The sequence below is a fragment of the Halorubrum sp. CSM-61 genome (assembly GCF_003781945.1).
Classification (GTDB): domain Archaea; phylum Halobacteriota; class Halobacteria; order Halobacteriales; family Haloferacaceae; genus Halorubrum.
In genome coordinates this window covers 169460-226907 of record NZ_RJJW01000005.1, presented here as the reverse complement: position 1 = coordinate 226907, position 57448 = coordinate 169460, and the positions used below count along the sequence as shown (strand labels likewise).

49 protein-coding genes, 1 tRNA gene, 3 rRNA genes and 2 pseudogenes (1 of these 55 only partly in view) are annotated in these 57448 nt (G+C 67.5%); 30 read left to right on the top strand and 25 right to left on the bottom strand.

What is annotated here, in order from left to right; genetic code table 11:
• The 3 genes from EDM04_RS10760 to EDM04_RS10750 all read left to right on the top strand — a co-directional run.
• On the top strand, positions 1–1034 hold the 3' portion of the coding sequence (locus EDM04_RS10760; protein WP_123621930.1) for a Gfo/Idh/MocA family protein. It extends 115 nt beyond the left edge of the window; 1034 of the gene's 1149 nt are visible here — the last part of the coding sequence; its start codon lies beyond the left edge, outside the window; it ends in the stop codon at positions 1032–1034.
• 130 nt (positions 1035–1164) lie between these two features.
• Positions 1165–1599, top strand: coding sequence for a hypothetical protein (locus EDM04_RS10755; protein WP_123621928.1), 435 nt, complete (start codon positions 1165–1167; stop codon positions 1597–1599).
• 136 nt (positions 1600–1735) lie between these two features.
• Positions 1736–2326 carry a metal-dependent hydrolase gene (locus tag EDM04_RS10750; RefSeq protein WP_123621926.1) on the top strand — a complete coding sequence of 197 codons (591 nt, stop codon included), beginning with the start codon at positions 1736–1738 and terminating at the stop codon, positions 2324–2326.
• A gap of 2 nt (positions 2327–2328) precedes the next feature.
• Here the strand turns inward: EDM04_RS10750 and EDM04_RS10745 are convergent, their stop codons facing one another.
• Both EDM04_RS10745 and EDM04_RS10740 read right to left on the bottom strand, forming a co-directional pair.
• Positions 2329–3225, bottom strand: a complete 897-nt coding sequence (locus EDM04_RS10745; protein WP_123621924.1) for a sugar phosphate isomerase/epimerase — start codon at positions 3223–3225, stop codon at positions 2329–2331.
• A 513-nt stretch (positions 3226–3738) separates the two neighbouring features.
• On the bottom strand, positions 3739–4881 hold the full coding sequence (locus EDM04_RS10740; RefSeq protein WP_123621922.1) for a glycosyltransferase family 4 protein: 1143 nt from the start codon (positions 4879–4881) through the stop codon (positions 3739–3741).
• 300 nt (positions 4882–5181) lie between these two features.
• Here EDM04_RS10740 and EDM04_RS10735 point away from each other — a divergent pair, with 300 nt between their 5' ends.
• Positions 5182–6684: a lipopolysaccharide biosynthesis protein gene (locus EDM04_RS10735; RefSeq protein WP_123621920.1), complete on the top strand. Its 1503-nt coding sequence runs from the start codon at positions 5182–5184 to the stop codon at positions 6682–6684.
• A 22-nt stretch (positions 6685–6706) separates the two neighbouring features.
• On the opposite strand, the gene EDM04_RS10730 is transcribed toward EDM04_RS10735, so the two are convergent.
• The 5 genes from EDM04_RS10730 to EDM04_RS10710 all read right to left on the bottom strand — a co-directional run bounded on the left by EDM04_RS10730 (position 6707) and on the right by EDM04_RS10710 (position 11203).
• A complete protein-coding gene (locus tag EDM04_RS10730) occupies positions 6707–7873 on the bottom strand; it encodes a hypothetical protein (protein WP_123621918.1) in 1167 nt (388 codons plus the stop codon).
• Positions 7874–8257 (bottom strand): phosphoribosyl-AMP cyclohydrolase, encoded by a 384-nt coding sequence (hisI, locus tag EDM04_RS10725; protein ID WP_123621916.1) that lies wholly within the window; start codon positions 8255–8257, stop codon positions 7874–7876.
• A 45-nt stretch (positions 8258–8302) separates the two neighbouring features.
• A complete protein-coding gene (locus tag EDM04_RS10720; protein ID WP_123621914.1) occupies positions 8303–8767 on the bottom strand; it encodes an N-acetyltransferase in 465 nt (154 codons plus the stop codon).
• Position 8768: 1 nt separating this feature from the next.
• A complete protein-coding gene (locus tag EDM04_RS10715) occupies positions 8769–10100 on the bottom strand; it encodes a DUF92 domain-containing protein (RefSeq protein ID WP_206424450.1) in 1332 nt (443 codons plus the stop codon).
• A 323-nt stretch (positions 10101–10423) separates the two neighbouring features.
• Positions 10424–11203: an HAD-IIA family hydrolase gene (locus EDM04_RS10710; protein WP_123621912.1), complete on the bottom strand. Its 780-nt coding sequence runs from the start codon at positions 11201–11203 to the stop codon at positions 10424–10426.
• 162 nt (positions 11204–11365) lie between these two features.
• On the opposite strand from EDM04_RS10710, the gene EDM04_RS10705 reads away from it, so the two are divergent.
• Positions 11366–12139, top strand: coding sequence for a GTP cyclohydrolase III (locus EDM04_RS10705; RefSeq protein WP_123621909.1), 774 nt, complete (start codon positions 11366–11368; stop codon positions 12137–12139).
• Between the two features lie 138 nt (positions 12140–12277).
• Positions 12278–12508, top strand: coding sequence for a hypothetical protein (locus tag EDM04_RS10700; protein WP_123621907.1), 231 nt, complete (start codon positions 12278–12280; stop codon positions 12506–12508).
• A 104-nt stretch (positions 12509–12612) separates the two neighbouring features.
• Here the strand turns inward: EDM04_RS10700 and EDM04_RS10695 are convergent, their stop codons facing one another.
• The 3 genes from EDM04_RS10695 to EDM04_RS10685 form a co-directional block, all read right to left on the bottom strand.
• The gene (locus tag EDM04_RS10695) at positions 12613–12819 is read right to left on the bottom strand and encodes a hypothetical protein (protein ID WP_123621905.1); all 207 of its coding nucleotides are present in this window, start codon (positions 12817–12819) and stop codon (positions 12613–12615) included.
• An 81-nt stretch (positions 12820–12900) separates the two neighbouring features.
• Positions 12901–13461, bottom strand: coding sequence for a PadR family transcriptional regulator (locus tag EDM04_RS10690; protein WP_123621903.1), 561 nt, complete (start codon positions 13459–13461; stop codon positions 12901–12903).
• A 91-nt stretch (positions 13462–13552) separates the two neighbouring features.
• Positions 13553–14773, bottom strand: coding sequence for a lycopene cyclase domain-containing protein (locus tag EDM04_RS10685; RefSeq protein WP_123621901.1), 1221 nt, complete (start codon positions 14771–14773; stop codon positions 13553–13555).
• A 136-nt stretch (positions 14774–14909) separates the two neighbouring features.
• Between EDM04_RS10685 and EDM04_RS10680 the strand changes: the two genes are divergently transcribed.
• From EDM04_RS10680 to tgtA, 6 genes are all read left to right on the top strand, one after another.
• Positions 14910–16508, top strand: coding sequence for a heme-binding protein (locus EDM04_RS10680; protein WP_123621899.1), 1599 nt, complete (start codon positions 14910–14912; stop codon positions 16506–16508).
• Between the two features lie 594 nt (positions 16509–17102).
• The gene (locus EDM04_RS10675; protein WP_123621896.1) at positions 17103–17567 is read left to right on the top strand and encodes a universal stress protein; all 465 of its coding nucleotides are present in this window, start codon (positions 17103–17105) and stop codon (positions 17565–17567) included.
• Between the two features lie 116 nt (positions 17568–17683).
• The gene (locus tag EDM04_RS10670) at positions 17684–18946 is read left to right on the top strand and encodes a DHH family phosphoesterase (protein ID WP_123621894.1); all 1263 of its coding nucleotides are present in this window, start codon (positions 17684–17686) and stop codon (positions 18944–18946) included.
• 80 nt (positions 18947–19026) lie between these two features.
• The gene (locus EDM04_RS10665; protein WP_123621892.1) at positions 19027–20019 is read left to right on the top strand and encodes a carbohydrate kinase family protein; all 993 of its coding nucleotides are present in this window, start codon (positions 19027–19029) and stop codon (positions 20017–20019) included.
• A 54-nt stretch (positions 20020–20073) separates the two neighbouring features.
• Positions 20074–20868, top strand: a complete 795-nt coding sequence (locus EDM04_RS10660; RefSeq protein WP_123621890.1) for a Nif3-like dinuclear metal center hexameric protein — start codon at positions 20074–20076, stop codon at positions 20866–20868.
• Positions 20869–20962: 94 nt separating this feature from the next.
• Positions 20963–22468: a tRNA guanosine(15) transglycosylase TgtA gene (gene tgtA, locus EDM04_RS10655; protein ID WP_123621888.1), complete on the top strand. Its 1506-nt coding sequence runs from the start codon at positions 20963–20965 to the stop codon at positions 22466–22468.
• A gap of 16 nt (positions 22469–22484) precedes the next feature.
• Here the strand turns inward: tgtA and EDM04_RS10650 are convergent, their stop codons facing one another.
• The 4 genes from EDM04_RS10650 to EDM04_RS10635 form a co-directional block, all read right to left on the bottom strand.
• Positions 22485–22931, bottom strand: coding sequence for a pyridoxamine 5'-phosphate oxidase family protein (locus tag EDM04_RS10650; protein ID WP_123621886.1), 447 nt, complete (start codon positions 22929–22931; stop codon positions 22485–22487).
• Positions 22932–23554: 623 nt separating this feature from the next.
• On the bottom strand, positions 23555–24601 hold the full coding sequence (locus tag EDM04_RS10645) for a DUF1616 domain-containing protein (RefSeq protein ID WP_123621883.1): 1047 nt from the start codon (positions 24599–24601) through the stop codon (positions 23555–23557).
• 60 nt (positions 24602–24661) lie between these two features.
• Complete coding sequence (locus EDM04_RS10640) at positions 24662–25747, bottom strand: glycosyltransferase family 2 protein (RefSeq protein ID WP_123621881.1); 1086 nt, start codon at positions 25745–25747, stop codon at positions 24662–24664.
• 1 nt (position 25748) lies between these two features.
• Positions 25749–27002 carry a VCBS repeat-containing protein gene (locus tag EDM04_RS10635; protein WP_123621879.1) on the bottom strand — a complete coding sequence of 418 codons (1254 nt, stop codon included), beginning with the start codon at positions 27000–27002 and terminating at the stop codon, positions 25749–25751.
• A 213-nt stretch (positions 27003–27215) separates the two neighbouring features.
• Between EDM04_RS10635 and glmU the strand changes: the two genes are divergently transcribed.
• The 3 genes from glmU to EDM04_RS10620 all read left to right on the top strand — a co-directional run bounded on the left by glmU (position 27216) and on the right by EDM04_RS10620 (position 29465).
• Positions 27216–28397 (top strand): bifunctional sugar-1-phosphate nucleotidylyltransferase/acetyltransferase, encoded by a 1182-nt coding sequence (glmU, locus tag EDM04_RS10630; RefSeq protein ID WP_123621877.1) that lies wholly within the window; start codon positions 27216–27218, stop codon positions 28395–28397.
• A 96-nt stretch (positions 28398–28493) separates the two neighbouring features.
• Entirely contained in the window at positions 28494–28892 is a 399-nt protein-coding gene (locus EDM04_RS10625; protein WP_123621875.1) for a hypothetical protein, read from the top strand.
• Between the two features lie 15 nt (positions 28893–28907).
• The gene (locus tag EDM04_RS10620) at positions 28908–29465 is read left to right on the top strand and encodes a sugar O-acetyltransferase (protein WP_123622161.1); all 558 of its coding nucleotides are present in this window, start codon (positions 28908–28910) and stop codon (positions 29463–29465) included.
• A gap of 420 nt (positions 29466–29885) precedes the next feature.
• Here EDM04_RS10620 and prs read toward each other — a convergent pair whose 3' ends face one another.
• On the bottom strand, positions 29886–30740 hold the full coding sequence (prs, locus tag EDM04_RS10615; protein WP_123621873.1) for a ribose-phosphate diphosphokinase: 855 nt from the start codon (positions 30738–30740) through the stop codon (positions 29886–29888).
• 160 nt (positions 30741–30900) lie between these two features.
• Between prs and EDM04_RS10610 the strand changes: the two genes are divergently transcribed.
• From EDM04_RS10610 to EDM04_RS10555, 12 genes and pseudogenes are all read left to right on the top strand, one after another.
• Positions 30901–31551, top strand: a complete 651-nt coding sequence (locus EDM04_RS10610; protein WP_123621871.1) for an HVO_0476 family zinc finger protein — start codon at positions 30901–30903, stop codon at positions 31549–31551.
• Positions 31552–31781: 230 nt separating this feature from the next.
• Positions 31782–33161, top strand: a complete 1380-nt coding sequence (locus EDM04_RS10605; RefSeq protein ID WP_123621868.1) for a hypothetical protein — start codon at positions 31782–31784, stop codon at positions 33159–33161.
• Positions 33162–33199: 38 nt separating this feature from the next.
• A pseudogene (locus tag EDM04_RS19060) lies at positions 33200–33299 on the top strand (YccF domain-containing protein); the annotation flags it as partial.
• A 172-nt stretch (positions 33300–33471) separates the two neighbouring features.
• Positions 33472–34752, top strand: a complete 1281-nt coding sequence (locus EDM04_RS10595) for an RNA-guided endonuclease TnpB family protein (protein ID WP_123621866.1) — start codon at positions 33472–33474, stop codon at positions 34750–34752.
• A 131-nt stretch (positions 34753–34883) separates the two neighbouring features.
• Complete coding sequence (locus EDM04_RS10590; RefSeq protein ID WP_123621863.1) at positions 34884–36146, top strand: Zn-dependent hydrolase; 1263 nt, start codon at positions 34884–34886, stop codon at positions 36144–36146.
• A gap of 107 nt (positions 36147–36253) precedes the next feature.
• Positions 36254–37210 (top strand): mechanosensitive ion channel family protein, encoded by a 957-nt coding sequence (locus EDM04_RS10585; protein ID WP_123621861.1) that lies wholly within the window; start codon positions 36254–36256, stop codon positions 37208–37210.
• A 62-nt stretch (positions 37211–37272) separates the two neighbouring features.
• The gene (locus EDM04_RS10580; RefSeq protein WP_004045969.1) at positions 37273–37554 is read left to right on the top strand and encodes a winged helix-turn-helix domain-containing protein; all 282 of its coding nucleotides are present in this window, start codon (positions 37273–37275) and stop codon (positions 37552–37554) included.
• A 99-nt stretch (positions 37555–37653) separates the two neighbouring features.
• A complete protein-coding gene (locus EDM04_RS10575) occupies positions 37654–37962 on the top strand; it encodes a hypothetical protein (RefSeq protein ID WP_123621859.1) in 309 nt (102 codons plus the stop codon).
• Between the two features lie 684 nt (positions 37963–38646).
• Positions 38647–40677, top strand: a complete 2031-nt coding sequence (locus EDM04_RS10570) for a PGF-CTERM sorting domain-containing protein (RefSeq protein WP_206424455.1) — start codon at positions 38647–38649, stop codon at positions 40675–40677.
• Between the two features lie 279 nt (positions 40678–40956).
• Positions 40957–41967, top strand: coding sequence for a transcription initiation factor IIB family protein (locus tag EDM04_RS10565; protein WP_123621855.1), 1011 nt, complete (start codon positions 40957–40959; stop codon positions 41965–41967).
• A 116-nt stretch (positions 41968–42083) separates the two neighbouring features.
• Entirely contained in the window at positions 42084–42263 is a 180-nt protein-coding gene (locus EDM04_RS10560; RefSeq protein WP_050026851.1) for a hypothetical protein, read from the top strand.
• 246 nt (positions 42264–42509) lie between these two features.
• Entirely contained in the window at positions 42510–42743 is a 234-nt protein-coding gene (locus tag EDM04_RS10555) for a UPF0058 family protein (protein WP_123621853.1), read from the top strand.
• A 113-nt stretch (positions 42744–42856) separates the two neighbouring features.
• Here EDM04_RS10555 and EDM04_RS10550 read toward each other — a convergent pair whose 3' ends face one another.
• Together EDM04_RS10550 and EDM04_RS10545 are read right to left on the bottom strand one after the other, a co-directional pair.
• The gene (locus tag EDM04_RS10550; protein ID WP_123621851.1) at positions 42857–43258 is read right to left on the bottom strand and encodes a DUF555 domain-containing protein; all 402 of its coding nucleotides are present in this window, start codon (positions 43256–43258) and stop codon (positions 42857–42859) included.
• A gap of 124 nt (positions 43259–43382) precedes the next feature.
• Entirely contained in the window at positions 43383–44309 is a 927-nt protein-coding gene (locus EDM04_RS10545; RefSeq protein ID WP_123621849.1) for a DNA-3-methyladenine glycosylase, read from the bottom strand.
• A gap of 136 nt (positions 44310–44445) precedes the next feature.
• Between EDM04_RS10545 and EDM04_RS10540 the strand changes: the two genes are divergently transcribed.
• A complete protein-coding gene (locus tag EDM04_RS10540) occupies positions 44446–44943 on the top strand; it encodes an SRPBCC family protein (RefSeq protein ID WP_123621846.1) in 498 nt (165 codons plus the stop codon).
• A gap of 36 nt (positions 44944–44979) precedes the next feature.
• Here EDM04_RS10540 and EDM04_RS10535 read toward each other — a convergent pair.
• Positions 44980–46410: pseudogene (locus EDM04_RS10535) on the bottom strand (sensor histidine kinase); the annotation flags it as partial.
• A gap of 6 nt (positions 46411–46416) precedes the next feature.
• Positions 46417–47304 carry a DMT family transporter gene (locus EDM04_RS10530; protein WP_123621842.1) on the bottom strand — a complete coding sequence of 296 codons (888 nt, stop codon included), beginning with the start codon at positions 47302–47304 and terminating at the stop codon, positions 46417–46419.
• Positions 47305–47462: 158 nt separating this feature from the next.
• Between EDM04_RS10530 and EDM04_RS10525 the strand changes: the two genes are divergently transcribed.
• A complete protein-coding gene (locus EDM04_RS10525) occupies positions 47463–47771 on the top strand; it encodes a hypothetical protein (protein ID WP_123621840.1) in 309 nt (102 codons plus the stop codon).
• Between the two features lie 16 nt (positions 47772–47787).
• Here EDM04_RS10525 and EDM04_RS10520 read toward each other — a convergent pair whose 3' ends face one another.
• From EDM04_RS10520 to EDM04_RS10500, 5 genes are all read right to left on the bottom strand, one after another.
• Positions 47788–48660, bottom strand: a complete 873-nt coding sequence (locus EDM04_RS10520; protein WP_241154889.1) for a hypothetical protein — start codon at positions 48658–48660, stop codon at positions 47788–47790.
• Positions 48661–48830: 170 nt separating this feature from the next.
• A 5S ribosomal RNA gene (gene rrf, locus EDM04_RS10515) occupies positions 48831–48952 on the bottom strand.
• Positions 48953–49085: 133 nt separating this feature from the next.
• Positions 49086–51998 (bottom strand): 23S ribosomal RNA (locus EDM04_RS10510).
• Between the two features lie 273 nt (positions 51999–52271).
• Positions 52272–52343 (bottom strand) — tRNA-Ala (locus EDM04_RS10505).
• 158 nt (positions 52344–52501) lie between these two features.
• Positions 52502–53971, bottom strand: a 16S ribosomal RNA gene (locus tag EDM04_RS10500).
• The 16S, 23S and 5S rRNA genes sit together here with 1 tRNA gene alongside, the layout of an rRNA operon.
• A gap of 731 nt (positions 53972–54702) precedes the next feature.
• Here EDM04_RS10500 and EDM04_RS10495 point away from each other — a divergent pair.
• Positions 54703–55263: a TATA-box-binding protein gene (locus EDM04_RS10495; RefSeq protein WP_004046033.1), complete on the top strand. Its 561-nt coding sequence runs from the start codon at positions 54703–54705 to the stop codon at positions 55261–55263.
• Between the two features lie 132 nt (positions 55264–55395).
• Here EDM04_RS10495 and EDM04_RS10490 read toward each other — a convergent pair whose 3' ends face one another.
• Positions 55396–56598, bottom strand: coding sequence for a Cdc6/Cdc18 family protein (locus EDM04_RS10490; RefSeq protein ID WP_123621839.1), 1203 nt, complete (start codon positions 56596–56598; stop codon positions 55396–55398).
• Positions 56599–57448: the final 850 nt, after the last annotated feature.

The window sequence follows — 57448 nt, the reverse complement described above, 5'->3', positions numbered from 1 at the left end:
CGCTCGTCGCCTGCGCGGACATCGTCCCCGAGAACGCCGAGGCGTTCGCCGAACACCACGGGCTCGACGCGGTCTACGAGGACCACGAGGTCATGCTCGAGGAGGCCGAGCCCGACATCGTGAGCGTCTGCGTGCCCCCGTCGATCCACGCCGACCTCGTCGTCGACAGCGCCAACGCGCCGTCGGTCGACGCGGTCCACTGCGAGAAGCCCATGGCGACGGCGTGGGAGGACTGTAAACGCATGGTGGACGTCTGCGACCGGGAGGGGGTCCAGCTGACGATCGACCACCAGCGCCGGCTGGCCGAGCCGGTCCTGCGGGCGAAGGAGATGCTCGACGACGGAGAGATCGGCGAGCTCGAACGCCTCGAGTGGTCCGAGGTGAACCTCTTCGACGCCGGCTCTCACCTCTTCGACCTCTGTGACCTCTTCGTGGAGGGCGCGCGCGCGGAGTGGACGCTCGCCGCCATCGACTGCTCGCACGAGAACCGGTGGTTCGGCGCGCTCAACGAGACGCGGTCGATCGCCCAGTGGCGGTACGCCGACGGCACGCTCGGGGTCGCGTCGACGGCGGAGGACGGGGTGACGAGCGTCGACGCCTACCTCCGGCTGGTCGGCGAGGACGGGGTCATCGAGATCCAGACCGACGACGGGACGCCGCTCCGGGTCCGGACCGGCGGGAAGTGGCGGGCGATCGACACCGACGAGAGCGTGTACGGGCCGTCGCTCGGACTCGCCCGCGCGGCCCTCGGCAAGGTAACCGGCGCGCTGCCGGGCGTGACGTGGCCCGCGGACCCGCCGACCCATTACGAGAAGGCGATCGAACACCTCGTCGACGCGCTGTCGAGCGGAACGGAACCGGTTTTCTCCGGTCGGCGCGCCCTCCGCGGCACCGAGCTGGTGTTCGCGAGCTGGGAGTCCGCGCGGCAGCGCGGCCGCGTCCACCTCCCGTTGAACATCGAAGGGAATCCCCTCGAAGAAATGTACGAGGCCGAACAACTGGGTGGAATGCGCGACTGGCCAAACGACGCGTAGCCGTCAAATCGGCCGATTCCGTTCGGTTCGATCTCATCGTCAGATGTGTAACTTCTCCGGATATTCATCACACGCCGAATATATAACAAACCAAACACTTATTGCCGGTAATGGGAGATTAACGGCCGCAATGGCACACAAGCTGGCACACAGGTTGCAGTCGACAGGCAACGAACCTCCCGATTCCGGTCGCGACGAGTCCGGATCCGCCGGCGTCACGCGTCGGGGATACGCTCGGCTCGGCGGGACGGCGCTCGCGACGTTCGCGGCGCTCACCGGTCGGACGAACGCGGTCCTCCCGGCGTCGGCGGCCGACGCGGACGACGCCGAACACCGGATCCGCATCCGCGGGTCCGGCACCCCGTCCACCTACGAGGTGACGGTCGGAGGAGAGCTCTTCCCGGACGAGTCGACGCGTCGGACCGCCGGTCACGTCTCCGGGTCCACCGCGGAGGGCGCGGTCACGAGCGACGACCGCGGGTACCGGTTCCGCGGCGAGCTCCGCGACGTCACCGTCGACGGCGACGCCGAGGTCTCGCTCGACGGAGAGGCGTTCGAGCCGTAACCGAGCTCTGCCGTCGAACCGCAGTCAGGCGCGCCGATCGGTCCCGACCTCGACGTCGACACGACCGCGCGTCGTAAGGGAGCGCATCCCCGATACTCCATCTATAACTACCCGCGACCGATGGGTCCGTTATCGCATGTGGCCATGGGAGCACGCGCTGTTCGCATACGTGTGTTACTCGACGTACGTTCACGGAAGGTATCGATCCCGACCGCGGGACGTCCCCGCGGTCGCGCTGGCGTTCGGCGCCGTGCTTCCGGACCTGATAGATAAGCCGCTCGCGTGGGAGTTCGGCGTGTTCGGGACCGGATACGCGGCGGCCCACTCGGTTTTCTTCGGCGTCCCGGCGGCGTTCGCCGTCTACGCGCTCGCCGAGCGTCGGCGCGAGGGAGCGGTCGGCGGCGCCTTCCTGATCGGGTACGTGCTCCACCTCGTCGGCGACGTGCTTCCCGCGTCCCTGTCGCGCGGGTACGTCGAGCTCTCTCCGGTCCTGTGGCCGATCGCCGACCGCCTGCCGTCGCCCGATCGCGGGTCCTTCATCGACGGCACCTACGGGCTGTTGACGGAGTACGTCGCGCGACTCCTCACCTTCGAGCTCTCTCCGGTCATCGCGCTCCAGCTCGGATCGGTCGTGTTCGGCGTCGGGCTGTGGATCGCCGACGGGTGCCCCGGCCTCTCGCTCGTCACGGGGCCCGTTCGGCGGGCGATCAGGCGGGTCCGGGCCTGAACTCAGTCCAACCGATCGAGCGTCGCCCGACCGCGGTAGACCGCCGCTTCGGGGTCCGACGGGTGATCGTCCTCGAACACGAGCCAGTCGACGCCGGTCTCCCGGGAGGCCCGGAGGACGCGATCGAGGTCTACGATCCCCTCGCCGGGCGGGACCGACCGGAACGCCGGCGGGAAGCGACGCGTTCGCTCCACGTCGGCGATGTGGATCAGCGACAGTCGGTCCCCGAGCAGCTCGAACACGTCGACCGGGTCGTACCCGCCCGCGGTGACCCAGCCGACGTCGACCTCGAAGGTGAGGTCGTCGGTGCGGAACGCGAGCCGACCGAGCCCGGTCTCCTCCACGGTTCGACCCGCCCCGCGGACCGTCAGGTCGACCGCTTCGGCCACCCCCTCCCAGACGAAGCTCGGCGAGGGAAGGTTCGCGGGGACGCCGAGTCCGAACCGGTCGAGAAGCGGGAGGAACGGGTCCTTGGAGGTGTGATACGAGAGACGGAGCCCGCGGCTCGCCACCCGGTCCGCGAGCTCGTCGAGCCGACTCGCAAGCGCGTCGACGTGCCCCGTGGTCCGGAAGTAGCCGGCGCCGAGGTGAGGGATGACGAGGTGGTCGCAGCCGACGCGGCGACAGCGGTCGGCGATCGATTCGAGGTCCGTCTCCAGCGCGCTCAGGTCGGCGTGCGCGGCCACGGGCTCGACGCCCGTCTCGTCGAGGGCCTCTCGGACCGCGTAGGTGTCCGATTCGAGGAACGCGCCGGCGAACTCCACCCCCTCGTACCCGGCGTTGGCCACCCGCCGGATCGTCTCCGGGAGGGATTCGTCGATGTTCCGGAGGGTGTGCAGCTGTATCGCCGAGCGAGGGCGGGCCTCCGCCGCCCGTTCCACGGATTCTGACTGACTCATTATCCGGTATCCGACCTGTCGGTTGGAAGTAATGGGCCGCTTATCCGCGGGCGGCGATCGGAACTCGCCCCGTCCCCGGGGGGACCGCGGCCGGCCCCCTTCCCCGATCGGACGCTCCGCCCCATCCGAACTGAGGTGGTCAGTCCGGGTCGGCGATCAGCACGCCGATCGACCGATGGTCGTTCGTGAACGGCTCCGGGTGGCTCACGTTGCCGTCGACGGCACAGATCCAGCGCCCGTCGACGTACCACGGGTCGAGGTGTGCATCCGGCCGGAGTTCCAGCCGAACCGTGCGCCGGCCCCTTCGAGTATCGACGGTGCGGGTAGTTCGCGGTCGGCGAAGTCTCCGTGTCGAGCGACGTAACTTCGTAGACGCGGACCCGCTCGCCGTGCGCGTTCGCGCAGTCCCGGTAGAACAGGACGACCCCGTCGTCGGTCACCAGCGGTCGACCGGCGGGACGCGCGGCGGTCGGTCCGCAATCACCGGGTTCTCCGGGTGCGCGTGCCAGTCGCCTACGACTCGGCCGCGCGGATCGACCGGTCGAGGCGGCGGTCGTCGCCGGCCGCCTCCCGGTAGACCTCGGTCAGCGCCTCGGCCGCTCGCGCCCAGCTCTGTGACCGCGCGTGTCGGCGGTTCGCGCGTCCGATCGACTCGAGGTCCGGGTGGTCGGACGCCCGCCGAAGGGCCTCCGCGAGGCCGTCGTCGTCGCTCGGGTCGTAGAGGAACTCGTTTTCCGGCGGGACGGTCTCCGGGAGGCAGCCGATCGCGGGCGCGATCACGGGGCGGCCGTACGAGAGCCCGAGATGCGCGGTCCCCGAGTTGAGTATCCTGCGGTACGGCAACGCGAGGACGTCGGCGGCGTTCAGGTAGTACTGGATCCGCTCGTCCGGGACGAACTCGAGGCGGGTCTCGATCCGCGGGTCGCTCCGGGCGAGCGCCGCGACCTGCGCCTCGGTCCGGTCGTCGTGCGGGTTTCCGACCAGCCACAGCTCCGCGTCCGGCGCGTCGAGGGCGGCGAACGCCTCGACGAGGTCCGGGACGCCCTTGTACTCGCGGATCAGCCCGAAGAAGAGGACCACGAAGGCGTCGTCGTCGATCCCCAGATCTCGTCTGGCCGCCTCACGGGACACGTCGTTCTCGTAGGCCGCGACGAAGCTCCCGTCGGGAACCACCGCAATCTCGTCGGCCTCCGGGACGCGGTACGCCGCGGCGATCGCGTCGGCCGCGGCGCCGCACTTGACCGTGATCGCGTCGGCGACGGCGAACACGCACTCGTTGACGATCCGCTCCGTGTGGGGGTACAATCCCTCGTGGTGCCGCTCGTTGTGGACCGTCCGGACGACGCCGACGCCGAGCAGCGAGACGAGCGCGACGTCGATCAGGAACGCGGCCGCCCGCAGGAACGAGACCAGCGCGTTCGCGGGGCCGAACCCCGTGCCGGTCGTCACGTAGTAGTCGTAGATCCAGTCGATCTGCATCGCGTCGGCGTCCGGGTTGGCGAGGGCCGCGCGCGTGAGCGGGAAGAACAGCGGGAGCGACGGCATCCGGACGTCGACGCCGGCCTCGCGGAGCGCGTCCGCCAGAAGCGTCATGTACGCGTTCTCCGGGTACCAGCTCCCGCTCATCAACAGCAGCGTGAGGTCGTCGTCGGTCATCGGCCTCCGGATCGGTCGGGCGGTTCTCCGACGGCGGGCCCGTCGGTAGTGAACGGCGACGCGGGAGGGTCGGCCCGTCGGTGTGGCGCGATCCGTCGGTGTGTCACGACGTATCGGCGCAGGAAACCTATCCGAATAAGTATACGCGGAATATTCGACTCCGGCCGGAACCGAGGGTTCCGATCCGCTTGCGTCCGGATGTTAGATGCGGCATAACAATGCCCGCGACAGTCGGAACGAGGGTATGAACCGTTCCAGCAACCCCGCCGTGCGCCTCGGGACGACCGGGCACGGCAGTCCATGAAGGACCGCCTCCGAGAGCTCGTCGAGCGTGCCGTTCCGTCGGGCTCCGTCGTCCAGCGAACCGTCAAAAGCGGGATCTGGGTGACGGCGACGAAGATGGCGGTCCGACTGTCTCAGGTCCTGATGCTGATCGTCCTCGCGCGGCTGCTCGACCCGCGCGCCTTCGGGCTGATGGGGATCGCCCTGCTCGTCCTCTCCGGGATCAGGCGGTTCACCGACATCGGGATCAACGCCGCCCTCATCCAGGACAAGAAGGAGAACGTCGACGAGTACCTCAACACGACGTGGTGTCTTGAGGCCGCGCGGGGCTTCCTCATCTTCGGTGTCCTCGCCGTCGCGGCGCCGTTCATCGCCGGGGTCTTCGACGAGCCGAGCGCGACGAACCTCATCCGGGTGCTCGGCCTGAGCCCCCTGCTGTACGGGCTTCGGAACCCCGCTATCGTCTACTTCCAGAAGGACCTCTCCTTCCACAAGGACTTCGTCTTCAAGTCGAGCGGGTCGGTCGTGCAGTTCGTGGTCGGCGTCGGCTACGCGCTCTACTCCCCGACCGTGTGGGCGCTCGTGTTCGCGACCGTGAGCAAGTCCTTCTTCAAGTTCGTCCTCTCGTACGTCCTCCACGACTACCGCCCGTGGCCGTCCTTCGACCTGGCCGTCGCGAGACGACTCATCGACTACGGCAAGTGGATCACCGGCGCGTCGATCGTCGGGTTCGTCTACAGCGAGGGCGACGACGCGTTCGTCGGCTGGTTCCTCTCCGCGACCGCCCTCGGGTTCTACCAGTACGCGTACCGGATCGCGGACCTGCCCGCGTCGGAGGCGTCCGGGATCATCTCCGAGATCACGTTCCCGGCGTACTCCCGACTGCAGGGCGACTTAGACGAACTCCGCGGCGCGCTGCTCCAGACGACGCGCCTCACCGCGTTCATCGCGTTTCCGCTGTCGTTCGGTATCGCCGCCGTGGCGCCGAGCTTCGTCCCCGCGATCCTCGGCGACGAGTGGCGTCCGATGATCACGGCGATGCAGATCCTCGCGATGTACGGGCTCTTACACGCTATCACGCGGAACTTCGGCGCCGTCTGGAAGGCGCTCGACCGCCCGGACTTCATCGTCAAGACGGGGATGCTCCGCGTGGCGTGTATCGCCGCGCTCATCTGGCCAGCGACGGCGAGGTGGGGGATCGAGGGGACCGCGCTGGTCGTCGTCGGGGTGTACGTCTTCCCGATGCTCCCGATCGACGTCTACCTCTCCGCGCGGATGGTCGAGGCCCGGCAGAGACAGCTGTACGCGGAGTACCTCTACCCGTTCGTCGCCGCCCTCTCCATGTTCGGAATCCTGTCGTACGTCGCGTCCGCGACCGACCTGACTCCGCTCGTCGAGTTCATCGTGTTGGTGCCGGCGGGTGCGGTCGTCTACTTCGCGACCGCCCTCCTGCTCGAGCGGCGGTTCGACTGGGGGATCGAGCGCAACCTGCGGATGATAAGCGACGGACTCCGGGGCTGACGCGGTCTCCGTCCCGATTTCGCTACCCGTTCTGCTCCGTCTCCGCCAGCACGTCCTCGGCGATCGACAGGGTCCGCTCCGCCGCTCGGATGCGGTCGTCGATCGTCCCGTCCGCCAACAGCTCCAGCTCCGGCTCGTCGAGCGCGTCGCGCACCGCGGCCGCGCGGCGGAGCCGCTCGTACTCCTCGCCGCGCGCGAGGTCGCGGACCGACCGGAGCGCCGCCACCGTCTCGTCGTCGGCGACCCGCGCGACGAGGGGGATCAGCTCGTCGATCTCGTAGGCCAGCTCGTCGCCGCGCGCTGGCGGCCAGTCGACCGTCAGCGGCTCGGCGTCGAGCCGCTCGACGTAGGTGCGGTGGACCGCCACCGCGGTCCGGAGCGCGCCGGGGTCGTCGACGTAGTGCTCCAGCTTCGAGTTCGAGTAGTCCGCGTACTCCAGCAGGGTCGGAAGGGGCTCCTCGCCCGCGTCGTACTCGTCGACGTACTCGCGGAGGTCGGTCGGGGGCACGTCGGCGTCGACGAACGGGGTCCCGTCGGCGCGGTCGAGGAACGAGAAGGCCTCTCGGGCCGACGCCGACGTATAGAACTCGTCGAACGCCTCGCGGACCGCGTCGTTGTACGACTCGATCGGGTCGCGGATCCGGTCCACGTCGGCGTCGAGGTCGGCGTCGGCCATCTCGGCGACCTCGCGGAGTTCCTCCAGTCGGGCGTCGAGCGCCTTCCGCGCCTCCCTCGCGGCCTTGCGCGCGGCCCGGTACTCGTCGAGGGCGTCGTCGCGGGCGTCGAGCAGCTCGACGAACTCGCCCGCCGGCTCCAGCGCGTCGCGGGCGGCGTCGAAGTCGGACTCGGAGAGCCGGCGCTTGTCGACCGCCTCGTCCGCGGCGGCGAACGCGTCGGCCGCGAGCGCGTCGTCGTCGGCGTCGACCGCCTCCCCGAACTCCCCGCGGAACTGGACGTACGAGCCGAAGTCGCCGGTGCCGACCGCGTCCTCCTCGTACCCGTCGAGCACGCGGTGCGCCCGGCGGTACGCGTCGGCGGCGGTCTCGACTCGGTCCCGGCCGAGATCCGCGATCCGGGCCTCGATCCGCGCGAGCTCGTCGTAGCGCTCGCGCAGGACCGCGGCCGCCTCGCCCGCCTCGCGGACGGGGTCGGCCTCGGTCGCGCCGGTCGTCGCTTCCGCGCCGCTCATTCAGTACACCTCGTCCGGGTCGAAGACGCGCTCGCCGACGTTCTCGCCCTCGATCGTCCGGTGGAAACACGATCGGTGTCCCGTGTGACACGCTCCCACGTTCTGGTCGACGAGGTACAGCAGGGTGTCGGCGTCGCAGTCGACCCGCACCTCGCGGACCTCTTGGGTGTGGCCGGAGGAGCCGCCCTTGTGCCACAGCTCGTCGCGAGACCGCGAGTAGTAGTGCGCCTCGCCCGTCTCGCGGGTCCGTTCGAGCGCCGCCGGCGAGACGTACGCGAGCATCAGCACCTCGCCCGAGTCGGCGTCCTGCGCGACCGCCGGGACGAGCCCGTCGTCGCCGAAGTCGACCTCGATATCCTCCGCTCTCGCGTCGGCGTCGGTCATGTCTCGCCGGACGCGCGGGGCTCGAATAGTCCTTTTGTCTGTTCTCTACTCCCGACGCAACACCAGCGCGTCGCCGTCGGCGTACGCGTCGGCGCGCCGGTCGACGACCTCGAACCCCAGCCCCTCGTACAGCGCCAGCGCGGCGTCGTTGTCGGGGTGCGCCTGTAGCGTCACGGGGCCGGCCGCGTCGTCGATCACGGCCGCGAGCAGCCCGCGAGCGCGTCCCTCCCGTCGGTGGTCGGGGTCGACCGCGAGCTCGGCGAGATGGACGCCGGGGCGGTTCGGCGCGTCGACCGGCAGCAGGTAGCCGACCGCCCGCCCGTCGGCGGCGCTGACGAGCGCCGACCCGACCGCGAGCCCGTACTCCAGTAAGTCCGGGTTCGGCTGTCGGAGGTGGTCCTGAAGCTCCCGGATCCGGACGGCGTCGGCCGGACGAGCGGCGCGGACCCTGGGGTCGGGGGCGGGGAGGGCGGCGTCGTCGCGGCGTTCCTCCGACGATCCCCCCGTCATCTCACAGCCCCACCCCGAGCGCGACGGCGGCGGCGACGGCGACGGTCGCCCCCGACAGCGTCGCGAGGAAGTTCACCGCCTGGTTCCCGATCCGCTCGCCCTCGATCAGCGCGCCGAGGAGGCTGTCGACGGTCATCCCGGCGACGCCCGCGAGGGCGACGATCCCCCCGCCGACGACCGCGTCGCCGACCGGCATCCCGACCGCGGCGAGGCCGGCGACGAGGAGCGCCCCCGCGAGCCCGGCCAGCTCGCCCTGCCACGTCACCGCGCCGTCCGTTCCCGGCTCGACGCGCCGCAGGGTCGTCACCAGTCGGGGGCCGTCGAACAGCCCGCCGATCTCCGAGGAGAGCGTGTCGGCCATCGCGGTCGCGGTCGCGCCGGCGAACGCGAAGCCGAAGACCGGGCCCGGCACGCCGACGCGGGCGGTCGCCGCGTAGCCGACGACGGCGACGAGCGCGACCGCGGAGTTCGCCAGCACGTTCCCGGTGCCGCGGGCCCCCTCGTTCTCCTGTGCGACGCCCCGGTCCGCCTTCTCGTCGAAGCGGTACTTCGACGCCAGCCCGCCGATCGCGTAAAACGAGATGAGCGTGGCGAACCAGCCGACGCCGCCGAGGACGACGGCCAACAGCGCGGACAGCACGCCCGTCAACATCCCCGGGACGGAGGCCGTGCCGAGCGCGAACGAGACGTAGCCGAGCGCGCCGGTCACCGCCAGCCCGAAGGCGACGGTGGGGACCGTGACCGTCGGGTCCACCGCGACGAACCCCCAGACGGCGAACGCGACGACGATGACCGTGATGTGCGCGTCTCGGTCGAACACGAGCGACCTGACCAGCGCCGCCGCCAGCGCGGCCACGGCCGCGAGGAAGACGACTTCCGGGAGGGCGTCGACGAGCCCCGCGCCGTCGGTCTGGAGCAGGACGCCGACCTGTCCGGCGAGGGCGCCGAGCGTGCCGCCGGCGACGTACCCCGCCACGAGGGAGAACTCGGCGGCGTCGCGCTCGACGGCGACCGCGCGACCGAGGCGGCCGCAGCCGACCGCGAGCGTCGCCGCGGCGAACGCCTCGTACGGGAGCGGGGCGCGGGGGAGGGAGGCGAACAGCGCGAGGCCGGCGGCCGCGAGCGCGAACGCGACGAAGCCGTAGAGGCGCTCCTCCTCGCGGTCGCCGGGTAACGCGAGCGTCTCGAACCACTCGCCGTCGCGGACCCCGAAGAAGGCGAGGCCGGCGGCGGCGAGGAACGGCACGGCGGCGGCGTCGCCGAGCGCGGGCGCGAGGACGGCGACAGCGGCCACCGCGGCGAAGACACTCGCCCGTCGAAGCCTCCGTGTCACGTTCTCGGGTACCCGGGACGCGCACTTAACGGTCCCGACAACGCCCCGTCGCCGTCGGGGGACGCTCACCGCGCGGTCACGCGGTTACTCGGTCGCGCAGTCTCCGGCCTCTCAGTAGCGGTACTCGTTGAACTGTACCGCGTGCCCCTCGATCACGCGGACGGCCTGTTCCGGGTCCTCCTCGTCGGCCGTTCCGTTCTCGTGTGAGGCAACGTCTCTCATACGTCTACTGAAACGACTTCTACTGATAAACGTTACCCACGCAGCGGAAGTGATAGACGCCGCGACAGCCGCTCGAAAGCCCGATCGCACCGGCGAGTCCCTCAGCAGAGGAGGCGGTCGACGTCGCCGAGATCGTCGAGCACGTGGTCCGGCGAGACGCTCGCGTCCGCGAGTGCGGCCTCGTCGGTGACGCCGGACAGCACGAGCGCGGTGGTCATCCCGGCGCGCTCGCCGAGCGCGATGTCGGTGTTCAGCCGGTCGCCGACGACGAGACACTCCTCGGACGGGTACGGGAGCCGCTCGCGGACCATCTCGATCGCGGTGTCCGAGGGCTTCCCGAGGACCGCGTCCGGCTCGCGCTCGGCGACGCCCGCGATCGCGTTGATCACGGCGCCGGACCCCGGCACGTCGCGCTCGGGGGCCGGGATCACCACGTCGGGGTCGGTGCCGATGAAGGGGATGTCGCGCTCCAGCGCCCACAGGGCGGTACAGAGGTCGTCGTAGTCGAACTCCCGGTCGATCGAGGCGACGAGCGCGTCCGCGGCCTCTATGTCGTCGGTCGTCGCGAGCCCGGCCGCCTCGAACTGGTCGATCAGCCCCGGGGCGCCGATACACAGCAGCTCGTCGTCCGCGTGGCGCTCGCGCAGGTAGCGCGTCGTCACTGTTCCGGCCGTGAACACCTGATCCGCGTCGATCTCGTAGCCCGCGTTGCCCAGCCGGTCGACGTACGCCGGCGGGGCCTTCGTCGGGTTGTTCGAGACGAACAGCGTCTCGATACCGGCCTCGCGGAGCCGGCGGTAGCCCGCCGGCGCGCCCGGGATCGGCTCGTCGCCCCGCACCGCCGTGCCGTCCACGTCCAGGACGGCGCCGCTGAACTCCATGAGAGGTGTCCGGGAGCCACCGACGTAGGGATTGCGGCGCTCCGGTACTCGCATCCGGCGATCCGATCTCGCGATTCGTCCCTCGCGTTTCAGATCCGATACCGGTTCCACCTTCGGGATAACGGAAGCGTAAAGCGGGGGCGTTCCCAACCGTCGGTCACTGTGACGACGACTCAGGTGACGCTGGTCCAGATCGACAACTACGGGCCGTGGACGGTGACGCCGGAGCCTCGCCGGGAGATGGACCTCCAGGCGCTCCAGTCGCGGCTCTTCGCCGACATCGCCCAGTTCATGGGTCCGCGGGACGCCTACGTCTTCTCCACCCGTTACGACAACATGATCGCCGTGACGAACGGCGTCGACGGCGCGGCCCACGCGGCGCTCCAGGAGTCGATCGGGAACCGCTACCCGGTGAGCGTCAGCCTCGGGACCGGGGTCGCCGAGCGTCCCATCGACGCCTTGGAAGCCGCCAACCGCCTGCTGCAGACCGAGGGGAGCGCGCAGGACGAGGGTCGGACCGAGGTGCTCGCCGGCGACTACCTCACCGAGACGAACCCGTCTGACCTCCAGATCGCTCACTTCGACGTGGTGAACGTGACCGGGAAGTACACCGACCGCCTCAACGAGTTCGACACCTTCCTGAACGTCGAGCGCGCCTACGGGTCGCTGACGCGGTACCTCCGCGAGACCCACGGCGCCCTCTCCTTCTTCGTCGGCGGCGACAACGTCGTCGCCGTCTGCCCGGACCTCCCCGAGCGGGCGTTCGCCGATGCCGTCGCGCACGTGGCCGACGACGCCGGCATCGAACTGCAGGTCGGCGTCGGCCGCGGCGCCTCCGCCCACGAGGCCGGCTTCGCGGCCAAACACGCGCTCGAGGCGTGCCGCGACGGCGGGACGAGCGTGGAGCTCTCCGGCGCGCCGGTTCTCGGCGACTGATCGCCGCGCCCGCGCCGCTCGCCGTTTCCACTTCCCTGCCCGCCTCCCGATTCCCGCTCTCGCGCTGACCCGTCGGTTATCGAGAGTGAAAATTTGGCTGTGACGTTTTTATAGGGTCGTTCGCAACGCTCGGGTAACATGTCCGATGACATAGTGTTCGTCTGCACGGCGGACGGCTGTGACGAGGGGCCGTGGGAAGGGTCCCACGACGCGATGGCGCACTGCGCCGACCACCCGGACCACGGGTACACGGGGCGACCGCGCGACGAGGTCGCCGAGGTCATTCCCGCGACGGCGACGCGGAAGCGCGACAACCGGAACTTACAGCACAAGGGTCACCCCAAGGGTGCGCTCGCGCAGGACGACTGACCGAGTTCGCGACCGGACCGCCCGCGGGACCCGCGTTCGCGGCTGGGACCGACTCCCGGCGATCGGCGTCTCGCGGCCCCGCGACGACTGACGACGTCCTCCTCTCAGGCCTCGTCGAAGAGCCCGAGGTCCTCGGCGACGAGGTCCGCCAGCCGGTCTTTCAGCGCGGGGTCGACCTCCGCGATCTCCTCCCCGTCGTGTTTCCCGTCGTTGTGCTTCTCGAGCGCGTCCGCCACGTCCGCGAGCGGGACGCTGGTCTCCGTCTCGCACTCGGTGCACACGATCGGGACGGACGGTTCGTCGGTGGACATTGTCCGAGTAGTCGCGGGTGACCCGTATAGGCCTTCGGGACGGGACCGATTTCGGGGTCTCGTTTCGGGCGGCCCCCTCCGTCAGTCCGCGTCCGACCCCTCGCCGTCCGCGGCGTCGACCGTCTCGTCGCCGCCGCCGTCGGCCGCCGCGTAGAACTCCTCCGGCGTGGCGTCGATCCGCTCGAACTCGCCGAAGTCGCGCTCGTGGTGGCGGATCGTCTGCTCGACGATCCACGCGCTGTAGCGCTCGGAGTACTCCCAGTCGCCCTCGGCGTCGTCGACCTCGAACCGGTCGTCGGTCGCGAGCGCCGAGTAGAGGTGATAGAAGCCGAGCACCACGTCGCCGAACTCCTTCGCCTCGGCGCCGATCTCGCGGCGCTTCTCGGCGAGCTCCTCGCGGCCCGCGTCGGTGAGCGCGAAGTACTTGCGGTCGGGCTCGTCGTCGCGCTCGACGCGCTCGGCGACGCCTTCCTCCTCGAACTTGTAGAGGATCGGGTAGACGGAGCCGTACGACGGCTCCCAGTGGCCGCCGCTAATCGAGGTGATCTCGCCCAACAGCTCGTACCCGTACCGGGGCCGCTCGTCGAGCAGCTCTAACACGAGATACGAGATCAGTCCTTTCGGCGGCCCGCTTTTCCGCATCGTCCCTACGTATCCGAGTCGTCGTGAAAGCGTTTCGGTCGTGGCGATCGACGCCTCACCGCAGGGCGGGGGGACGGAACCGAGAGGGCGTTCACGGGTGCGGCTCGCTCCGAGCCGCCTCGTCCGATGCGCTCCGAGCCGCCGCGTCTGACTCCGCAGAGAGCGTTCGGATGGTCTCGTGAACGCCGAGGACGAGAGCCGGCACGACGACCATGAAAATGTGCTCTTCGATCGGGATCCCGAACAGGTCGTACCCGGTGCGCATCGCGATCTCGAAGACGCCCACCTCCAGCGTGTACCAGTCCCAGAGGTACGCGATCGGGTACAGAGCCGCGATCGTCCGGGCCGCCTGACGGAGCGCGCCGGCGTAGCGGAGCAGACCGACGGCGAGCGCCCCGAAGACGACCTCGGTGGCGAGGTACGTGTACGGCCCGAGCACCGTGATGTCCGGAAGCGCCGCGCCGGACAGCGGTCGGAACCAGACGGCCACGAGCAGCAGGGCCAGGAAGACGTAGGCGCCGCGGATCAAAAGCATCGTCGCGATCGTCGGGCCGGCCCGGCTGGCCACCAGCGCGATCGAGCCGAACGCGAGCGCCGCGGCCGGCGCCGACGGGGGGAACAGCCCGGCGATCGTTCCCCAGAGCACGCCGACGAGCCCGGCCGTTAGCAGGGAAAAGGCCAGCGTCCGGGCTCGCGATCGACCGAGCAGCACCGAGACGGTCCGCTTGTCGATCGACCTGTCGTACGCGTAGTCCTGCTCGTCGTCGATGATCTTCACTCCGGCGAGCGTCGCGAGGAAGACGAGCGCGAACCCGAGTATCGTCGCGGTCAACTCGGTCGTCTGGACGTAGAACCCGCCGAGCAGCGCGAGCGCGATGCCGGTCGGGTACCCCAGCGTCGTGGTGACCGGGTTCGTGTCGAGCTGCGGCGCGTGGAGGTACCCGACGAACCAGGTCGGCAGGGTGACGAGCGCGGCGCCCGGGCCGACGAGGGCGCCGAGCGCGAGCGTACAGGCGGCGAACCCGACGCCAGCGGCGACCAGCGAGAGCCGACAGCCGCGGACGGTCATCGGGTGGTCGTCGTCCTCGCCGCGCCGGTGGAAGTCGACGTAGCCGTCCTTCACGTGCGCCGTGTACACCGCGAAGAAGATCGCGCACATGTGGATCGCGCCGGCCGAGAGCGCGAACTCGCCGGCGACGGCGGCCCCGAACCACGAGGCCGCGAGCGGCGGCAACATGAACACCGGGTGGACCTGCGAGAGCAGCGCTCGGAGGTCGGCTCCCAGTCCGCGCTCGTGCCGGGCGATTGCCATGTGTCACCAATGCGCTAAGCACGATTAATGTTATTGGGAGCTTCACCGGTGTAATCGCGCAATTCCCCGAGGGGATGCCGGTCCGATCGCGCCGCCGACTCGCAAACCCCTAAGTCCCGGCGGCCCAAGCCGCCGTATGGTCGAGGCACCACAGACCGAAGAGGGGTGGTTCGCGCTGCACGACTTCCGGTCCATTGACTGGGACGCGTGGCGCGACGCCCCCGAGCGAGAGCGGAAACGGGCGATCGAGGAGGGGAAGGACTTCCTGAAACACCGCGAGCTGGTCGCCGACGCCGGGGAGGGCGACTCCGGGCTGTTCTCCGTGCTCGGGCACAAGGCGGACCTCCTGTTCGTCCACTTCCGCCCCGCGCTCGACGACTTGTCGTCGATCGAGCGCCGGTTCGAGAACACGGCGCTCGCGAAGTTCACCGAACAGACCACCTCCTACGTCTCCGTCACCGAGGTCTCCGGCTACGTCTCCGACGAGTACTTCGAGGACCCCGAATCGGTCGACGCGGGCCTCAAACGCTACATCGAGGGGAAGCTGACGCCGGAGATCCCCGACGACGAGTACGTCTGCTTCTACCCGATGAGCAAGCGCCGCGGCGAGGAGTACAACTGGTACGACCTCTCCTTCGAGGACCGCGCCGACCTCATGGCCGACCACGGCGAGGTCGGCAAGGAGTACGCCGGCAAGATCAAGCAGGTGATCGCCTCCTCCGTCGGCCTCGACGACCACGAGTGGGGCGTCACCCTGTTCGGCTCGGACCCGACGGACATCAAGGACATCGTCTACGAGATGCGCTTCGACCCCGCCTCCTCGCGGTACGGCGAGTTCGGCGACTTTTACATCGGCCGCCGGTTCCCGCCCGCGGACCTGGGCGCGTACCTCGCGGGCGAGACGGTGCCGACGGGCGACGGCGACGCCGTCGACGCGGAAGGCGGCCACGGTCACGCTCACGGCGAGGGCAGCCACCACGGGCAGGGTGGCGACGGGCACGGCCACGGCGAGGGCCGCGACCACGCCGGCTCCGGCGGCGGCTCCGCACACGGCGACCACCCCCACGGCGAGGGAGAGGCGAGCGGGGAGGGCGATCACCCGCACGGGGGCGAGGAGGGCGCTGGCGGCGAGGGGGGAGACGACCCCTCCGACGCCGACATCCGCGGCGAGCTCGCGGACCTCGACATCTACGCCGGCAAGCCGAGCGGCGAGGACGTGTACGCGACCGTGCTCTACAGCGAGGCCGACGTCGACGAGCTGTTCGACGAGGTCGAGGGGCTCCGCGGCAACTTCGACCACTACGGCACCCACGTGAAGACGGCGGTGTACGAGGGCCGCGTCACCGACCGCGCCGCGGTCGTCTCCATCTGGGACACGGCCTCCGCCGCCGAGACCGCGGCCGGCTTCCTCTCGGAGCTGCCGGAGGTCGTCGCCCGCGCCGGCGAGGAGTCCGGCTTCGGCACGATGGGGATGTTCTACACCGTCAAACCGGAGCACCAGGGGGACTTCACCGACACGTTCGACGACGTGGGGGAGATCCTCGCGGAGATGGACGGCCACGTCGAGACCGACCTGATGCTGAACGTCGAAGACGAGAACGACATGTTCATCGCCAGCCAGTGGCACGCGAAGGAGGACGCGATGGCCTTCTTCGGCTCCGACGAGTTCCGCGAGACGGTCCAGTGGGGCCGCGAGGTGTTAGCGGATCGCCCGCGGCACGTCTTCCTGGCGTAGGCGAGGCGGTACGCGGATCGGGGTTTATAAGTGGTTTTCGGGGTGGTTGATCGGTTATACGCGCCTATCACGGATCCCGCGAGTGACGAGACGGACACCTCCAAAGCCCCAGCCGCGAGGCGGGCGCACGCTCGCTGCGCGCTTCAGTCACTCGCGCTGCTCGCTCCTTCCAGTGCTTACATCGCCTGCGCCCGCCTCGCGGCTGCCCCTTTGAGTCCCACCCGCCCGCACAGCACCGCCGGAAGACGGTCCTGCTCGCTCACTCCGTTCGCTGCGCGGGCTGCGACTTCCGTGCTCCCGCTCGCTCCGCTCGCGGGACCGCAGCCTCACACCTCCCCAGCCTCGCGGTTCGCGCTCTTCGAGCGCTCACCGCGTCCAGCGAGGGACCGAAGGTCCCTCTGGCAGCCGGCGCGTAGCGCCGGCGACCTCGCGCGTGCTCCTCGCGGCCGCCTTCGGCGGCCACTCGGAGGCACGCGCCACCGCACCGCCTCGATCCGTGGTTGCTCTCGTTGCTACCGTACTTCCCGCCGTCGATCGCCGGGCCTCCAGATCCGACCGCGTGTTTTTAACTACCGGCTCGCCGAACGGGGTGGTATGTTCGACACGATCGTGGTCGCGACCGACGGCTCAGACAGCGTCCGCCGGGCCGTCGCCGTCGCGGTCGACGTCGCCGCGCGGTTCGACGCCGAGGTCCACGCCGTCTACATCGTCGACAGCGGCGAGGTCGAGTCCACGCCGGACGAGGTCCGAGACGACCTCCGCGAGGCGCTCGACGACCGCGGCGAGGACGCGCTCGGCGAGGTGACCGACGCCGCGACCGAGCGCGACCCGAGCCTCGACATCACGACCGAGGTGCGAGAGGGCCGCCCCGCGCCCGAGATCGCCGGGTACGCCCGCGAGGTCGACGCAGACGTGGTGGCGATGGGGACGCGCGGGCGACACGGCGAGAACCGGTTCCTCATCGGCTCGGTCGCCGAGCGCGTCGTCCGGACGTGCCCGGTCCCCGTGCTCACCGTCCGACAGCTCACCGACGAGGACCCGCGGCGGACAACGATCTAAGGCGGTCGTGTAAGACGGCGATCTAAGACGACGATCCGGGAGTCACGACCCGCAATCCGGGCCGTTCGACCGCCAGAGAACGGCGGAGTTTTCCCCCTCCCGCCCGGCGCGACGGTATGGACGACGAACTCATCGACGAGACGGACATCCCCCGCTCGCGGTACACGCGGCTGCCCGGCAAGGGCTTCTTCTACCCGGACTCGCTGGACGAGGAGCGCGCCGAGCGGCGCGCGAAGGAGGCGATCGAGGGCAGCGAGGCGGTCGTCGTCGCCGACGGCGACGCCGACGGGCTCGCCTGCGCGGCGATGGTCCGGGAGGCGTACGACGCCGCGCTCGACGCCGCGGACTTCGAGGCGGCCATCGCGGCGCGGCTCGGTGAGGGGGAGGAGTCCGAGTCGGCGGACGGCGAAGCCGACGAGGGGTCCGACGATCCGGACGGAGACGACCCCACCGAGGACGCCCACGCGCAGTCGCCGGTCGGGCTGGTCGCCGCCGGGCCGTACTCCATCGACACGTCGCTCGAACGCGTGCTCGCGTACGCCGACGACGACGTGGATCTGTTCGTCTGTGACCTCTGTCCCGACGACTACGAGTGGATCGCCGAGCCGCTGGAGGCGCTCGCGGAGTCGACCGCCTCGATCCGGTGGTTCGACCACCACCAGTGGGACGAGGCGACCGCCGCGGCGGTCCGCGACCTCGGCGTCGACCTCGTGGTCGGCGAGTCCGACGAGGAGTGTACCGCCGACGTGGCGCTCCGCTCGCTCGACCACGACTTCGACGAGCGGTGGGCCGAGCTGACGGCCGTGACCCGCGACCACGACCTCTGGATCAAGGAGGACCCGCGCTCGGACGACCTGGCCGACTACTCCTACTGGGCCGGTAGCGAGGAGTACGCGACGATCGTGGGCGCGTACGGCGCCGACCTCCCCGAGACGGTCCGGGAGTTCGTCGCGGATCGACGCGTCGAGAAGGAGGCCCGGATCGACGCCGCCGTCGACCGCGCGGTCACCCACGAGGTCGGCGAGTGGAGCGTCGCGGTGACGTACGGGCGGTGCTCGCAGAACGAGGTCGCGGAGACGCTCCGAGAGGGGGGCGCCGACGCCGCGGTGATCGTCAAGCCCGCCGGCTCCGCGTCGATCCGCGGCTCCGAGGACTTTCAGCACGCCCACGAGGTCGCCGGGAAGGTGAACGGGGGCGGCCACCCGCAGGCAGCCGGCTGCAAGCCCGACATCTACGACGACATGCTCGACTACGCGCAGCACTGGACGACCGAGGGGCAGGCCTGCAAGCGGGTCATCCTCGCGGCGTTCGAGGCGGTCGCTGAGGAGGTCGCGGCGGCGGAGGGCGAAGCCGAGGACGACGAAGGCGACGAGGAGTAAGTACGGAGTCGGTCGGTGAGCCGCCGACCCCGCCGGCGAACCGCGAACTTTCATACCGGCCGGCGACGCTCCTTTCACTCATGACGGACATCCTCGTGGTCGGAGAGACGCTCGTCGACATGCTTCCCGGGCCCGGCGAGACGCTGCGGGACGTTGACGGCTTCACGCATCGCCCGGGCGGCGCCCCGGCCAACGTCGCGGTCGGGCTCTCGCGGCTCGGTGCGCCGCCGGCGTTCTGGACCCGACTCGGCGACGACCCGTTCGGCGACTTCCTTCGGGAGACGCTCGACGAGGAGGGGGTCCCGGACGCGCTCTCTCGACGCGTCGCCGGCAACACCACCCTCGCGGTGGTCTCGCCGCCGGGCGTCGACGGTCGACGCTTCCGCTTTTACGGCTCGCGGGACGTGACGTTCGGGTTCGAGCCCGAGGCGGTCCCGGCCGACGTGCTGGCGTCGGTCTCGTGGGTCCACATCGGCGGCGTCGCCCTGACGCACCCCGCGGGCCGGACCGCGATGCGCAGGGCGGCCGCCGTGGCCGACGAGCGCGGCTGCACCGTCTCGTTCGACGTGAACTACCGTCCGGACCTGGTTCCGGAGGGGGATCGGGACGCGGTGGTCGAGGCGATCCGCGACGTGCTCGGGGACACCGACGTGGCGTTCGCCAGCGACGAGGACGTGGCGGCGACGGGTATCTCCTCGCACGAGGGCGAAGACCTGGCCCGAGACCTCTTGGAGTTCGGGCCGCACACGGCGGTCGTCACCCTCGGCTCCGCGGGCGCGGTCGCGGCGAGCTCGGCCGCGGCGCCGTGGGGCGAGACGACCGCGCGCCACGGCGGGTTCTCGGTCGCGGCGGTCGACGCCACCGGCGCGGGCGACGCGTTCACCGCGGGACTGATACGCCGGCTGGCCGCGCGGGCGGACGGCGCCACTTCGCCCGCGGCGGCCGAGGCCGACCTCGAGGACGCGCTCGCGTTCGCCAACGCGACGGCCGCGCTCTCGGTGCAGGACCGCGGCGGGATGACGGCGCTCCCCGACCGCGAGGCCGTCGAGGCGTTCGTCGCCGACGAGTCGTAACCCCCGACCGCCGGGAGCCGCGCGCTTTATCTCCCGCCCGGCGCACGCCTCGGTATGGAACGCTCCGAGTACGTGCGGCGGCTCGACGACCGGCTCGACACGGCGGCGTACGCCGACGTCGACGCCAGCGCGAACGGGTTACAGGTGGGGTCGGACCGGGGGGAGATCGATCGCGTCGCCTTCGCGGTCGACGCCGCGGACGCGACGATCGAGGCCGCGGCCGACGCGGGCGCCGACGTCCTCGTCGTCCACCACGGAATCTCGTGGGGCGGGATCGACCGCGTCACGGGTCGGACCTACGACCGGATCGCGGCGCTCGCCGAACACGACATCGCCCTGTACGTCTCCCATCTCCCGCTCGACGGCCACCCCGACCTCGGCAACGCCGCCGGCGTCGCGGCGGAGCTCGGCCTCGGCGACCGGGAACCGTTCGGCGAGATCGGCCCGGTCACGATCGGGACGATCGGCGAGACGGACGCGCCGCGGTCGGCCGCGTCGATCCGCGAGGCGCTCGACGGGTTCGAGGGGCAGCCGGACGGGGAGGGCGGGGGCGAGATCGAGGCGTCTCCGACGCAGGTCGTCGACTTCGGCCCCGACGAGATCGAGCGCGTCGCGGTCGTCACCGGGTCCGGCAGCGACTGGCTCGACGAGGCGGTCGACGCGGGGGCCGACGCCCTGGTCACGGGCGAGGGGAAGGGACGGGTGTACCACGACGCGCGAGAGGCCGGACTCACCGTTTTCCTCGCGGGTCACTACGCGACCGAGACGTTCGGCGTGCGGTCGCTGCAGGCGCTGACCGAGGAGTGGGGGGTGGAAACGACGTACGTGAGCCATCCGACGGGGCTCTGAATCGGGGGCGCTCGCGGCCGGGGGCGACGCCGGGACCGCTCGCCCCGTCGCCCCCGAACGCAACCCTTACCGCCCGCGTCCCCGCACTCCGGGTATGCGCGATCACTTCGAGATCCGGGACCACGACGCCGCCGGGCGGATCGGGCGGCTGGAGGTCCCCCGCGCCGGGGTGACCGTCGAGACGCCGGCGCTCCTTCCGGTCGTCAACCCCAACGTCCTCACGATAGAGCCGCGGCGGCTCGCCGAGGAGTTCGGCGCGGAGATGCTGATCACCAACTCCTACATCATCCGGAGCACCGACCGGATCCGCGACCGCGTGCTGGCGGAGGGGCTCCACGACTTTTTGGGGTTCGACGGCGCGATCATGACCGACTCCGGCTCCTTCCAGCTCGCCGAGTACGGCGACATCGACGTGACCACCGAAGAGATCATCGAGTTCCAGCGCGAGATCGGGAGCGACGTGGCCACCCCGGTCGACGTGCCGACGCCGCCCGACGTCGACCGCGAGCGCGCCGAGCGCGAGCTAGAGACGACCCGGAAGGCCCTCGCCGACGCGGAGGCCGCGGAGACGGGCGAGATGCTCGTCAACGCCCCCGTCCAGGGGTCGACGTTCCCCGATCTCCGCGAGGAGGCGGGGAGACACGCGAGTGCGACCGACCTGGACGTGTTCCCCGTCGGCGCGATGGTCCCCCTCCTCAACTCCTACCGCTACGCCGAGGTCGTCGAGGCGGTCCGCGCCGCGAAGCGCGGGCTCGACCCCGACGCCCCGGTCCACCTGTTCGGCGCGGGCCACCCGATGATGCTCGCGCTGGCGGTCGCGGCCGGCTGCGACCTGTTCGACTCGGCGGCCTACGCGCTGATGGCGCGCGACGGCCGGTACCTGACCGTCTCGGGCACCGAACACCTCGAGGACATGGAGTACTTCCCCTGCTCGTGTCCGGTCTGCGCCGAGCACACGCCCGCGGAGCTCCGGGATCTGGACGGGGGCACTGGGGACGGCGACGACGACCGAACCGCGGAGGAGCTTCTCGCCGAGCACAACCTCCACGTCACGTTCGAGGAGCTGCGACGCGTGAAGGCCGCGATCCGCTCGGGGAACCTCCTCCAGCTCGTCGACCGTCGCGCCCGCGGCCACCCCGCGATGCTCGACGGGCTCCGGACCCTCCTCGACCACGCCGACGAGCTGGAAGAGACCGACCCGGTCTCGAAGGACGCGTTCTTCTACACCTCCCACGAGTCGGCCCGCCGCCCCGAGGTCCGGCGACACCGCGACCGGCTCTCGCGGCTCGCGGTCCCCGACCGGCTCCTCCTCACCGAGTCGGACGCGCCCTCCGAGCACGACTACGACGCGGTGTGGCGCGTGAAACCGCCCTTCGGCCCCTTCCCGCGCGCGCTCTCCGAGACGTACCCGCTCACCGCGGAGGTTCCCGAGCGCGTCGACGGCGCGGCGCAGGTCGCGGCCGCCGAAGGGGTCGCCAGCCTCGCCGACGCCAACCCCGAGGCCGCGATCACCCTCGGCCACGACGACTGGGTGCCGCGGGCGCTCGACGCCGTGCCGGACCGCGTCGAAACGGAGAACCTGCGGCACCTCGGTCGCTGAGCGCGCGGCGTCGCAGTCAGCGTTCCTCCGGTCCCATCCGCTTCGTGTAGTCCCACGAGTGCAGCCGCTCCGGCTCGATCCGCACCCGGACCTCCTCGCGCTCCGGGCTCAGGAGCCGCTCGCCGGTCGGGTTGTCGACGCCGCCGAGATAGCGCTCCAACAGCGCGCGGAGCAGCTCCTTGTCGGCGTCCGGCGTCACCGTCGCGCGCCCCCGTCCCCTGACGCCCTTGTACGGCGGGTCGTTCGTCGACACCTCGAATGAGACGCGGTCGTCGTGCGCGAGGAAGTCGGCGAGGTCGGCGCTCGCGCTCGTCGCGCAGTTGACCGCGCCGTCCCACGAGAACCACAGTGAGACGATCCACGGAGCGTCGCTCGGGGTACGGCATCCGACGCGGACCGGTATCCGCGCCCCCTCGAGGAACTGGTCGACGCGCTCGCGGTCCCACGGGCCGGTTATATCCATACGAGTCGTAAGGGCGTATGGGCCTAAACAGTGGGTGCCGAGGGATCGGAGTCGTCGTCGAGGACTCACGGGGCAAGGGTAGTGATATCCTCCGTCGGTGGCGCACTCTGACGCAACTACCACAGACACGGCTGTGATCGATAGCGGGAGTGGGTATCGCAGATCGGTGGTGGCGAGTGAGTATTTAAATAGCCGTGAGCGACGGCGACGTTTGCTTATAAATACGATGCGGTGGCGCGCCCCGGTGAGCGGCCCGCAGGGCCGCGAACCGACGGTGCGAGGGACGCGGTGAGCGCTCGCAGAGCGCGAACCGCGAGGCTGGGGAGGCGTGAGGCTGCGGTGCTGAGCGGTCGGGTGGGATTCAAAGGGGCAGCCGTGAGGGCGGCGCAGGCGACGCGAGCACCGCAACGAGGGAGCAACGCGACCGAGTGAGGCGCGCAGCGAGCGTGCGCCGCCCTCACGGCTGGGGCTTTGCAGGTCTTCACCGCAATACCGTCGATCACTTATAAACAGCCGCCAGCAACACCACTCGATCACTTATAAACAGCCGCCAGCAACACCACTCGATCGCTTATAAACAACCGATCAACCAATGTGCTATACCCACTCCCGCGATCCGTCAGCTACGCGTTCGGTCCCGTCTCGTTCGCTCCCGTCGCGCTCGCGTCTCCCACGTCGACCCAGATGTGTACCGAGCGGTACGCGTTCTCGACGGTCGGGTACGTCGGCGGTTCGTCGACGTACAACAGGAAGGCGATCCGGAGCCCCTCGCCCTCCATCCCCGGCTCGACCGTCCGCGACAGCTCCGTCGATTCGCCCCGTTGCAGCCGCGCGTCGAACCGATCGAGCTCCGACCGCTCGACGACGCGCGTCTCCCCGTCTCCGTCGTCCAATCGCTGTAGCTGCGCCACCACCGCGTACGACCGCGCGCCCGCCTCCCGGTTCGCGATCCCGACGCGGACCGTCGCCTCCTCGCCGGGCGCGAGCTCCCGCGGGTACTCGTCGGCGACCGCCGCCCCGCCGTCCGGGTCGGTGCCGAGGACGGACAGCTCGGTGTACCGCTCGCCGTTCGTCGACGTCGCCGCCGCGATCCCGATCCCGGCGACGGCGACGACGAGCCCGACGACGAGGAAGACGTTGAGCGCGGTGTAGACGGGCCGGTCCGGTTCGCGCACCCAGGCGTTCAGCCGTCGAGGGACAGCGAGCGAGGCGACCGCGAACCGCTGGTCCGGCGGGACACGAAGCCGACGGATCGCCGCGAGCGCGGCGAGCCCGACCGTCGCGACGGCGATGCCGGGGACCATCGTCGCCGGCCGGATGCCCCACTGGGTGTAGTGCAGGAGGAACCCGACGAAGGGAACGAAGACGACGCTGACCGCGATCGCCGACACGACCCGTTCCAGCGCGGAGAACGCGGCCGGCTCCTCCCGGCGGAACCCGAGCGTGGAGAGGCGCTCCGGGATGCGAGACGTCCGTTGCGGGAACAGCGCAGAGATCAGCGCGTACCCCGGACAGAAGGCCACGAACGCGCCGCCGAGCGCCATCCGAACGATTCCGCCGCCGTCTCCCGCGGCAAGTACGACGACCCCGATCGAGACGAGCGAGACGACCAGAAGGTCCAGGGGAAGCCGGCCGGCGAGCGACGTGGTCCCCCGGTCATCGAACGACATGCGAGCCCCTTTCGCGCAGGGAGCCAAAGGTAGGCGTCGGGTAACGCCCCGAACCGCCGGTCACCCGAGCGACCGCGAGAGCCCGCGCGCCAGGCGGTGCGTAGACCGACCCCCCAGCGACGCGAGCAGGTACGTGAGGAACCGCGGCTCCAGCGGGTACCGCGCGACCGCGGTGAACAGGAGCCGGCGGGCCTCGCCGTAGTTGCCGGTGTACAGCGCCGACGACCCGGCTCGGTACGCGGCCCACGCCCGCATCTTCCGACGGAAGGGCCGACCGTACGCCGCCGCGACGTCGTCGAACCGCTCGAGGAAGCTGTCGTAGCCGCGGCGCTTCTTCTCGAAGTCGTCGCTCAGCCGCCCGTGCGACGTGTACTCGTAGACGACGAGCGGCTCGGGAAGCCGGGCGAACGCGGCCCGCTGGGAGACGCGGACGAACCACTCCAGATCGGCCCACGCCTCGAACTCCTCGTCGAACGGGACCGCCTCCGCGACGTCCGTCCGGACCATCACGACGGACATCGACCCGACCACGTTCCGACACAGCAGCGCCTTCGTCAGATCGCCGTCGATCCGCGGCGGCAGCTCCTCGCGGACGCAGTCCTCGTGGATCGCCTGCAGCCCGCAGTAGACGACGCCGACGTCCTCGCCGGCCGCCTCGAACGCCTTCACCTGCCGCTCGACCTTCTCCGGGACCCACCGGTCGTCGTCGTCGAGGAAGGCGACGTAGTCCCCCGTTCCGGCCTCGACGCCCGTGTTCCGCGCCGCGTTGACGCCGCGGTTCGTCCGGTGTCGGACGCACCGATACCCGGCCAGCGACTCGGTGGCGACCTCCGCGAGCGTCTCGCTCGCGGGGGTGTCGGAGCAGTCGTCGACGACGACCAGCTCGATCGGTTCGTACGTCTGTTCGAGCACGCTCTCGACGCAGTCGCGCAGGTACGAGGGCCGGTCGTACGTCGTGACGACCACCGTGACGAGCGGATCGACGTCCGGATCGTCGTCGGGGTCGGCGTCCGGATCGTTGTCGGGATCGGCGTCCGGATCGTTGTCGGGATCGGCGTCTCGACCGGTGTCGGTGTTTCCGCTGGCGTCGGTCGCTCCGCCTAAAAATCCCGGCAGTCGGTCGCGGAGGGTCGTGTTCCCGAGCATGTTACGGGCGGTTGTACCAGGCGTCCACGTGCGTGTGCGGTTCGAACGACTTCCCGAGGAGGTCGGGCCGACCGTCCCCGTCGACGTCGACCGCCTTCCCCTCGTGAGTCGGCACTCCGCTCTCGACGACGGTCTCCCTGAACTCCCCGCCGCCCTGATTCCGGAACAAGACGTGCTGGGCGGTCTCCTCGTTCTCGTCGAGTCCCATCTCCGCGACGTAGATGTCGAGCGAGCCGTTGCCGTCGAAGTCGGCGATCTGGACCGTGTGCGGGCAGTACAGGTCGTCGTGGAGGATGTGCGCCTCCCAGTCGGGCGGATCGAACCACGCGACGCGTCCCATGTGCTCGCCGAGCAGCGGCGAGTCGCCCTCCGCAAACACCAGCTCCGGCTCGCCGTCGTCGTCCACGTCGCCGACGGCGACCCGCGTCCAATCCCAGCCGGTGACGACGTGCTCCCGCTCCCACCCGGCCGACACGTCGCTCTCGGACTCGTCGGAGGCGTCGTCCGGGGACGAGGCGGTCGCGTCGGCTGCGGCCGCCTCTCCGGACGCGCCCCCGTCGGTCGCGGTGCCGCCGGTCTGCCGATAGACCGCCGTTCCGGCGACGAGCTCGTTGTCGCCGTCGCCGTCGAGGTCGGCGATCGCGAGCCCCTCGACGTTGGTGTTCCGGCTGATCACCGTGAGACAGTCGCTGGGCCACGGCGAGCGCGTCGGGTCGTCGGGGACGTCGTAGTAGAAGACCGTCTCGCTCTCCTGTGACGCGCCGACGACCTCGGGCTCCCCGTCGTTGTCCACGTCGCCGAACGCGAGGTCGTGGTACTTCGAGAAGTCGTCCGCGATCAGGTGTTTCGTCCACTCCTCTCGGGGATCGACGGGCTGTTCGAACCAGTACACGTCGCTCCCGCCGAACCCCTGACCCACGAGGAGGTCGAGCCGGCCGTTCCCGTTCACGTCGCCGAGCGTCGCGCCGAGGGCGTGGAGGTCCGACTCCGACGAGATGGTGTGACGAGTCCACGCCGCGTCGCCGTCGTGGTTACCCCGGCCGGGGTTCTGGTACCAGAAGAGGTCGTTTTCGAGCCGCCGGAACAGGCGCCCCACGAGCGGGATCGTTCGGTCTCCCAACACCGGGAGGTCCTCGGCGCCCATCCCCCCGACGACGAGGTCCGGGAGGCCGTCGCCGACGAGGTCGACGGGCTCGCACACGAAGAGGCGCCCGCACGGAGGAGAGTCGTCGATCGTCTGATGGTCGAATCGCATCTCGTCGAAGAGACCGCCCCGCGACGCCTTACTATACGCAGACTAACCGTCTCGACGGTGAGATCGTCCGAATATCGTCGCGTTACTCGCCGGTTATCGACGGGCGCCCCCGCGAAAACGGGCGGCGTCGGGTCTCCGTCGACGCGAGCCCGAGATCCGTGAACGCGGGTATAGTCGGAGAATACCTTTGTCGCTCTCCGGAGTGGTCCGGCTGTGCAAACCGTCGTACTCGCGGCCGGACAGGGGACGCGGATGCGCCCGCTGACGGACAGCCTCCCGAAACCGATGCTTCCCGTCGCCGGGGAGCCGCTCGTCGGGCACTGCATCGAGGGGGCGATAGCCGCCGGCGCCTCGCGAGTCGTCGTCGTCGTCGGGTACGAGGGCGAGGCGGTCCGCGAGGCGCTCTCGGGCCGGGAGTGGCCCGTCCCCGTCGAGTTCGTGGAGCAGCCCGAACAGCGCGGGACCGCCGACGCGGTCCGCGCCGCCCGAGACGCCCTCCGGGACGGGCCGTTCGCGGTGTTAAACGGCGACGTGCTCTACGACGACTCGCTGGGGGACCTATTCGAGTCGGGGCCGGCGGTCGGCTCCTTCCGCGTCGACGACCCGAGCTCGTACGGGGTGTTGGAGACCGAGGGCGACCGTGTTCGCGGCGTCGTCGAGAAGCCCGACGACCCGCCGTCCGAGCTCGTGAACGCCGGGGCCTACGTCTTCCCCGAGGCCGCCCTCCGGTGGCTCGACGTGGAGGAGAGCGACCGCGGGGAGATGGAGCTGACCGACGTGCTCCAGCGGACCTGCGAGTCGTTCGACGTGACGTCGGTGCCGTTCGAGCGCTGGCTCGACGTCGGCCGCCCGTGGGAGCTGCTCGCGGCGAACGAGTGGAAGCTCCCGGAGACGGACGGGCGACGCGCGGGCGACGTCTCGCCAGACGCCGAGCTCCGCGGACACGTCACCGTCGAGCGGGGGGCCGTGATCGAACCGGGAGCCGTCGTCGAGGGCCCCGTCTACGTGAGCTCGGGCGCCCGCGTCGGCCCGAACGCGTACGTTCGGGGGGCGACGTACCTCGGCCCGGACGCGAAGGTCGGGCACGCCGTCGAGGTGAAAAACAGCGTCGTGATGGCGGACTCGCACGTCCCCCACCTCACCTACCTCGGGGACAGCGTCCTCGGTCGCGGCGTCAACCTCGGCGCGGGAACGACGGTCGCGAACCTCCGCCACGACGACGAGCCGGTGCGGGTGACCGTCAAGGGGGAGCGCGTGAACACCGAGCGGCGCAAGTTCGGGGTCGTCTGCGGCGACGACGTAAAGACGGGGATCAACAGCACCCTCAACGCCGGGGTGACGCTGTCGCCCGGGGCGACCGTCGACCCGGGCGAGACCGTCCTCCGAGACCGCTGACGGCAGCCCGGCCGATCCCGACGGCCGAGCCGTTCGCCGGCGGCGATCCGGCGCGCGGTGCGGCTTTTTAAGAGCCGGCGGCGCGGACGTGCGGGCATGACAAGATTCGACGCCGCGACGGAGGACGAGCGGCTGAAGCTGTTCGCGGACGCGGCGACCGCCCACCGCGCCCGGTCGAGCGACGTGATGACCGTCGACGTCGACCCCGACAGCGACGCCACCGAGGGCGGTGAGGTGCCGCCGTGGATCCAGCTCGCGGGCACGGAGCTCATCTTGGACTGCACCGACGACGAGCTGGACCGGCTGAAAGAGCTGCTCGGCGAGTTCCCGGAGTTCCGGATCGACGAACTGGTGAGCCCGGAAGAGGCCGAGGGGACGAACGCCGTGATCACCGCCCGCTCGGACGCGAATCGCGTGGCGGGGTTCGTCGAGCGCGCGTTCCGCGAGGTGTACGGGCTCGACGACGACTACCGGGCGTGGGTGACGGCGGTTTAAGACGGGAGTATGAGTATGCCTACCGAGACGGAGCGGATGCTCGCCGGGGACCTCTACGACCCGAGCGCGCCCGAACTGGTCGCCGACCGGGAGCGCGCCCGCGACCTCGCCCGGCGGTTCAGCGCGACGACCGAGGCCGAGTCGGAACGCCGTGAGACGCTCCTGCGGGAGCTGTTCGACGCGGTCGGCGACGACCCCGTCGTCCAGCCGCCGTTCCGGTGCGACTACGGGTACAACGTCGCGGTCGGCGACGGCTTCTTCGCGAACTACGGCTGCGTCTTCCTCGATACCAACCCGATAACCTTCGGCGACCGCTGTCTGCTCGGCCCGGGCGTCCACGTCTACACGCCGACGCACCCGATCGACCCGGAAGAGCGGGCGACGGGCCGCGAGCGCGCCGAGCCGGTGACCGTCGGCGACGACGTGTGGATCGGGGGCCGCGCCGTGCTCAACCCGGGCGTGACGGTCGGCGACGGCGCGGTGATCGCCTCGGGCGCGGTCGTCACGGGGGACGTGCCGGACCGCGTCGTCGTCGGCGGGAATCCGGCGCGGGTGATCCGGGAGATAGAGTAGATCTCCCCGTCGAAACCTCTCAGAACGGGCAGAAGCGGCTCGATGGACACAAAGGATGGTGCGGTGGCGCGTGCCTCCGAGCGCCCACAGGGCGCGAGGAGCACGCGCGAGGGAGTCGGCCGGCGCTTATAAGCGCCGGCCGACGAGGCTGGGGAGGCGTGAGGCGCGGTTGCTGTGCGGTCGGGTGGGACTCAAAGGGGCAGCCGTGAGGCGGGCGCAGGCGACGCGAGCACCGTAGGGAGTGAGCACCGCGAACGACCGAGGAGCGCGGCGAGCGTGCGCCCGCCTCACGGCTGGGGCTTTGGAGGTCTTCGTAGTCGGATCGATGGCACCTGCGTATCGCCGAGCGGCTGGGCTTTGCAGGTCTTCACCGTAGAGCCGTCGATCGACGATAAACAGCCGACAGCAACACCAACGGTTCTATTCGAGCGCGTCGGCGAGGACGGGCGCGACGCTGACGACGCTACACCCTCTCTCGAGGGTGTCGCTGCCGACGATCCGGTCGACGCCGGCGCCGCGGAGCTTCGTCACGGCGTTGGCCGCGAGCATGGGGTGGACGCAGGCCGCGAGCACCCGCGCCGCGCCGCGGTCGTTCAGCACGGCGACCGACTCGCTCATCGTCGACCCGGTGGCGACGATGTCGTCGACGACGACCACGTCTCGGCCCTCGACGGGGGCGTCCGAGGGCGACACCTCGACCTCGCCCGTGTCGCGGTCGCGGTGCTTCTCGAAGTAGTCGGTCTCGCCCGCGCCGTACGCGTCCCGGACCGTCTCCGCGATGCCGATCGCGCCCTCGTCAGGCGCGAGGAACAGGGGGTCGTCGAGGGCGGCCGGCAGGGGCTCCGCGAGCACGCTCGCGGCGTCGACCGTCTCGACGGGCACGTCGTAGAAGTCGGCGACGCCGGCCTCGTGGGGGTTGACGAGGACGACGCGGTCGGTCCCCGTGGAGATCGCCCGCGCCATCGCCCGCGCCGAGACGGGCTGGCCGTCGCCGAACGACTCGTCCTGTCGGGCGTACCCCATGTACGGGACCACCGTCGTCACGCGCTCGGCGCCGGCCTCGCGGACGGCGTCCTGGAGCTGGAGCAGTTCGACCCACGCCTCGTCGGAGTCGGTCGCGGCGACGAACGTGGCCTCCTCGCCCGCGAAGTCGGGGACCGCCGCGAGCCCCTCGCCGTCCGGGAACCGGTCGTAGGTCGGGGTCGCCAGCGGCCGACCCGTCTCCTCGGCGAGCGCGGCCGCGAGCAGCTGTGAGCTGGATCCGGGTACGATCATGGGCGTCCGTACCCCAGACACCGGTAAACCAGTTTCCTTACTCGCACGCTTCGCGGGGCGACTCCCGCGCGGAACGACCCCGACCGAGCCCCACGCGAGCGTGTGACGCACCGCGGCCACAGGGGCGGATATTTACGCGAGCGGCGGATACGACGGCGTAATGACCGAAACAGGAGACCGAGTCGGTCTCGCCTGCCCGTCGTGTTCGCCGGGCGAGGAGACCGTCCACGAAGTGTTGCGCCCCGGCGGGCAGGCGACCGTCCGCTGTACCGACTGCGATCACACGCACAAAGCCGAGATCCCCGAGGAGGAGACCGTCCGGCTGACCGTCGTCGTCTCGCAGGACGGCGAGTCGTTCTCGACCGAGATGGACGTGCCCGCGGACACCTACGTGGCCACGGGCGAGGAGTTCGTCGTCGACTCCCCCGACGCCCTGATGCAGGTCCGAGTGACTGGGATCGAGGTCGGGCCCGAGCAGCGCGTCGAGGAGGCCGACATCGAGGCCGTCGAGACGCTGTGGACCCGCTCGGTCGACAACGTCACCGTCCCGGTGACGCTCCACCCGAAGGACGGGAACGCCGACCAGACGCGCTCGCTGCGGGTGAACGTCCCCGGCGACTACGAGTTCACCGTCGGCGAGACGGAGGTCTTCGGTGAGGAGGAGTTCACGGTCGAGGGCGTCCAGATCCGCGAGGACGCCCCCGAGTACCGCCACGAGAAGCTGGACCACGAGGGCGACTTCGCGTACGCCAAGGACTGCAAGCGGGTGTACGCCCGCGACGAGAGCCTGACGGCGTGGTCGGCCTGGTAGGCGACGGCGCGAACGACACGGACGGGGAGTCGATCAGTCCCTGCTCTCTCCGCTCGATGACCTGCGACTGCGTTCCTCATAATTCGTTGTGACTGTCACGAACGCCTGAACTCACTTTATCACCTTATCTTTTGAACATGTGCGCTGTATTCGGCTAGCCGCGGAACCCGGCCGCCGAACGAGGGTCCGAACGGGGCCGTTGAACGCCAACTGGCGGGCACGCACACGACATGACGAATGAGAAAAACAGCGACGAAAAACAACAGACGAACGAGGGACGCGGAATCAACATCACTCGTCGGAGTTACGTCGCACTGAGCGCGATACTCGGCGGGCTCGGAACCGCCACCGGCGTCGATGCGGCGTCAACTGTCATCGAGGACTTCGAACGGTACGATGGGACGACGACGCTCGACGACGTCTACTCGTCTAGCACCCGCGCGTTCGACGTCGTCACCGACACCGTCTTCGAGGGAAACCAATCGCTGTACTCGGGGAACAGCTCCGGCCTGTTCATCAACTCGACGAGCGGGTTAGACACCTACCCCTCGATCGGCGACACGGTCGAGTGGTACACGTGGTCGAGAGCGGACGCGGGCGATCGGCTCCACTTCCTTCCCCAGAGCGAGACGGACCGGGACAATCACTACTCGATCGATCACTCGCTTCGCGACGACCGGATGCGGCTCGGACTCTACGTCGACGGTACCTCCGAGTACTTCGCCGTGGACACGGATTTCACGACGACGCGAGACGAGCGATGGCTGCGCCACCGCTTGGAGACCGAAGACACGGGGACGGCCCACGCGTTCACCTACGAGCTCCACGAGTACAACCCCTCCGGCGAGGACACGCTTCTCAACTCGATCTCCGGCATCGACGCCGAGGCGTCGATTTCGGACGGACAGGAGTTCTCCACGGGCGGCATCGGCTGGCTCGTCTACGGGGGATCCGGGACCGAACGGTGGTTCGACCGGTTAACGAAAGTAGACGACCGCGGTGGCGGCGGAGGGGGGAGTCTCTCGGTCACGACCGACGGTGCCACTGACGTCGCCGAGACGAGCGCGACGCTGAACGGATCGCTGACCGACCTGGGCGGGGCCGACAGCGCGGACGTCTCTTTCGAGTGGGGACCGAGCGGTGGCCTCTCGAACGCGACGACGCCACAGGCCCTGTCCGCGACCGGACGTTTCAGCGAGGAACTCACCGGGCTCGACAGCGGCGCGGACTACGAGTTCCGCGCGATCGCCGAGGCCAGCGACGGCGGCACCGACACCGGGGATATCCTGACGTTCGCGACCGACGTCGGCCAGACCGTTCCCGAGATCGACCGCATCGAACTCACCGATATCGGCAACCCGACGTGGGCGTGGGTCGAAGTCGACTGGGCGGTCTCCGACGCGGGCGGCGACCTCAACGCGGTCGAAACGGCGTTCGCACTCGGCGGCAGTCGGAAAGGGTCCGAAACCACCTCCGTCAGCGGGTCGTCCGCGTCGGGGATCCACCGACACCGAGAGCGCGACGGACAGGGGCAGACGTACGACGTCACGCTCACCGTCACGGACGCGAACGGCAACAGCACGTCGGAAACGAAACAGATCGACCTCTGAGCGTATCGTTTCTCCAGCGGCGTTCGCGGTCGCGGACGCCGCGGTCGCTTTCGGAGCCCGGGTCCGGGCGGGCAACACTCGCTGGCCGTCCGAGCGATCTACTTCGTCCTCGTCGGCTGGTGGCTGAGCCTGCTGTGGGGGACGTGGCGTCGTTCCTGACGATTACGGAGAATCGAGGAGAAAGCCTCGCGCTTTAGCGCGGGGATGAATCCGACACTACCCTTCGCAGTCCACCGTTCGATGGCACGGCTGGATATTCCACGCTGCGCCAATACGTACTTTCAAATAATTTTGTCTACATAGGTTACGTATGGCGAAACAGGTCGTTACTCGCACCTACGCTGCTTCCATACGGAATCAGTCACGGGTGTCGGACGACCTTGATTCGCTCGGGTTCGCAGCCAGTAAGCTCTGGAACGTTGGACGGTGGACGTGTAGTCGGATCTGGGATGAAATCGGCCACATCCCGAACCATAACGAACTCACCACGTACCTGAAGTCACACGAACGCTACGATGACCTCCATTCTCAGTCAAGTCAGCGAGTCCTTCAAGAACTCGCTGAGGCGTTCAACGGCTGGTACGGCAAGCGACGCAACGGAGACACGAAAGCGAACCCGCCCGGCTACCGCAAACACGGCGACGAACACCCGCGTTCGACGGTGACGTTCAAAACCGCTGGATTCAAACTCGACACTCAGTACGACCGAGTCCGACTCTCAAAAGGCTCGAACCTCAAGGAGTACTGGTCGGACTTCGTCCTGTGTAAGTACCAGACCCGCCCCGACGTTGACCTTTCCACCGTGGAGAACGTTCAACAAGTCAAGATTGTCTGGACGGGCGACGAGTGGGAACTACAATTTGTCTGTAAGGTCGAAATCGACGTAGATGAAGCCCCGGGTGAGAAAACCGTGGGTGTTGATCTCGGTATCAACAACTTCGCTGCGCTCGCTTATGAAGACGGTCACAGCGAGCTATACCCGCTGAATTGCTTGAAACAGGACGACTACTACTTCAGCAAGCGAATCGCTCGGTGTGACGATTCGAACTCCGAGCAGGCCACGCGGCTAAACCAGAAGAAGTCAGCTCGCCGTACTCACTACTTCCACACGCTCTCAAAACACATCGTCCAGCGGTGTGTTGACGAAGAAGTTGGAACGATCGTGGTGGGTGATCTCTCCGGCATCCGTGAGGATGAGGAGAACGGCGAGTCAAAGGATTGGGGTAGACACGGGAATCTCGACCTGCACTCGTGGGCGTTCGACCGCTTCACCGATCTCCTCGAGTACAAGGCGGAGATGGAAGGTATCACGGTTGAACACGTGTCTGAGCGGGATACCTCGAAGTCGTGCTCGTGCTGTGGTCGAAAGCGTGACGCGAACCGTGTTGAACGCGGGCTGTATGTGTGTGATGAGTGCGGGACGACGGCGAACGCGGATGTGAACGGTGCTGAGAACATTCGACAGAAAGTATCTCCGAGTTCACCGAATCTCTCGGTGAATAGGAGTAACGGCTGGTTGGCACAGCCATCGACGTTCTTGTTTGACACGGAAACTGGCGCGTTCGCGCCTCAAAAACAGGTCACGTCGTAAACCACAATATCCCAACCCAGCGGTGCAGCGCCGTGGGAATCCTCGCGCTTCAGCGCGGGGAGGATGTCAATCCGGAGACACCGTGCGACCGGACCACGAACGGTTTTGCCCCGCCGGCTCTCGATCCGGACATGGACCTCTCAGCCGACGCCGATCGGCTCCGCGCGGACCTGGAGGCGAACGCGGCGTTCGGGCGGATCGCGACCGACGACCCCGAGAAGCGCGGGCGGACGAACCGCACCGGGACCGAGGCGAACCGGGCGGCACGAGATCGGCTGGTCGAGCGGTTCGAGGACGCCGGGCTCGACGTCTCGGTCGACGCGGTCGGCAACCTCGTGGGGACGTGGACTCCCGACGCCGCCGACCCCGACGCGGCGCCCGTCGCGAGCGGGAGCCACCTCGACAGCGTCCCCGAGGGCGGGATCTTCGACGGCCCGCTCGGCGTGTACGCGGCGCTGGAGGCGGTGCGCGCGATGCGGGACGCGGGCGTCGAGCCGGCACGGCCGGTCGCCGTCGTGAGCTTCACCGAGGAGGAGGGCGCGACGTTCGGGGACGGGCTACTCGGGTCGAGCGTCGCGACCGGGGTCACTCCGGTCGAGGAGGCGCTCTCGTTCGAGAACGACGCGGGCGAGACGCTCGGCGAGGCCCTCGAGCGGATCGGCTACCGCGGCGACGACGCGATCGACCCGGCGTCGTGGGCGGCGTTCTACGAGCTCCACGTCGAGCAGGACACGGTCTTGGAGGAGGCGGGCGCGGACGCCGGCGTCGTGACGACGATCACGGGGATCACTCACTGCGAGGCGACGATCGAGGGAGAGGCGAACCACGCGGGCGCGACGGCGATGGGCGAGCGGACCGACGCGCTCGCGGCCGCGAGCGAGTTCGTGCTCGACGTGGAAGCCGCCGCGAACGAGGTGGTCGAGACCGACAGCGACTCCGCGGTCGGAACGGTCGGGTCGCTGTCCGTCTCACCGAACGCGACCAACGTCGTCCCCGGTCGCGTCGAGGCGGGGGTGGACGTGCGGGACGTCGAGACCGAATCGATGGAGGCGATAGCCGCCGCCGCGCGCGACTCGCTCGCCCGGCTGGAGCGCGAGCGCGGCGTCGAGACGAGCCTCGAGCGCCCCTTCGACGTGGCGCCGACCCCGATGAGCGATCGGCTCCGCGACGCGGCCCACGACGCGGCCGCGGCGGCGGGCCGGACCGCGATCGACCTCCACTCCGGGGCCGCCCACGACGCGATGCGGGTGGCGGCGGTCACCGACGCCTCGCTCCTCTTTACGCCCTCGCGGGACGGGATATCGCACAATCCGCGCGAGTGGACCGACTGGGCCGACTGCGCCGCGGCGACCGAGGTCCTGGCGGGCGCGCTGGCGCGAGTCGCGGCCGAGTAGTCGGGACGGAGGTTCGACGGTCGGCAGGGCGCCCGCCGACCGGGCGTGCCCGTGCCGACTCCGCCCGCCGTCACAACGATTTTTGCGGTCGGCCGCGACCGGCCACCGTGAGACGACCTCTGGGGCTCGGCGCTATCCTCCTCGGCGTCGTCGCCGGCGCGGCCGGCGGGCTCGTGACGACGACCGGCGCGCTCGGGAACTGGCCCGACCTGATCGGCTACCCGGCGAGTCTCGTCGTCGGGCGGGCGCTGCTCGTCGTCGCCGTGTTCGGCGTGCTGTACGGCGCGTACCGCCTCACCGTTCGCCTGCTGATGCGCTCTGCGAACAAGCGGCGCGCGTACAACACGCGCAACGTGTTGCGCCTCGCGTTCGGGTTCGTGGGGGCGGTCGCGACGCTCGCGGTGTTGACCGAGAACTGGCTCGGACTCCTCTTCTCGCTCGGGGTCATCGGCTTCGCGATCACCTTCGCGCTCCAGCAGCCCCTCCTGTCGCTGATCGCGTGGGTGTACATCACCGTCAAACAGCCCTACGGCGTCGGCGACCGCGTCCGGATCGACGACGCCAAGGGCGACGTGATCGGCGTGGACTTCCTCGTGACGACGCTGTGGGAGATCAACGGCGAGCTGGTGACGACGAACCAGCCGTCCGGGCGGGTGGTGACGGTGCCGAACAGCGTCGTGCTCTCCTCGAACGTGGTCAACTTCGGCGGGGGCGGCTCCCCGTACGTGTGGAACGAGGTCGCCGTGCAGGTCGCCTACGAGACCGATCTCGACTTCGCGCGCGAGGTCATGGCCGAGGAGGCGGCCGAACTCCTCGGCGAGGAGATGGCCGAGGGGATCGCGGCGTACCGCGAGGCCCTCGCCGAGACGCCGGTGGAGCTCGAGGTGTACGACAAGCCGACGGTGAACGTGACGCAGGGCGAGTCGTGGGTGGAGCTCCGTGTCCGGTACCTCACGCACCCGCGTCGCGGACAGCGCGTCAAGAACCGGCTGTACGAGCGGATCCTCGAGCGGTTCAACGAGCATCCCGACAGAGTGGCGTTCCCGGTGAGCCGGAACCGCTAAGCGATCGGGAGAACTCGTCCGGGAGCGGTGGAGTTAGGTGACGTGCCGACGATCGGAATACGATGGAAGCGGCACTCTGGTACGTGCTAACCGGAACGCGGGGCGGAGCGAACCGCGTCCGGCTACTGCGGGCGCTCGACGACCGCCCGCGAAACGCGAACCAGCTCGCCGAGGACCTTGATCTGGACTACAAAACGGTCCGACACCACCTCGACGTACTGATGGACAACGACGTCGTCCAGCGCAGCGGCGACGAGTACGGTGCCGTCTACCTGCCGACCCCGCGGGCGCGACAGCACTGGGACACTATCGAAACGATCATGGAGCAGACAGATGACGACTGACGGACCGAAGCGTCGGAGCCGCGACCGCCGCGTTGCGGGTCATATTCGGAACGAATTTGGGAAAGCGGTTATACCCACCCCGCCGATAGCAGGTGTACGATGAGTCTCTGGTTCGACGTGGCGCGGGTCTCGGCGGGGCTGAACGTGGCCCTGCTTCTCGCGCTCGTCTGGGTGTGGGGGCGGAACTACGTACAGTTCCGCTCGAAGCACGCCCTCGGGTTGGCGATGTTCGGCGTGTTTCTGCTGGGGGAGAACGCGTTCGCACTGTACATTTACCTGCTCGACCCGACGCTGTCCGCCTGGTTCGCCTCCGAAGCCGTGCCGCCGATCGCGTGGCGCGGGATGATGGCGCTGCACGTCCTCCAGACCGTCGGCCTCGTCTTTCTCGTCTGGGTCACCTGGGACTGAATCGGTCGGGACTGTTTTTACCGTACCGTCGCGCGACTATCCGCGAGCGCCGGGGTGCAGCTTGATCGATGGCGGGAGTGAGTATATCGAGATGGTAGTTGGGTTGTTTATAAATGAGCGAGTGACGTTGCTCGCGGCTGTTTATAAGCGATCGGCAACGCTGCGGAGAAGACTGCAAAGCCCCAGCCGCGAGGACGGCGCACGCTCGCTGCGCTCCTCGCTCAGTCGCTGACGCTCCTTTGCTGCGGTGCTTACGTCGCCTGCGCCGTCCTCGCGGCTGCCCCTTTAAGTCCCACCCACACCGCAACCACCCCGCGCCTCACGCCTCCCCAGCCTCGTCAGTCGCCCTCCGCGTTACTCCGGGCGACTGACTCCCTCGCGCGGCGCTTCTCGTGGCCGCCGTTGGCGGCCACTCGAAGGCGCGCGCCACAGCACAATTCTTTATAAATGAGCGTTGCTATCGCTCGCGGTTCTTTTAAATATCCTGTCGCCACCACCGATCTGCAATACTCACTCCCGCAGTCCATCACTGCTGTTCCGAGAACCGGCACGCCAGCCCTTGAAAATTCGTTTTGGGCCGCTTTCCGAACGAATTTGGGTGAGAAATCGGCGGGAGTTCGGGAAACCTCTTTTTATATATCCCCGGTCGACTCTTTCATGCGCAACAGCGCATTGACATTGGCGATGGCGGTCGTGGTGGTCGTGTCGGCGGTCGCCGGCGCGGCTGGCGCGGTCGCGGCACAGAGCGGTACCGACGCGGCGAGCGTGAGCTTCGCCGACGGCACGTCCGGCGGGAGCGCGGTCGTCGTCGACGAGGTTCACCTCCCCGATGGCGGGTTCGTGACGATCCACGACTCATCGCTGACCGACGGCGACACCCTGGGGAGCGTCGTCGGCACGAGCGCGTACCTCGAGTCGGGGACGCACGAGAACGTGACCGTCGAGCTCACCGACGCGGTGGAGACGGGGACGTTCCACGCGATGGCGCACCGAGACACAGACGGCGACCGCGCGTACGCGTTCGTCTCCTCGAACGGCGAGACCGACGGTCCGTACACGGTCGACGGCGACGTCGCGATGGACGACGCGAACGTGACGGTCTCCGCGAGCGTGACCGGGACCGACCAGCCCGGCGAGGGCGAGTACGTGATCGTCGACCGCGTCGAGCTGAGCGACGGCGGGTTCGTGACGGTTCACGACTCCTCGCTCGCGGACGGCGCTGTGTTCGACTCCATCCGCGGCACCACCGAGTACCTGGAGGCCGGCGTCCACGAGGACGTCCGCGTCCGGCTCGACGAGCCGCTACAGAACGACGACACGGTGTTCGCGATGGCGCATCAGGACACGAACGACAACGAGGCCTACGACTTCCCCGAAAGCGACGGGAACGAGGACGGCCCGTACCTCGACGCGAACGACGAGATCGTGATGGCCGGGATCGGCGTCGAGCTCGACGACGACGCGCGGGCGAGCTTCGCCGCGCAGTCGTCCGGCGGCAACGCGGTCGTCGTCGACGAGGTCTACCTGCCGGAGGGCGGGTTCGTGACGATGCACGACTCCTCGCTCGCGGACGGCGCGACCTTCGACTCCGTCCGCGGCACCAGCGCGTACCTCGACCCGGGGATCCACCGCGACGTCGTCGTTCGGCTCGACGACCCGCTGACCGAGGACGACGCGCTGTTCGCGATGGCGCACCGGGACACGAACGACAACGAGGCGTACGACTTCCCCGAAAGCGACGGCAGCGAGGACGGCCCGTACACGACCGACTCGTCGGACATCGTGATGGACGACGGGAACGTCACCGTCTCCGCGGGCGTCGCGTTCGAGACGAGCGATTCGGACGGCGCGACGGTCACGGTCGACCGCGTCGACCTGAGCCAAGGCGGGTTCGTGACGATCCACGACGCCTCGATCGGGGGCGGCGCCGTGTTCGACTCCGTTCGCGGCACCAGCGCGTACCTGGAGGCCGGCGTTCACGAGGACGTGGCGATCGAGCTCGACGAGCCGCTGACGGACACCGAACAGCTCGTCGCGATGCCACACCGCGACACGAACGGCAACGAGGCGTACGACTTCGTCGATAGCGAGGGAGACGCCGACGGTCCCTTCCTGACCGGCGACGACGCTCCGGCGACGGTCGGCGCAAGCGCTCAGGTGACCGCGTTCGTCGACGCGAGCGCGCAAGACACCGACGGCGAGACCGTCGTCGTCGGCTCGGTGACGCTCCACGACGGCGGATTCGTGACGGTTCACGACTCCTCGCTCGCGGACGGCGCCGTGTTCGACTCCATCCGCGGCACCAGCGCGTACCTCGGACCGGGAACGCACACCGACGTCGAGATCGCGCTCGACGACCCGTTGACCGAGGGCGACACGGTCTTCGCGATGGCGCACCGCGACACGAACGGCAACGAGGCCTACGACTTCCCCGGCAGTGACGGCGCCGAAGACGGCCCGTACGCGGCCGCGGGCTCGCCGGTGATGTCCGCCGCCGATCTGACGGTCGAGGGCGCCGAGACGGGGGACGAGGTGAACGGGGAGAACGACGGAGACGCCGATGACGACGACGGGATCGACGGCGAGAACGACGAGATGAACGACGACCAGATGAGCGACGGCGGCGGGAGCGGCGACGAAACGCCCGGCTTCGGCGCGGTCGTCGCCCTGATCGCGTTGATCGCGGTCGCGCTCGTCGCGCGCCGTCGGCCCTGAGACCGGCCGCGCGAGTACGGTCGACGTCGTCGGCTCGTCGACCACGATCGATCACCCTCTTTTATATATCTCTAATAATACCGATAGTCGATCCGATAACATAGCGCGATTCCGACAAACCCGTTATACACTCACACGCGAGCGGTAGCGGACGTTTCTAAATATCACCGAGTGTGAAATTTGCACAAAGATTTATATACCTTGGAGACTTACTATTGGTTAACGAATCGGCGAACCCGGCTCCAGTATTTCTGTCGGGAGTTCGATCGGTGACACACCATGAACACCACGACTGAGACACACATACGCGAATACGACAGCGAAACGGAGCGAGACCGTACCACGGGATCGACCGAATCGACGACCGAGGAGACGGAATCGACGAGAGAGCAGACCACGACCTGTCCCGAGTGCGACGGGAACCTCGTAACTGACACGGAGCACGGCGAGACCGTCTGTACCGACTGCGGGCTCGTCGTCGAGCAGGACTCGGTCGACCGCGGGCCGGAGTGGCGCGCGTTCGACTCCAACGAGCGCGACAGCAAGTCCCGCGTGGGAGCTCCGACGACGAACATGATGCACGACAAGGGGCTCTCGACGAACATCGGCTGGCAGGACAAAGACGCCTACGGCAAGTCGCTGTCCAGCCGCCAGCGGCAGCGGATGCAGCGGCTCCGCACCTGGAACGAGCGGTTCCGCACCCGCGACTCGAAGGACCGGAACCTCAAGCAGGCGCTCGGCGAGATCGACCGCATGGCCAGCGCCCTCGGGCTCCCCGACAACGTCCGCGAGACCGCCTCGGTCATCTACCGCCGCGCGCTGAGCGAGAACTTGTTGCCGGGACGCTCCATCGAGGGTGTCGCGACCGCGGCGCTGTACGCCGCGGCGCGACAGGCCGGGAACCCCCGGAGCCTCGACGAGTTCACCGCGGTCTCGCGGGTCGACAAGATGGAGCTCACTCGGACGTACCGGTACGTGATCCGGGAGCTCAAACTGGAGATCCAGCCCGCCGATCCCGGGAGCTACGTCCCCCGGTTCGTCTCGCGGCTCGAACTCTCGGAGGAGACCCAGCGGCTCGCCCAAGATCTGCTCGACAGCGCGCAGGAGGCAGGGATCACGAGCGGGAAGTCGCCGGTCGGCCTCGCCGCCTCCGCGGTGTACGCGGCCGCGCTCCTCTCGAACGAGAAGGTGACACAGAGCGAGGTGTCGGCGGTCGCCGACATCTCCGAGGTCACCATCCGGAACCGGTACAAGGAGCTTCTCGACGCGAGTGAAGGGCTGACCGCCTGATTCGGTCTCGATCTTCCCTCGTCTCAGCCCCGGTCAGTCGTCGGTCCTCTCGAGCGCCCACGAGCCGATCTGAACCGCCACGTACGTTTTTAACCCGGCCCCGTGTACGTCGCTCCATGGTGGATGCGTTCGTCAGACTCGTCTGTCCGGAGTGCAACAAGGAGTGGCAGGACAACCCCGCCGACTTACAGCGCCTCCGTTCGAACTTCAGCTGTCCCGACTGTCACGCGACGCGACGACTGACCGAGTTCATGCGAACCGAACGCGATCTCGAGGCGGTCAAACAGTTCCAGTAACCGGTCGTCGATCCGCGTCTCGCCTCTTCGAGCGAGCACGCGCGTCGGCGAGGTGATCGGGAACGCGCCGACGAACGGATTTCTCGACGCTCGGTGGTCGATCCGGAGAGGCGAATTCGAGAAACCCTCCCGATCGATAACGCGAAAAGACGCGTCTCCGCGCTCGAAACGTGGAAATTTGGGGTACCCATGGTAACGTGACTCAGGATAATAATATAAACCTCCGGTAGTAAAGGACTGGTACTCATGAAGAAGCAGGAACTCATCCACCTTCACGGCCTCCTCGCCGAAGTACGAAAACAGTGCGAGTTCTGGAACGAGGACATCGACCTCGAGGCCTACGAAGAACTGGGCGTCAAACCGACATCGATTCACAAGTCGAAGACCGACCACAAAGCCGCCGTTTTTAAGCTGACCGAGGGAATCACCGAGCCGATGGACGAGTCTGAATCGGAGCCGCTGGCCCCGACCGCAGACTGAGTCTTTATCGCCGCTTGCCGACCGAACGCTACGTCCTTAGTGGCCACGTCGCCGCTCGCGTGTGAAACAGACTCCCGAGTGCCCTCCTCTCGAATCGTTCAGTTCCGAAGCGTTCAGTCCCGAGCGTCGGCCGCGTCGTCGCTGGCGTCCGAGTCGTCCGTCGACGACTCCGCGGAGTCGTCCCCGATCTCTTCGACTCCGAGCACTTTCAACGGAATATTCCGGAGCCGCTGTCCGATCTCCTTGCGGGCGACTCGGCTCGCGTGCTCCTCGCGGTCGACGTTGAACACGTCCATTTGGAGTTCGAGCGCGACGAGGGCCTCGTCGGCGGCGACGAACGCCGGCGGGAGCTCCTCCCCGCCGGGCGACGTGCGGCTCCCGGTCTCGATCTCGACGTAGTTGAGATCCGGGTTTAGCATCTCGCCGGTCTTCGAGATAGCGATCCGGACCGCTTCGTCGGCGGTCTCCACGTCGTACACCGGGACGGCGGCCTCGACGACGACTCGGCAGTCCATCACGAGTCCCAGTACCACGCGAATCAGCATGAAAGTTCGGCTGAGAGGTCTCCGAGCCGAAACGACGCGGCGGGCTGCGTCGAACCGGGGCGGACAGCCTCGAGCCGCGTCGGTCCGGTGTGGACTACTCACCGCCCGCGCGGAGATGGTAGAAGACGTACGTCTGCGCGTAGCCGGCGAACTCGCCGCCGAACCGCTCCCGGATCGCACGCGAGGTGTCGGCGTAGTTGCCGCGCTCGCAGTCCGGGTAGTACTCCTCGATCGTCGTCCGGATCCACGTGTCGAGCGGGACCGCCTCCAGGAAGCCGAGAGAGAACAACAGCACGCAGTCGGCGACCTTGTCCCCGACGCCGACGAACCGCGTCAGCGACTCCCGCGCCTCCTCGTAGGGGAGGTCCGCCGCCTGCCGCGGATCCGCCTCACCGGTCGCGATCATCTCCGCGGTCCGCTGCACGTAGGGGGCGCGGTACCCCAAGGAGAGATCCCGGAGCTCCTTCTCGGTCCGCGACGCGAGCCGGTCCGGGGTCGGAAACGCGCGGTACTCCTCGCCGTCGAGCGCGACCGCGTCGCCGTACGTCTCTCGGAGGCGACGCTGCATCCCGTGGATCCGCGCGACGCGCATCTGCGCCGAGCAAATAAAGGATATCAGACACGGAAAGACCGGGTCCCGCGTGAGACGCATCCCCTCATAGGCGTCGTACGCCCGTTCGAGGAGGGGGAGGTCCGGCGTCGCGTCGAGGATGGCGTCGAGGTCGTCGTCGAGCCGGAACAGGTGTTCCAAGAGGGGGGTGGCGTCGACCGACGACTCCCAGTGAACGGTTCCGTCGCGGACGCCCCCTTCCTGTCGCACTCGGAGGGGGACCCGATCGTCGCTCACTCCCGGGATCGGGTCGACGACCGTCTCGTACCACGCGTCGCCGCCGTACGCGTGGAGGTCCTCGTAGGTCCCGCCGTCGGCGCGGTTCCAGAGGTAGCTCTGTCCGCTCTCGACCGTCGCTTGGAGATCGAACGGGCCGGCCAGGTCGGCGACGTCGATCGCGCCTCGCTCCATTACCGATCAGACGGCGCCGCGACCGTATGCGGGTTTCGGTCGGGCGGGCGCGAGTGCGCCGAGATCACGAATCGCCGCCGAGCGCGCGGACCGCCGCCGAGGACGGGTTTTTGCCCGTTCGCTCCCTAACAGACGTATGCCCACGTACCGGCGGACGACCCGCGTTCCGGCCCCCATCGACGAGGTGTGGACGTTTCACTCCACGATCGACGGGCTCCGCGAGCTCACGCCCGACTGGATGCGTCTCCGGGTCACGGGCGTCACGGGACCGGACGGGGAGCCGGACCCCGACGTGCTCGCCGAGGGGTCGGAGATAGGGATGTCGATACGACCGTTCGACGTCGGACCGCGACAGCGGTGGACCTCTCGGATCACCGAGCGAGAACCCGGCGAGGGAGACGATCCGGGCGACCGGGCCCGCTTCGTCGACGAGATGACCGGCGGTCCCTTCCGGAAGTGGGAGCACACGCACGCGTTCTACGCCGACGGGGAGGAGACCCTGCTCGTGGACACCGTCGCGTACCGGCTCCCGTTCGGCCCGCTGGGAGACGCGGCGGGACCGTTCGCGAAGGTCGGGTTCGAGGGGATGTTCCGTGACCGACACCGACGAACGATCGCCCGGTTCGAGCGGTAGCCGTCGGTCGGAATTTGAGCCGATGACTCTCGACGGTCACGCGGGAGTCGCGGCGGTCTCCGCCTCGAAGGATATCTCGAACACCGCGCCGCCGTCGTTGTGGACGTCGACCTTCCAGCCGTGGGCCTCCACGATGCGGTCGACGATGGCGAGCCCGATACCGGAGCTGTCCGCGGTCGAAACCCCAGAGTCGAAAAGCGAGCCGCGGACGTCGGCGGAAACTCCCGGTCCGTCGTCGGCGACGTAGATTCCCTCGTCACCAGCGCCGTCGGTTCGGGGGCCGATTTCGATCGCGACGCCCGGACCGCCGTGGTCGACGGCGGCGCCGTCTCTCGAACGACCGTGTTCCACGCTGTTCCGGAAGAGGTTCTCGAACACCTGCCGAAGCCGGTTCGGGTCCGCGTGTACCCGCCCGATCTCGTCGGCGATCGTCAGCGTCGCGTCGGGCGCCCGGACCGTCTGCCACGCCTCCTCGGCGACGCTCGTGACCGAGATCGACTCGATCTCCCCGATCGTCTCCCCCCGTTTCGCCAGCATGAGGAGGTTGTCGATGAGCGACTCCATCCGGGTCACCGCCCGATCCATCGGCTCGTACGTCGACTCCGAGACCTCGCCCTCGACCATCTCCAGGTACCCCGACAGCACGTTGAGGGGGTTCCTCAGGTCGTGCGAGACGACCGAACTGAACTGTTCGAGCTGTTCCGTCCGCCGACGGAGCTCCAGCCGGCGGTCGTTGCGCGCGATGGTGTACGCGATCAGATCGCCGAACGTCCGATAGAGGTCCACCTCCTCGTCGGTCCACGTCCGCGGCGCGTCGGTCTCGAAGGCCAACACGCCGACGAGCTCCCAATCGACCACAAGCGGGACGTGAACGGTCGCCGGCACGTCGTCCCCCGCCTCGGCGGAGACGTCTCCCTCCGCCGCTGAGGGCCCTGCCGACTCCGGTGGAACCGACGGTCTGACCACGTTCTCGAAGGTCGAGAGCCGCTCGGCGTCCGGGAACTCGTCGAGCGGACGCGGCGCGACGTCGCGTCCGTCGGGACACCAGACGTGCGCGGGATCGAGCGCCTCCTCGCCCTGCAGGTAACAGACGATTCGGTCGAGCTCGGCGTGTTCGCCGACGTTCTCCATGGTCCAACTGATCTTCGTGTCGACTTCGTCGGACCGCGTGCTCATCAGCGTCGACCCCGAGTCCAACAGGACCTCACGGAGCCGATCCGCGTCGTCCGATCCGAACCGAGTCCGCCGCAGTTCCACCGCGTCGACCAACCGTTCCACGAGGGGATCGGTCTCGGGGTTCGAGTCCGATCCGTTCGGTTGCGAGTCGGTTACGACGTCGGCGGCGTCCGCCCGAAGCGCGAGGCGAAACTCCTCGGCGGTCCCCGTCTCGAGGACGACGATGACGGGAACCTCGTCCGGCGTCGCCGCGAGCCGGTCGAGGAAACGTCGCTCGAGGCGGCGCGCGGCGGGGGATCACGCCTCGCTCTCGGTCGCGGTGAGCGAGATCCCCGCGAGAACGACGGCGCCCCCGACCAGCGTGAACGTCGTCGGTGTCTCCGAGAGGAACACGACCGCGAGGACCGTCGCTCCGACCGGCTCGCCGAGCAGGGACACGGAGACGACGCTCGACTCGAGGTGCGCGAGCGCCCAGTTGACCACGGTGTGACCCAGCAGCCCCGGACCGACGGCGAGGCCGACGAAGATCGCCCACTCGCTCGGCGGGTACCCCGTTAGCCCGTGGCCTTCGACCAGGACGATCGCGAGGAGCGAGACCGTACAGACACCGTACACGATCACCACGTACGGGACCAGCGCGACCCGTTGTCGGATCGAGCGCCCGGCGAGCACGTATCCGGCGGCCATCACGGCGCCGAACAGCGCCAGGCCGTTCCCGTAGAGCGGTTGGGGACCGACCAGCACGCCCCCGAGAAGGTCGCCGAGCGACATCGCCGCCATCCCGCCGACCGCGACCGCGATACCGGCGGCCATCCGAGGGGTCACGCGCTCGCGCAACAGGAGCCACGCCCCGAGCGCGACGAACACCGGCTGCGCCTGAACGAGCGTGACGCTCGCGGCGACGCTCGTCCACGCAAGGCTCTCGAACCACGCGGCGAAGTGCAACGCGAGCGCGACCCCCGAGAGCGTCGCGAACCCGAGGTCCCTGCGGGTGACGCCGGCGAGCTGCGACCGGTAGCGCCAGAGTGCGACCGGGACCAGCGGCAGCGTCGTGAACAGCACCCGATAGAACGCCGCGACCGAGCTCGGGGCGTCGCTGAGGCGGACGAGAATCGCCCCGCCGCTCACGGCGGCCACCGCGACCGCGAGTCCGACGACCGGCGGAACGCGCGGGTCAGACGACATCCGTTCGACTCGCCGATTCCCGTCGCACCCGGTTACCGGTTTCGGGACGCCCGGGCGCGACCCGGACGCGGCTCGTTCGGGTTCGAATTCGCGGCGCCCGGCGACGAGATCCCGACGCGTCCGACGAGATTTTGAAAACCGGGACCGAACGTCGACGCATGTGCGCAGACACGTTCGGGGTCGGGATCTACCTCACCGAAGCGGAGTTCGAGTTCGTCGTCGGAGTTCCGTCCGACGTCGACTCCGGCTGGACCGATCCGGAGGAGTTCCAGTCGCTCGTCGCCGAAACGGTCTGGGAACGGCTCGACCGCCAGTCCGTGTTCGAGTCAGTCGCCGACCGCTTCCGAGCCGGTGAGACGGCGACGCTCGGAACGGTAACCCTCGAGCCCGACGGCACCGTGATCTCACACGATCTCGAAATTCCCGAACCCGCCTCGGGAGACGGCGAAAGCGACACCGACGAGTGAGGAGGCCGACGCCGCGTCAGCCGTCGATCGACCCGTCGCCTTCGTCGGTCGCGAGCGTCGCCCCGACCGCCCACATGCGCGCCGGTCTGTACGCGGTGAGATCGTACCGCGTCGGGCCGACGGTCTCGCTCCACGTGTCCACGACGCCGAGCGAGACCAACCCCGACAGAGCCGTCCCGAGCGTCCGCGGCGTCGTCTCCGGCTCGGAAAGCGTCGCGTGAATCTGCTTCGCCTGTGGATAGTTCCGCTCACACCCTTCGATTCCGTCCCGTGTTTCGGCCCAGTGTTGCCGAACGTACCCGAACGTCGTCGGATCATCTTGTCGGAGCGTATCGAGCGCCAGCCCGACCGAGTGATCGAGTTGTTCCACGTTGCCGACCGGATCGAACACCGACGCGACCGACGACGCGGCCCGCTCCGTGAACGAACAGCCGATCACGACGGTACTGTCGCAGTCGTCGAGTCGAGCACCTAACCCGTCGAGAAGTTCATTCGCCGCATCCGGGCCCTGCTCGGCCAACAGCGGTTCGATATCGTCGACGATCACCGTGAGTTCGAGGTCGCGAGCGTCCGTGAGGTGGTCCGAAACCGCCTCGAGGATCCGCTCGACGTCGACCGGTGCACCGAGCACGGTGTACGCGAGCCTGCGGTCCGGAACGACCTGCGTCCCCGTCGCGGCACCGCGAGTGAGATCGCTCGCGGAAACGATCGCTTCTCTGTCCGGCAGCGTGCCAACGCTTCGGCGCCACCCGCGTCGCCACTCCTCGATCCCCGTTCCGAACAGTAGCGAGATCACCTGTCCGCCATCCGATCCGTCACGAACCGACGGCTGCCCCCGATCGGACACGCGCACCGCGAACTCGCGACCGGGCTGGCTCGGAACAGGCATGGTTACGTTCGCTTCAGGGAGAATATGCATAAACTTACGGGGATAAGTCTCAATACTGAGAGCTTCACCGATCGAAACGTGTGGAGGGCGCTACCGCTCGCTACACATGAAAACAGCCCACGGACGCTGCGTCCGTGGGCTGAAAGYGGGAGTATTCTCCCGAATGATTGGGCAGGCGGCGAACCGCGGTTCCCAGAGGATCGCTCACTCCAGTACTTCCCGGTACGCTGGTGGGCTTAACTTCCGTGTTCGGAATGGGTACGGGTGTTTCCCCACCGCTGTGGCCGCCTTTATGCCGACTCTCGGTCTCGAACCGAGACTCCCTCACTCCGAGAGAGACGCCTGTGTCGGTGGTTCTGCCGACCGTGTATACGTGCGATCCAGTTACCGCCTGAACTCATACGAACTGTGGTGTCAGTGCCGTATGACTGTGGCTTCGGTCTGTTAGTGCTCGTGGACTCAACACCTCGTTGCCTCGGTGCGTACATCCCGAGTCTATCGAACTCGTCTTCTACGAGTGACCTCATCGGTACTTCTTTTCCATGTGGGTTTCGAGCTTAGATGCGTTCAGCTCTTACCCCGTGTCGCGTGGCTACCCGGCATTGCGTTCTCACACAACCGGTACACCAGTGGCGACCAAACGTAGTTCCTCTCGTACTATACGTTCGTTCACGTCAAGTACCTTGACACCCCCAATAGATAGCAGCCGACCTGTCTCACGACGGTCTAAACCCAGCTCACGACCTCCTTTAATAGGCGAACAACCTCACCCTTGCCCGCTTCTGCACGGGCAGGATGGAGGGAACCGACATCGAGGTAGCAAGCCACCCGGTCGATATGTGCTCTTGCGGGTGACGACTCTGTTATCCCTAAGGTAGCTTTTCTGTCATCTACGGGCCCCATTCCGGAGCCTCGTAGGTTCGCTAGACCACGCTTTCGCGTCAGCGTCACTCGTTGGGAATGACACTGTCAGACCATCTTGTGCTCTTGCGCTCTTCGCCGGATTCCCGACCCGGCTGAGATGATCTTCGGGCGCGCTCGATATCTTTTCGAGCGCGTACCGCCCCAGTCAAACTGCCCGGCTACCGGTGTACTCCTCCCGGAGTGAGAGTCGCAGTCACCGACGGGTAGTATTTCAATGATGTCTCGGTGGCCCGCTGGCGCGGGTACCTGTGTAATGACTCCTACCTATGCTGCACATCGGCGACCACGTCTCAGCGACAGCCTGCAGTAAAGCTCTATAGGGTCTTCGCTTCCCCTTGGGGGTCTCCAGACTCCGCACTGGAACGTACAGTTCACCGGGTCCAACGTTGGGACAGTGGCGCTCTCGTTTATCCATTCATGCAAGCCGCTACTGAAGCGGCAAGGTACTACGCTACCTTAAGAGGGTCATAGTTACCCCCGCCGTTGACGGGTCCTTCGTCCTCTTGTACGAGGTGTTCAGATACCCGCACTGGGCAGGATTCAGTGACCGTACGAGTCCTTGCGGATTTGCGGTCACCTGTGTTGTTATTAGACAGTCGGAGCGCCCGAGTCACTGCGACCTGCTCCGTCGAGAGCAGGCATCCCTTCTTCCGAAGGTACGGGACTAACTTGCCGAATTCCCTAACGTCGGTTCTCCCGACAGGCCTTGGCTTGCGCTGCCAGAGCACCTGTGTCGGATCTCGGTACGGACATCGTGCTTGTCTTTTCACGGGCCCTATGTACGGCTGACTTGCGCTATCTCGTGTTTCTCTCGCTTCGTGCCGTGACGGCTTCCACGAGGTTCCACGATTCGACCGGGCGAAGGCCCGGCTCAGCGTTCCACACGGCGTCGACGTTTACTGCACGATGGCACTGGAATCTTAACCAGTTTCCCGTTGATGCAGTCGAGTTGCGGTGCATCTTAGGACCGGCTGACCCTCGGCTGAGTGGCAGTGCCGAGGAACCCTTGCTCATCAGGCCGTCGAGGTTCTCACCCGACTATCGCTGCTACTGTGACCAGGATTGTCGTTTCTGAACGGTCCACGCGAGCTCTCGCCCGAGCTTCCATCCGAACAGAACGCCAACCTACGCGGTTGCCCGTGTCACGGGCACGGCCAGGTCTCGGTGGTAGATTTGAGCCCCGATCATTTTGGGCGCCTCAAACCTCGGCCGGTAAGCTGTTACGCTTTTCTTAGAGGGTAGCTGCTTCTAAGCTCACCTCCCGGCTGTTTAGGGCTTGAGACCACCTTCGAATCGCACTTAATCTACACTTTGGGACCTTAACCCGGCTCTGGGTTGTTCCCCTCACGGTACACAGGCTTACCCCGCGCACCGGACTCCCTTCGTCTACAGCGCCTGCGGGTTTGGAGTTCGACAGGATGGCCGACTCCTCTCGGAGGCGGGTCATCCAATCGGTAGCTCTACCCCGCGGGCTACCTCGGAAGAGGTCATGCTTCGACATGTTTCGGTTGGAACCAGCTGTTGCCAGGCTCGATGGGCCTTTCACCCCTATGCGCAGATCACGAGAGGATATTGTAGAATACCAACTCTAACGGGCCTCCACGTGGCTTTCGCCACGCTTCACCCTGCCTGCGTATAGATCGCCTGGTTTCGGGTCGCACCCAATTGACTCCCCGCGCTTGAACACGGTGGCCCTCGCAATGCTGCGGCCGTATCGGTTTCCCTGCGCCTTCCCCGGTTCACGGGTTAGACTCGCCAATCAAGTGCACTCCCTGGGTCGTTTTTCAAAACGCACGACACGACGCCGGCTCGACTCTCTTCCTACTGGAGGATCGCTCCTCGGTCGTTTTGAGAATCGCCTTGTACGCCCTGTCGCTCGATCGCCAGCTGATTTCAGGCCCTATTGCACCGCCCTTCTCGGGGTGCTTTTCAGCGTTCGCTCACGCTACTTGTTCGCTATCGGTCTCGAGGAGTGTTTAGCCTTCTCAGGGGATGCCTGAGTCGTTCACAGAGGATATCCGACCCCTGCTACTCTGGTATTGACGCCTTCCGTACTGGTTCATTCTACGGGGTTGTCACCCTGTTTCACGCTCCGTTCCAGGAGACTTCGAATGAACTGTCGAGAATTGGTTGTCAACCCGAACACCACATTGGTCCGAAGACCTTCGGTTTGGGCTGTGTCGCTTTTACTCGCGGTTACTCACGACATCGCGGTTGCGTTCTCTTCCTTCCCTTACTGAGATGTTTCAATTCAGGGAGTTCCCTATTGCGCGTGGCAATTGTAAACGGATTCCGATTCGGATACCTCGTGTTCTTCCCCTCCATGCGGGTCCCACGAGCTTTTCGCAGCTTGGCACGTCCTTCATCGGCTCTCGAGCCGAGCCATTCACCAGCTGGCACAGTAGCCAGTAGTGTGTCAGTCGATTCATAACGAACCGCTGACGGTGTCAAGTGACTATAAAGTCACCCGACTGTATATGGTTCACTGACGTTCCACGAACTCGTATGAGTTCAGTGGACGTCTGGATCGCACGTATACACGGTCGTCATCGGATCACGTCCAGGCATGGAGCGTGTCCGTCGAACCCTTCCCATCCGCGGTTTCCCGGGATGGTGCATCGGTCGTCGTCTACCCAGACCGAATCGCGTCCCACACTTAAGGGGACGGATTCGGCCCGGGGCTGACATGGACTCACTGGGATTCGAACCCAGGGCATCCTCCTTGCAAGGGAGGCACTCTACCGCTGAGCTATGAGCCCACCTTCCCAGTTGGGAAGGATGATCGCGACATGTGAACCGTGGTAGTTCGTCGGTGTCCAGGCCGGCGGGTGGGCGGACACAAGACCATGAATGAGTAGTGACCGTCTATAAAGACGGTCGTAAGGTGAGCTCCCGCAAAGCGGGAGTCTCGGGTCGGTGGAGGTGATCCAGCCGCAGATTCCCCTACGGCTACCTTGTTACGACTTAAGCCCCCTTGCGAAGCCCAGATTCGACACGTGGAACGTGCCTCATCCGGACCTCACTCGGGTGCTTTGACGGGCGGTGTGTGCAAGGAGCAGGGACGTATTCACCGCGCGCTTGTGACACGCGATTACTACCGAATCCAGCTTCATGTGGGCGAGTTGCAGCCCACAATCCGAACTACGATCGAGTTTCTGAGATTACCGTCTCCTTTCGGAGTTGGAACCCTTTGTCTCGACCATTGTAGCCCGCGTGTTGCCCAGCACATTCGGGGCATACTGACCTACCGTTGCCCGTTCCTTCCTCCGTGTTGGCCACGGCGGTCTCCCTACTGTCCCCAGCCACTTCGCAGTGCTGCTGGCAAGTAAGGATGCGGGTCTCGCTCGTTGCCTGACTTAACAGGACGCCTCACGGTACGAGCTGACGGCGGCCATGCACCTCCTCTCTGAARCTCGGATAAGGTCATCAACCTGATCGTCATTAYTACAGTCGATGCTGGTGAGATGTCCGGCGTTGAGTCCAATTAAACCGCAGGCTCCTCCGGTTGTAGTGCTCCCCCGCCAATTCCTTTAAGTTTCATCCTTGCGGACGTACTTCCCAGGCGGTCTGTTTAGCGGCTTCCCTACGGCACAGCACCCACTCGTAGTGGGAGCCACACCTAACAGACATTGTTTACGGCCAGGACTACCCGGGTATCTAATCCGGTTCGAGACCCTGGCTTTCGTCCCTCACTGTCGGATCCGTCCTCGCGACGTGCTTTCGCCATCGGCGGTCCGTCCAGGATTACGGGATTTCACTCCTACCCCGGACGTACCCGTCGCGCCTTCCGGTCCCAAGCCACACAGTTTCCACCGGACGCCCACCCGTTGAGCGGGTGGATTTTCCGATGGACTTGTGCGGCCAGCTACGGACGCTTTAGGCCCAATAAGATCGGCCATCACTCGGGCTGCCGGTATTACCGCGGCGGCTGGCACCGGTCTTGCCCAGCCCTTATTCGTACACCTCCCTACGGTGTACAAAAGCGCAGGCTCTATGCCTGCGCACTTGGAATCCCCTTATCGCACTGGCGTGCAGTGTAAAGGTTTCGCGCCTGCTGCGCCCCGTAGGGCCCGGAATCTTGTCTCAGATTCCGTCTCCGGGTTCTCACTCTCATGACCCGTACCGATTATTGGCACGGTGGGCCGTTACCCCACCGTCTACCTAATCGGCCGCAGCCACATCCTTCGGCGCCGGAGCGTTTGGCACAATCCTCATTCCAGCTGGATTGTGGTATGCTCTATTAGCCTCAGTTTCCCGAGGGTATGGAGCTCCGAAGGGTAGTTTGGCCACGTGTTACTGAGCTATTCGCCACGAGTCTGAACTCGTGCGACTAGCATGGCTAAATCGGATTCCAATAGCAATGGCCTCCGGCAGGATCAACCGGAATGTATAACCTCCGAGCCTGATTCCCGGCTCGGAGGGGTGTTGGCGGGTTTTGACTTGCGATAAGTCAAAACACCATTGCATGGTCTATGTGGTGTCCGAGCCACCCAGCGACCTGGATGACACCGAACTACCACGGCTCACATCAGATTTCCTCTTACGCCGGAGCGCAGGGGGCGAAATCCTCATTCGGATGAGTCGGATGAACCGACTCTGCGAAACCGGGACGAATTGAACGTCCCGAGTCCGCGGTGCGTTCTTCGCGTTTCAACCGAGCGGGCTTATACACTTAAGCACGTCGGAACGCTTCGACCGGCCGCGGTGCGGCCGACCGTTGTCCCCCACGCCGGGGGACCTTCGCATCTAACACGAATGCCGGGTTGTACTTAACCCCGTCGAACCATCGGCGCCACGTCATGCGTTTTCATTGGGATCAGTTCGCACAAGATGACCAGATCGCTGGCTTCGGAATCGGTGGTGTTTCGATCCGGACAGCTCGACCGACGACCCGGAAGCACCTAGAAATATCAGGATATCATCATAGTTGTCGACGGTGACGACACACGTGTCAAACCGTGATCGAGGCGGGCGTCGATCTCGCTGTGAAACGGTTGTCCGCTCGTCGGGGAGTGCGTTCATTTACAAAAAGAACCGTGCGGCGCAACAGCCGACGACCGAGCGGTCGTTTATACCACGGGCGTTTATAAGGGAGGGGAACACATATAAAAGCGAACGATGACGAACCCTGCAGATTCGATCGAGATCCAGAACGTAGTTGCATCGACGGGGATCGGCCAAGAGCTCGATTTGGAAGCGCTGGCGGAGGACCTTCCGGGCGCGGACTTCAACCCGGACAACTTCCCGGGACTCGTCTACCGGACCCAAGAGCCGAAGGCGGCCGCGCTCATCTTCCGGTCGGGGAAGATCGTCTGCACGGGTGCGAAAAGCATCGACGACGTTCACGAGGCGCTCGGGATCATCTTCGAGAAGCTTCGCGGACTGCAGATTCCGGTCGAGGACGACCCGGAGATCACCGTCCAGAACATCGTCTCGAGCGCCGACCTCGGACACAACCTCAACCTCAACGCGCTCGCGATCGGACTCGGTCTCGAGGACGTCGAGTACGAGCCGGAGCAGTTCCCCGGTCTCGTGTACCGGATGGACGAACCTGAAGTCGTCATCCTCCTGTTCGGCAGCGGGAAAATCGTCATCACGGGCGGAAAGCGGACCGACGACGCGGAAGAGGCCGTAGAGGAGATCGTCGAGCGGATCGAAGGGCTCGGCCTGCTGGGGTAGCGGGACGCCTTCGGAGCGAACACGGATCGCGATCGAATTGCGGCGGAACGAAAGACGCCGGACGCGGACGAGAAGCGGTCGAACTATCGGGGCGGATCGGTGCTGTGCGAGTCGGAGTTGCCTTTCGCTCGGCTACGACGAGGAGTCCTCCGTCAGCACCTCTTTGACCACGCTCGGGTCCTCCAACAATTGGTGTTTCGTGTAGCTCCCTTCCGCGCTCCCACCGCTGTGTTTCGACTGTTCAATGATGTCGAGGAAGGCGTGCTCTTTGAGGAGGTCACGGACTCGACGGAGCGAGAGGCTGTCCGAGCCCTCCTGTCGACAGATGTTCTCGTATATTTCGTAGACTCGGCTTGTTCGAAAACCGTCCTGACGACCGCTGGAGAGCGAGAGCAACGCGAGCGCCTGAAGGACGTACCGGGAGTGCGGCGTCGATCCGCGGATGAGTTCGCGGAACCGGTCGGTCTCTGCGCGCTCGCGTGCCTGCGTGACGAACTCCTCTCTGACGGTCGGTTCCCCGTTGCTCTGTGCGATCTCGCCCGCGTATCGGAGGATGTCGATGGCCTTGCGCGCGTCCCCGTGTTCGCGCGCGGCGAGCGCGGCGGCGCGCGGAACCGTCGACGGTTCGAGGACGTCGTCGTGAAACGCGTCCGCGCGCGCCTGCATGATCTCCCGGAGCTGGTTGGCGTCGTACGGCGGGAACACGAACTCCCGTTCACAGAGGCTCGATTTGACGCGCTCGTCCATGCGGTCTTTGTATTGGATCTTGTTACTGATCCCGACTACCCCGAGCTTGCAGTCGGTGATCTTGCCGGCCTCGCCGGCCCGCGACAGCTGCATCAGGATGGCGTCGTCGTCGAGTTTATCGATCTCGTCGAGGATGATAAGAACGACGTCGTACCGCTGGTCGAGGATCCGCCAGAGCCGCTTGTAGTACGTCGACGTCGAGAGTCCCTTGTCCGGGACGTTGATCCCGGTCGCGTCCGGGTCGTTGACCGCGTCGGCGATGGTCTGAACCGCCTGCGTCTCGGTCGTGTCCTGTGCGCAGTCGACGTACGCGAAGGTCGCGTTGACGCCTTCTTCTCCCGCCGTCGAGACGAGGCGCTTGGAGACGTACTTCGCACAGAGCGACTTCCCGGTCCCCGTCTTCCCGTAGATCAGAACGTTGCTCGGACTCTGACCGAAGATCGCGGGGTTGACCGCCGTCGCGAGGTCGGCGATCTCGTCGTCGCGCCCGACGATTCGACCCTCTCCGGGGAGATGGCTGATCTCGAGGAGTTCCTTGTTCGCGAAGATCGGGTCCTCCCTTGTGAAGAGGTCGTCCGCTGCGTCCATGGGATCGACACCGTGTTTCCGGTGAAATGCGTTCCGCTTCAGTCCCGAGGAGATACGGTTTGAGACACACACCGGGTTTCCGGTGAAATGGGGTCGGTTGGGGGTGGGGACGGTGGGCCGGGAGGGGGCTCAGTGGAAGCATATAAACGGGGTCGAAGTCCCGAGGGTCAATTCACCGGAAACCCGGTGTCATCGATCGGATCCACTTCGTCAACAAGGCACCGCAAGACGGAAGCACAAACAGACCTGCGGGCAGAGTCAGAATAGACTGCAAACAGGGTCAGAATAGACTGCAAACAAGGTCATAACAAACGTGGATACGATGAGAAACACAATTTCAGGCCGCCCACGAGCGACGGTCGAAGCGACAGACCGGATTTCCGATGAAACCCGGCTCGCTCTTCACCGGCCGATAGATCCGATCTCCACTAGCCTTGATAAGGCCGATCGTCGATCGAACTCCGTTTCCGATGAAAACATCGCCTTCGGCTTCACCTTCTATCTAACTTCTTGGCTTGGCGAACTATACTCAAAACTTGTTTATAGTTTTTTCTATTACATACGGCGATGGTGGACAGTTAATTCGGGATACGAAACGGGATCTCCCTTCCAAATCCGCCCCCACAAACCGCCCACCCCCAACCAACCCCATTTCACCGGAAACCCGGTGTGTCTCTCAAACGCTCACAGTCAGCCAAGTTCGCACTGACCAATCCACTAGTCACCACGTTTGGTCGTGGGCTTCGCTCCGAGTGTGATACAGCGAGAGACACAACGAGGCGAGAAATACGATGAGAACCGAACGCGGCCGCGAGTGCTGCGAGTACGTAGCCGCGAACACCTTCAAATA

Coding starts and splice junctions, on each gene's coding strand:
- EDM04_RS10555 (WP_123621853.1), top strand. CDS start 42,510: ATGAAGAAGCAGGAACTCATCCACCTTCACGGCCTCCTCGCCGAAGTA.
- EDM04_RS10650 (WP_123621886.1), bottom strand. CDS start 22,931: ATGGATATAACCGGCCCGTGGGACCGCGAGCGCGTCGACCAGTTCCTC.
- EDM04_RS10580 (WP_004045969.1), top strand. CDS start 37,273: ATGGAAGCGGCACTCTGGTACGTGCTAACCGGAACGCGGGGCGGAGCG.
- EDM04_RS10750 (WP_123621926.1), top strand. CDS start 1,736: ATGTGGCCATGGGAGCACGCGCTGTTCGCATACGTGTGTTACTCGACG.
- EDM04_RS10635 (WP_123621879.1), bottom strand. CDS start 27,002: ATGCGATTCGACCATCAGACGATCGACGACTCTCCTCCGTGCGGGCGC.
- EDM04_RS10490 (WP_123621839.1), bottom strand. CDS start 56,598: ATGGACGCAGCGGACGACCTCTTCACAAGGGAGGACCCGATCTTCGCG.
- tgtA (WP_123621888.1), top strand. CDS start 20,963: ATGCGCGATCACTTCGAGATCCGGGACCACGACGCCGCCGGGCGGATC.
- EDM04_RS10700 (WP_123621907.1), top strand. CDS start 12,278: ATGTCCGATGACATAGTGTTCGTCTGCACGGCGGACGGCTGTGACGAG.
- EDM04_RS10605 (WP_123621868.1), top strand. CDS start 31,782: ATGACGAATGAGAAAAACAGCGACGAAAAACAACAGACGAACGAGGGA.
- EDM04_RS10590 (WP_123621863.1), top strand. CDS start 34,884: ATGGACCTCTCAGCCGACGCCGATCGGCTCCGCGCGGACCTGGAGGCG.
- EDM04_RS10495 (WP_004046033.1), top strand. CDS start 54,703: ATGACGAACCCTGCAGATTCGATCGAGATCCAGAACGTAGTTGCATCG.
- EDM04_RS10670 (WP_123621894.1), top strand. CDS start 17,684: ATGGACGACGAACTCATCGACGAGACGGACATCCCCCGCTCGCGGTAC.
- EDM04_RS10720 (WP_123621914.1), bottom strand. CDS start 8,767: ATGACGGGGGGATCGTCGGAGGAACGCCGCGACGACGCCGCCCTCCCC.
- EDM04_RS10550 (WP_123621851.1), bottom strand. CDS start 43,258: ATGGACTGCCGAGTCGTCGTCGAGGCCGCCGTCCCGGTGTACGACGTG.
- EDM04_RS10565 (WP_123621855.1), top strand. CDS start 40,957: ATGAACACCACGACTGAGACACACATACGCGAATACGACAGCGAAACG.
- EDM04_RS10730 (WP_123621918.1), bottom strand. CDS start 7,873: ATGAGCGGCGCGGAAGCGACGACCGGCGCGACCGAGGCCGACCCCGTC.
- EDM04_RS10645 (WP_123621883.1), bottom strand. CDS start 24,601: ATGTCGTTCGATGACCGGGGGACCACGTCGCTCGCCGGCCGGCTTCCC.
- hisI (WP_123621916.1), bottom strand. CDS start 8,257: ATGACCGACGCCGACGCGAGAGCGGAGGATATCGAGGTCGACTTCGGC.
- EDM04_RS10675 (WP_123621896.1), top strand. CDS start 17,103: ATGTTCGACACGATCGTGGTCGCGACCGACGGCTCAGACAGCGTCCGC.
- EDM04_RS10690 (WP_123621903.1), bottom strand. CDS start 13,461: ATGCGGAAAAGCGGGCCGCCGAAAGGACTGATCTCGTATCTCGTGTTA.
- EDM04_RS10545 (WP_123621849.1), bottom strand. CDS start 44,309: ATGGAGCGAGGCGCGATCGACGTCGCCGACCTGGCCGGCCCGTTCGAT.
- EDM04_RS10520 (WP_241154889.1), bottom strand. CDS start 48,660: ATGCCTGTTCCGAGCCAGCCCGGTCGCGAGTTCGCGGTGCGCGTGTCC.
- EDM04_RS10610 (WP_123621871.1), top strand. CDS start 30,901: ATGACCGAAACAGGAGACCGAGTCGGTCTCGCCTGCCCGTCGTGTTCG.
- EDM04_RS10685 (WP_123621901.1), bottom strand. CDS start 14,773: ATGGCAATCGCCCGGCACGAGCGCGGACTGGGAGCCGACCTCCGAGCG.
- EDM04_RS10595 (WP_123621866.1), top strand. CDS start 33,472: ATGGCGAAACAGGTCGTTACTCGCACCTACGCTGCTTCCATACGGAAT.
- EDM04_RS10745 (WP_123621924.1), bottom strand. CDS start 3,225: ATGAGTCAGTCAGAATCCGTGGAACGGGCGGCGGAGGCCCGCCCTCGC.
- EDM04_RS10660 (WP_123621890.1), top strand. CDS start 20,074: ATGGAACGCTCCGAGTACGTGCGGCGGCTCGACGACCGGCTCGACACG.
- EDM04_RS10540 (WP_123621846.1), top strand. CDS start 44,446: ATGCCCACGTACCGGCGGACGACCCGCGTTCCGGCCCCCATCGACGAG.
- EDM04_RS10735 (WP_123621920.1), top strand. CDS start 5,182: ATGAAGGACCGCCTCCGAGAGCTCGTCGAGCGTGCCGTTCCGTCGGGC.
- EDM04_RS10620 (WP_123622161.1), top strand. CDS start 28,908: ATGCCTACCGAGACGGAGCGGATGCTCGCCGGGGACCTCTACGACCCG.
- EDM04_RS10525 (WP_123621840.1), top strand. CDS start 47,463: ATGTGCGCAGACACGTTCGGGGTCGGGATCTACCTCACCGAAGCGGAG.
- EDM04_RS10680 (WP_123621899.1), top strand. CDS start 14,910: ATGGTCGAGGCACCACAGACCGAAGAGGGGTGGTTCGCGCTGCACGAC.
- EDM04_RS10560 (WP_050026851.1), top strand. CDS start 42,084: ATGGTGGATGCGTTCGTCAGACTCGTCTGTCCGGAGTGCAACAAGGAG.
- EDM04_RS10710 (WP_123621912.1), bottom strand. CDS start 11,203: ATGGAGTTCAGCGGCGCCGTCCTGGACGTGGACGGCACGGCGGTGCGG.
- EDM04_RS10740 (WP_123621922.1), bottom strand. CDS start 4,881: ATGACCGACGACGACCTCACGCTGCTGTTGATGAGCGGGAGCTGGTAC.
- EDM04_RS10640 (WP_123621881.1), bottom strand. CDS start 25,747: ATGCTCGGGAACACGACCCTCCGCGACCGACTGCCGGGATTTTTAGGC.
- EDM04_RS10575 (WP_123621859.1), top strand. CDS start 37,654: ATGAGTCTCTGGTTCGACGTGGCGCGGGTCTCGGCGGGGCTGAACGTG.
- EDM04_RS10570 (WP_206424455.1), top strand. CDS start 38,647: ATGGCGGTCGTGGTGGTCGTGTCGGCGGTCGCCGGCGCGGCTGGCGCG.
- prs (WP_123621873.1), bottom strand. CDS start 30,740: ATGATCGTACCCGGATCCAGCTCACAGCTGCTCGCGGCCGCGCTCGCC.
- EDM04_RS10665 (WP_123621892.1), top strand. CDS start 19,027: ATGACGGACATCCTCGTGGTCGGAGAGACGCTCGTCGACATGCTTCCC.
- EDM04_RS10755 (WP_123621928.1), top strand. CDS start 1,165: ATGGCACACAAGCTGGCACACAGGTTGCAGTCGACAGGCAACGAACCT.
- EDM04_RS10695 (WP_123621905.1), bottom strand. CDS start 12,819: ATGTCCACCGACGAACCGTCCGTCCCGATCGTGTGCACCGAGTGCGAG.
- EDM04_RS10530 (WP_123621842.1), bottom strand. CDS start 47,304: ATGTCGTCTGACCCGCGCGTTCCGCCGGTCGTCGGACTCGCGGTCGCG.
- EDM04_RS10625 (WP_123621875.1), top strand. CDS start 28,494: ATGACAAGATTCGACGCCGCGACGGAGGACGAGCGGCTGAAGCTGTTC.